This window comes from Pedobacter flavus, from assembly GCF_036324285.1.
Taxonomy (GTDB): domain Bacteria; phylum Bacteroidota; class Bacteroidia; order Sphingobacteriales; family Sphingobacteriaceae; genus Pedobacter; species Pedobacter flavus.
This window is the reverse complement of record NZ_JAZDQU010000001.1, coordinates 57,672-115,342: the sequence shown is the minus strand read 5'-3', so window position 1 is coordinate 115,342 and position 57,671 is coordinate 57,672. Positions and strand designations below refer to the sequence as shown.

The window sequence follows — 57,671 nt, the reverse complement described above, 5'->3', positions numbered from 1 at the left end:
AAAAAAATATGTAGATTCTTATCTGGTAATCTCTAACGATAGAATGAGGGAGATTTTCGGGAATCTAACCTTAGGATCTGCATTTGCTCAAGCAGATAATATCTTAACAACGGCAGCCAAAGGAATTGCAGAAATTATTACGGTTCCTGGTTACATAAACGTCGATTTTAAAGATGTTAGAACTGTTATGAAAGATAGTGGCGTTTCTATCATGGGTAGTTATGCTGCAGCTGGCGAAAATAGAGCATTGGAAGCTGTTCAAGGAGCTTTGGCTTCGCCTTTATTAAAAGATAATGAAATTGAAGGCGCTAGATATATTTTGTTAAATATTAGTTCTGGAATTAATGAAGTAACAATGGATGAAGTTTCTATTATTACTGATTATATTCAAGAGCAAGCAGGATTAAGTGCTGATTTAATTTGGGGTAATTGTATTGACGAAAACTTAGGTGAAAATCTTTCAGTTACCATTATTGCAACAGGTTTTCAAACTAAAGAAGAAAGAGAATTAGACCGTAAAAACGTTAAAAAAATCTCTATGCTTACGCCAGAAGATGCGCCTTTAGTTAAGCCGGTTACTCCAATGAATTCTTTTATAGAACCAAAAGAAGAACCAGTAGTTGCTGAACCAGTATTAAAACAAAGAGAAGAGGTAGCTCAGTCAGATTTATTTGCTGGCTTCTTTAATCCAACTCCTTCTAAAGAATCAACTCCTTCTAATGAAACAGTTGTTCATCAGTTGGTGGATACAGAAAAACCTCAAGAATCTAAATCAGAACCTAGTTTTGAGTTTGAATTAAAAGTGTCTGAAACAGATTTTACTTTTGAAACGCCAAAACCGTCATTCGAAACTTTAGAGTCTGAAAAATTTGAAGCTTCTATTCCTGCAGATGAAAATGTTGAAGAGGAATCTATTGAAGATCAACTTAGAAAATCTAAAGAACGTATCTTAAGACTTAAAGATTTAAGCATGAAGTTGCGTACTACTAATGGACTTCAAGAATTAGAAGCAGAACCTGCATATAAACGTAAACAAATGCAGTTTCAACAAATTCAGCATTCTTCGGAATCTCAGGTTTCTAGATTTACGCTAAGCAGCGATGAGGATGGGTCAACAGAAATTAGACCTAATAACTCATTTCTTCATGATAATGTAGATTAAGCCTATTGTGAAATATAATATAAAAAAAAAACCCTGTCAACTTAATAATTGTCAGGGTTTTTTTGTTCAAATATTCAAGTTTTCGGTTTTGAATGAAACCAAAATTAATTCTTGAATTTTTATTAAATTTGTAAAATTTTTAAATAATAATAACTCTTATACCATTGGATATTTTTGATAAACTTTTAAAGAGAATGGGACCTTTAGGTGAGCACCATAGTTGGTCTCACGGCTATTTCTCTTTTCCTAAATTAGAGGGTGAAATTGCACCTCATATGAATTTTAAAGGCAAAGAACATTTAGTTTGGAGTCTAAACAATTATTTGGGATTAGCTAACCACCCTGAAGTTAGAAAGGCAGATGCTCAAGGTGCTGCAGATTTTGGTATGGCGTACCCGATGGGTGCCAGAATGATGTCGGGTAACTCTAAGTATCACGAACAATTAGAACAAGAATTAGCAGCTTTTGTTGGTAAGGAAGATTCATTTCTTTTAAATTTTGGCTACCAAGGTATGGTATCTATTATCGATGCATTAGTCGATAGAAATGATGTTATTGTTTATGATGCAGAATCTCATGCATGTATTGTTGATGGACTTCGTTTACACTTAGGAAAGCGTTTCGTTTATCAGCATAATGATATTGAAAGTGCGCGCAAACAATTAGAAAGAGCAAAGAAAATTACTGAACAAACTGGAGGTGGTATTTTAGTAATCACTGAAGGTGTTTTTGGTATGTCTGGTGCTCAAGGAAAATTGAAAGAAATTATTGAACTTAAAAAAGATTTCGATTTCCGCTTATTAATTGATGATGCTCATGGCTTCGGTACAATGGGTAAAACTGGTGCCGGTACGCACGAAGAACAAGATTGTATTGATGGGGTAGATGTTTATTTCTCTACTTTCGCAAAATCAATGGCAGGAATTGGTGCTTTTGTGGCTTCAACTCCAGAAATTACTACTTACTTAAGGTATAATATGCGCTCGCAAACTTTTGCTAAAGCATTGCCTATGCCTATGGTAATCGGTTTGTTGAAAAGATTAGAACTTCTTAAAAATAATCCTGAATTAAGAGAAAAGTTGTGGAACATCGCTAGAACTTTGCAAAACGGATTAAGAGAAAGAGGATTTGATATTGGTGTTACCAATACAGTGGTTACTCCAGTGTTTCTTAAAGGTGATTTAAACGAAGCTACTGCTTTAACTTTCGACCTTAGAGAAAATTATAGTATTTTCTGTTCAATCGTTGTTTACCCTGTAATTCCTAAGGGTATGATTGAGTTACGCTTAATCCCAACAGCAGTTCATACGTTAGAAGATGTTCAAAGAACGCTTAATGCATTCTCTGAAGTTTCTGAAAAACTTAAAACAGGATATTATAAAGAAAATCAATTTCAAAAAGGATAAAATTTGCTATTTATTTAAAATGCCCATTTAGCTATCTAAATGGGCATTTTTTTTATTTTTTTATTTTAACTTGCTGTAATTCAATCAAATAAACTATTAATTATTAACATTTTTGATGAAAAAAGTCCAAAATGTGGAAAAAAACATTCAAAAGGGCGTTTTTTTATTTTGATAAAAATTTTTTTATTTGAATAATCCACTTAATTTAGTGGAAGAGTATTAATTAAAACCTTAAAAACTAAAGGAGTAACTAAAAAATGAAAAAATTTAACGAAGTAAAAGCGCTTATCGCTTCATTAGAAGCTGACGCAGACAAATTCTACAACAAAGCTAACAGTGCTGCTGGTACTCGTGTACGTAAAGGTATGCAAGACTTAAAAAACATGGCACAAGCTATTCGTTTAGAAGTTCAAGAAACTAAAAACAAAGCTGCAGCTCCTGCAAAAAAGAAATAATTTAAATTTCTTTAAATAAAAAAACCCCTTAACTTAATTAAGGGGTTTTTTTATGATTAATCATTAACTAGTTATCATTTAATATAGCTGATATCGAATTTTCTAATTCCTTACTTGCTTTTACTAATGGTAATCTAACATAATCCTCACAAACACCTAATATTTTTAATGCTGATTTAACTCCTGCTGGATTGCCTTCAGCAAATAATAGTCTTGTAAATTCTATTAATGATGCATGAATGGTAGCAGCTTCTGCGAATTTCCCACTTAAACATAATCTTACCATGGTAGAGAATTGTCTAGGTAAGGCATTTCCAACTACACTAATTACGCCTATCGCACCCATCGACATCATTTGTAAGGTAATTGGATCATCACCCGAAATCAAGGAGAAATGAGCTGGTTTATCGCGCATAATTTGATTAAACTGATCAAAATTTGCCGACGCTTCTTTTATGGCAATAATATTTTTGAAATCATTAGCCAATCTTATGGTTGTATCGGCCAACATATTAGAACCTGTTCTCCCAGGTACATTATAAAGTATTATAGGAAGTTTACTGTGCTCACTTAAGTATTTATAATGTTGGTATATTCCTTCTTGGGTTGGCTTATTGTAATACGGACTTACAGATAATATTGCATCATAACCTTCTATATTAAATGAAGCCATTTGTTTGCCAATTTCTAAAGTGTTATTTCCTCCAATTCCTGCAATTAAAGGTACTCTTCCTGCTACTTTTTCACTGGTGAATTTCCAAATATCCTGCTTTTCTTGCGCAGTTAGTGTTGCTGTTTCTCCAGTTGTACCTAAAGAAACTATATATTCAATTCCACCGTCTATAAGGTGGTTTATTAAGTTTTCTAATGCTGGGAAGTCTACTTCGCCATTCTCATTAAATGGAGTAACAGCTGCTACTCCTGTGCCTTGTAAATTAAGCATTTATATGTGATTAGGATTGTGTAATTAAATTTAGTAATTCTTGTTCAGATAAAATTGGAATTTTTAGTTTCGTTGCCTTTTCTAATTTAGATGGCCCCATATTGTCGCCCGCAACTAAATAATCTAGTTTAGACGATATTCCACTTAATATTTTACCTCCGTTTTCTTCTATTTTTTCTTTTAGAGCATCTCTACTGAAGTTTTCAAAAACTCCAGATATTACAAATGTTTTGCCAGCCAATACTTCACTTACAGCTGTTTTTTCAACTTCAATAATCTCAAAATGCAGACCAGCTTGTTTTAAAGCTTCTATTTGTGCTATGTTTTTTGGATTATCAAAATGCGTTCTAACACTTTCTGCAATTCTTATACCTATCTCATCTATGGCAATTAATGTATCTAAATCAGCATTAATAATATTGTCTATGTTTTTTAAAGCTAATGCCAATTTTTTGGCTACAGTTTCTCCCACATACCTGATGCCCAATCCAAATAATACTTTTTCAAAAGGCTTGTTTTTAGAGTCCTCTATGCCTTTAAGCATATTGTAAATCGATTTTTCTCCAAATCGCTCTAATTTTTTAAGTTCATCTTCATGTAAATGAAGCTGGTATAAATCTTGGATATTGTTGATGAGTTTGTTTTTGAAAAATGCTTCAATGGTTTCGTCGCCCAAACCATCTATATTCATGGCCTTTCTACTTATGAAATGCTGAATTTTTCCAACAATCTGAGGCGGACAAGCTTCTTCATTCGGACAATAATGAACAGCTTCCCCTTCTTTTCTAATTAGTGGAGTTCCACACTCTGGACAATTTGTAGGATAATTAATTTTCTGAGCATGTGCTGATCTGAGTTCTTCTTTTACTCTTATAATTTTTGGGATAATTTCACCTCCCTTTTCAACAATTACAGTATCATCTTCATGCAAATCCAAACGTTCAATTTCGTTAGCATTGTGCAAAGTGGCTCTTTTAACTATAGTGCCAGCTAATGGTACGGGGGTCAAATTAGCAACTGGTGTAACTGCTCCTGTTCGTCCAACTTGATAGGTAACACTTTTTAGTTTTGTGAAAGCTTCTGCAGCTTTGTATTTATAGGCAATAGCCCATTTTGGCGATTTGGCAGTAAAGCCTAATTCATTTTGTTGAGCATAGCTATTTACTTTTAATACGATTCCATCAATCTCGTACGATAATTTAAATCGCTCAGTTTCCCAATATTTGATGAATTCCAAGGCTGTTTCAATATTTGGAACGAGTTGGTTGTGTTCACATACATTGTAACCCCATTTTTTTACTTCATTTAAACTTTCCCAATGAGTTTTAAATCTATGGTTGTCTGTATAAAGAAAATATAAAAAGCAATCTAATGGTCGCTTTGCTACTTCTGCGCTGTCCTGCATTTTTATGGTTCCTGAGGCAAAATTTCTAGGGTTGGCATAGGTTTGCTCGCCTAAAACTTCACGTTGCTGATTTAAGCGCTCAAATGCCGCTTTATGCATGAATATTTCACCCCTTATTTCAAATTTTTTCGGAATATTGTCTCCATACACCTGATGTGGTATTTTGTTGATGGTTTTTACATTTGCGGTAACATCATCTCCTTGTACTCCATCGCCACGCGTAATGGCTTGCACAAGTTTGCCATCTTCAAATGTTATACTTATAGATAACCCATCAAACTTAAGTTCACATACGTACTCGAAATTTGAGCCTATTTCTTTCTTTATTCTTTCATCAAAATCTCTTAAATCCTGTTCATTATAAGTGTTTCCCAATGATAACATGGGATATTTATGCTTTACAGTTTTAAAATTTTTGGTAATATCACCCCCAACTTTTAAAGTTGGCGAATTGGGATCCTGAAATTCAGGATATTGTTTTTCTAATTCAGCTAGTTCTTCTAGTTTTTTGTCGAACTCATAATCACCTATGGTAGGCATCGCCAAAACATAGTAATTATAGTTGTGTTGATTTAGCTCTTTTACTAATTCTTGAATTTTTATTTGTACATCATGAGACATATACAAATATAGAATAAAAGTGCATTTATATTGATTTAAACTAGATTATTGTCTCAAGTTTTTATTTTTATAATTACTCAATTCTAACGCCATTACATTAAATATTTTTAATAACTCTGTTTCGTTTTCTGCTATATATTGATCTATTTGATCATGAAGCTCATCTATTTTTTGCTTTTCCATGCCTTCAGGCCATACTCTCATGCAAATTCTGTTTAAAGCATAAGCTATATTAGCAGTTTTTTGATAGCTTATTAAATATTTGCTAGACGTGAAATTATTTAAAAAATTCATCACCGTTTCGGGTGATTCTACTCGGCAAAGGTTCAGAAATTCTATGATGGTTTCTTTTGGCGCAGTTTGTAAGGCCGTATATAAATCTTGAACATGTAAATGGTTGTATTTTATAAGCAAATGGTCTAACATTAATTCTAGACTAATATGCGCTAAAAATGAAGGTCTTATCTCTGTTCCTTCTGTTATCGGTTGTATTTTTTCTTTAATTCTTTGAGTTTGCTCATAAAAAAAATCAGAAGAATGAAACAGTTTATCAATAATTATGTGATTTTTCCAGCCTAAATAAATTTCATTGATTCCTGGTTCTGAATATTTTTCGGGTTGTTTTAATGGACTCTCTATTTTAAATTTCCCAGCATTTTTAATGAAATCTGGCAGTAGTGAACCCATTATTCTAAGAGAAGAAGTTTGGCGGTCGAAATAATAATGAGATAGAAAGTTCATCTTGTTAAAATAATTATAAAGGTAGGGTATTAAACAATTGATTGTGCTTAAAATAATTAAGAAATTCACTCAATTCGAGCAATATAATTATCTTTGCATCCCAAATTTATAGTATATGACCAATTTTGTAGAATCCCTTCGTTGGAGAAAAATGTTGCATGATATAATGCCTGAAACGGAAGATAAATTAGCTGAAGGTATGAAGTCAGGTTATATTGGTTTTGATCCTACAGCTGATTCTCTACATGTTGGCCATTTGGTGCAAATTATGACTTTAATTCACTTCCAGGCGGCAGGTCATAAGCCTTTTGCTTTAGTTGGAGGTGCTACTGGAATGGTGGGCGATCCCTCAGGAAAATCTGCGGAAAGAAATCTTTTAGATTCAGATGCACTAAATCATAACGTTGCATGTATAAAAAAGCAACTTTCTAAATTCCTTCATTTTTCTGATGAAGGGAATGGAGCAGTGCTTGTGAATAATGCCGACTGGTTTAAAAATATGAGTTTCCTGGATTTTATAAGAGATGTAGGAAAGCATATTACAGTAAATTATATGATGGCTAAGGATAGTGTTAAAAAACGTTTAGAAGGAGACGCAGGTCTTTCTTTTACAGAGTTTAGCTATCAGCTTATTCAAGGTTATGATTTTTTCCATTTATGGAAAGAACATAATTGTATAATTCAAATGGGAGGCTCCGATCAATGGGGTAATATAGTTACTGGAACAGAATTAATTAGAAGAAAAGCTAGCGGACAAGCTTATGCTTTAACGACTCAATTAATTAAAAAATCTGATGGTACTAAATTTGGAAAAACTGAATCAGGTGCAGTTTGGTTGGATCCAGAAAAAACTTCACCTTATAAATTTTACCAATTTTGGTTAAATTCTAGTGATGAAGATGTAAAAAGCTGGATTAGAATTTTCACTTTAAAAACTGAACAAGAAATTCTTGATTTGGAAGTGAAACATGATGAAGCACCTCATTTGAGGATTTTACAAAAAGCATTGGCCGAAGATTTAACAGAGAGGGTTCACAGTAAAGAAGCATTAGAAATTGCTTTAAAAACATCCGATTTCTTGTTTGGGAACAGTGGTCTTGAATTTTTAAATACTTTATCAGAAAATCAAATCATGGAAATATTTGAAGGTGTTCCACAATTCAATATTTCTAAAGAGCAGTTGTCTAATTGTGCTGATGTGGTAAGTTTATTAGCAGAAGATACATCTGTTTTCCCATCAAAAGGCGAAGCAAAAAAAATGATTCAAGCTGGAGCAGTTTCTATTAATCGAACTAAAGTAAATAGTATCAGCGATAAAATAGGAGCCGAAAATCTTATCAATAAACAATATTTAATTGTTCAAAGAGGAAAGAAAAACTATTTTTTAATTATAGTGAAGTAATTCTACTGTACAAGTAAATTACAACCTCTAATATCAGAATTATCAAATCTTCCTAATACCTCAAAATCACCATTACGAAGTATTCTACCTAAATCTTGAGTAGCAATAAATGAGCAAGAATACAGGTTGGCTAAATCAATTACATTTAGTCCGCCTGTCTTTCCATTTTCTACTCTACTCAATGGATCATTTACGTCTCTAGCACTTACTTTCATCCACGGTGTGCAATGGAAAATGCCATTGCCTAAAGAATAAGCCTGACTCAATAATTCTGTCATGCCATATTCGCTATGGATTGCCGATACGTTAAAACCCATTCTCAGTTGTCCATGCAACTCTTCTCTTACCATTTCTTTTCTACGACCTTTCATTCCTCCAGTTTCCATAATAATAAGGTTAGGAAAATCTATTTTCTGCGATTCAATTAAGTCTAATAGGGCATAAGTTACGCCAATTAAAATGCAAGGTTGATTGTCTTTTTTTAATTCATCTAGTGTTTGAGCTAAATGAGATAAGTTATTTAAAAAATAGCCACTTTTTGGATGATTAGATTTTTTAATTAAATCATCAACCATATAAATTAAGGAAGAACCTGTTCTTTCTTGATAGGATGGTAGGAGAGCAAGAATGCAGTATTTATCTATATCACCATAGAAGGTTTCAAATCCCTTTAAATAACTTTTCTCGTATAACTTTAAATTATGGACAAAATGTTTACTCTGCACACTGCCTGTTGTTGCCGAGCTTAGAAATACTTGTTGATAATTGGCTCCATTTGGGGTAATTATTTCATGCGTTTTAAAAAAACTTATAGGTAAATAAGGTATTTCATCAACATTGGAAATAAGGTCAATATTGATGCTTAAGTTTTTTAAAAAGGAGTTATATACCGGATTATTTCCAGATTGATATTTAAAAACCTGAAGAGCAATTTTATTAAATTCCTCTTCAGAGTTTATAGAAAATACTTTTTCTAATGGGATGTGCACTTTGCAAAAATACCACTAATTATCTGTTTTTTTATGAAGTATTGCTTTTCTGAAGTGGTATCCACATAAACCAGATATACCGGAAGCTAATCCACCAACTAATCCGGTGACAATTAAAATATGCCACCATGCCGATAGGCCAAACATTACGGCAATTTTGCCAGCCAATAAATTCTCGTTAGGAATAGATTTATATAAGGCCATACCTATCCATAAAAGTAAGATGGCAAAAAATGGAGACCAGAATGAAATTTTTGCAGTTTTACCAATTAATCCGCAAGCAGCAAATGAAATTACAACTATAATCCACCAGGGTAAAAATAATTGCAAGAGATACGATAATATTAAAATTAGAATGAATACCATTTTATTTACTTTTAATTTTTAATCTTGAAATAATTGTTGCTTTAGAATCGTTTATATTATCCATATAAAACAAGCTGTAAAGCTCTCCATTTGCCCATTTTTGGGTCATGTCGTTATAATAAAAACTTCCAGGATTTCCTGATTGTCCGCCAGGGAAAACTCCATATCCTGTTGGCGTTTTACCTAATGCAATTACCATTCTCCAACTCGGGCCATTAGTTTCACTTAATGCGTTCACAGTTCCTTTGTATCCGCCAATATTTAAAATTTCGGAACCTAGTCCTTTTACTTTCGCTAAATGAGGTACATGGGTATTTTTAACATGTCCCCATTGCCATTTTTCGCCAATAGCACCATATTTTTTCTCTAGGCTATCGCAAGTAGCTTTATAGCTCGAATTCACTAAGGTTTCTAAAGTTTCAATAGTTGGGGTATTTGTTTTATCAAACCATTTAGAAGTAGGAGCGTTAATAATTAATTCAACAGTTCTATCTCTCGAAGGAAATCTCATAGGAACATCTTTAACTTCAAATTCGTCTTTCCAAATTTCGTTGGTTAATATTTTAAACCATAAATCGAATACGCTTCCCGCAATACTATTGGCAGTGAAATTTTTATTCCATTTTTCTAATTCTTTAAAAGCTTCTTTTTGAGTAGCATTTAATTTACTGACATCAACTTTAGAAGTTAATATATTCACCACATTTTCTGCTAAAATACTGTAACTGTCCATTTGCAAATTCTGCATGCTATCTACAGTAATTTTATTCATTTGAGCCAGTTTATCGTTAATTCTTTTACCCCTTTCATAAGGCGAAAATTCCCAATTAATATAATATGGGTAGGTTTTATCAGTAGATGATTGGTTGGCCGAACTAACAAAATTTCTTGGTGGATTTTTAACTGTAGGATTTTGATTTGAAGGAATCCATCCTTGCCAATCATTATCCTTTCTAGAACCATCTAAAATAAATTTACCTTGGTTCTTGTATTTTAGTGGGAATTTGCCATTTGGTGTAATAGCAATATCGTTTTCATTACTTGCAAATACAAAGTTTTGAGCGGGAGCAGTAAAATAAGTTAATGCTTCTCTATAATCATTATAGTTTTTTCCTCTATTTAATCTATAGAAAGTCATTAATTCATTAGACTTTTCGTGAGCAATCCACCTTAATGCACTTCCAGTAGGTACATTATTCGCCTTACTATAGTTTGGTTTTTCTAAATAGACTACTGGACCGTGATGGGTATAATAAACGGTGTCAATCTTTGTTTGACCACCTCTTATTTTTATTTCTTCATATCTTGGTTGGGTTGGGTTCCATTTATTTTCATACCAATATTCTTTATAGCTGTTGTCTTTAAATTTAATTTTATAAAAATCAAGTACATCAGCAGCAACATTGGTAACTCCCCAAGCAATATCTTTATTAAAACCTGCAATTACACCTGGTGCTCCTGGTAAAGAAACCCCATAACTGTTAATTCCAGGTGCGTTTAATTGTATTTGATACCAAATAGAAGGTAATGTAAGATCTAAATGCGGGTCGTTTGCTAAAATTGGATAGCCTGATGCTGTTTTCTGTCCGCCAACTGCCCAGTTATTACTACCAATTCCTTCTTCTTTCTGGCGAGTTCTAATGTTTGATAAGGTCTCACTGAAAACTTCTGGTACTGGTGGAATAGGTAGGGGCGTAAATTCCCATTTGGTTCCCACAGGAATAATAGGATCTTCTCTAAACGGATAATCTGGAAATAAATCTGCAGTTACCTCAGGACCAAACTTATTTAAGATGTTACTCATATAAAACTCATCAGAACCCATGGCTAATACTGCCGACATCTGTTTTAAGAGTAAAGCACATTTTATGGGCGTCCATTCTTCTGGTGAATAATCTAGAAGTTTAAATTCTAAAGGATAGTTTTCTTTTTTTAGCGTTTTTATATAGGCATTTATTCCAGCAGTATAGGCTAATATCATTTCTTTAGACTTTGGGTCGTCCATCATACCTTTTAAAGATTGCTCAGCTCCATATAACATACCCATTCTGCGTTGATATCGGTCAACCTCAATAGCTTTTTCACCTACCACTTCACTAATTCTACCAGCAGCAAATCTGGTTTGAAAATCCATTTGCCATAGGCGATGTTTTGCGGTAACAAATCCTTGAGCGAAATATAAATCGTAATCGTTTTTTGCGAAAATATGCGGAATCATTCTATCGTCAAAAGCAATTTCGATATTGTCTTTTGTGCCAGAAATTTTAATTTCCTTATTTTTTGTGACTGATTTCTTCTCGGCATTTTGCCAAAAACCATGAAATGGATTAATGAATTTTAAGATTGGAGGAATATCTCCAAACTTAGTGTTTAATGCAAAAACCAATAAAACTGGTATTGCCATGCAGAAAAAAGCCTTTATTTTCATTTTTAAAATAAATTAAAACAAATTATAGTTTTCGTTAAAATCAAATTGAGAGCAATTTAATATATAGATTCTAATTTATTAGTTATTTTATTCTAAAAGAATTTAAATTGTTAGAATACTATTTGTTTTTACGAAAAATGATTATGTTTAGCTTTCAAATCAAACCAAAAAATTTTATGAAAAAAATTTTATCTAAAATTGTTTTGATGTTTTTTGTTGTAACTTGTTTTTTTACAAATAGTTACGCTCAAAACATCACAATTAGCGGTACTGTAGTAGACCAAACCAATACACCGATTCCAGGAGCTGGGGTTGCTGTTAAAGGGAAAAATATTGGTGCATCTACAGATTCTGACGGAAAATTTAATTTTTCTACGACAGAAAAATTACCGTTAACCTTGGTTGTAACCTATATAGGTTATACAAGCCAAGAAAAAGTGATAACTGATAATACTACAGGATTGGTATTTCGTTTAGAAAGCAGTACTGTATTAGGTCAAGAGGTTGTTGTTTCTGCATCAAGAACTCCTGAAAGAATTTTAGAATCTCCAGTTTCTATCGAAAGGATGAATATTTCAGCTATTCGTGAAGCTGCAGCGCCATCATTTTATGATGCTATTCAAAATATTAAAGGAGTAGAGATGAGTACTCAAAGTTTGACCTTTAAATCTTATAATACAAGAGGTTTTAATGCTAATGGTAATACAAGATTTAATCAGTTAATTGATGGTATGGACAATCAAGCTCCTGGGTTAAATTTCTCAGTGGGTAATATTGTTGGTATTACTGAATTAGATGTTGAAAATGTGGAATTACTTCCAGGAGCATCATCAGCATTATATGGTGCAGGCGGTATTAATGGTACATTATTAATGACTTCAAAAGATCCATTCAAATATTCGGGCGCAAGTTTCCAATATAAAACTGGATTGAACCACGTGAATGATAATAATGTAAGTGCTCAACCATTTAACCAAGTGGATGCTAGATTAGCAAAATCATGGAATAACAAATTCGGTGTTAAGTTCGCATTTTCATTCTTACAAGCTAAAGATTGGTACGGAACAAACTATTCAAATTTCGATAGATCTACCAATACACCAAAAAGTGGAACAAGAGCTTCTGATCCAGGTTATGATGGTGTAAACGTTTATGGTGATGAGGTTAACTCTAGTATTTTGGGTGTTTCGAAATCAGTTTTAAATGCTTTTGCAACTAGTCCAACTGGCGCACCAGCATACGCAGCTTTCGGTAACTTCATTAGCAATGGCTTAACTTATAACCAAATCGTTTCTGCTATTAATGGTAATGCTGCTTATGCAGCTTTAAGACCAGCATTACCTTATTTAGGCGTGCAGTATAGTTTAGCTAAAAATACGACATCTAATCAAATTGTTTCTAGAACAGGTTATAATGAAATTGATTTAGTTGATTATGATACTAAATCATTAAAAATGTCTGCTGGTTTATACTATAATATCACTGATAAAATTCAATTAATTGGACAAGCAAACTGGGGTACTGGAACAACAGTATATACTGGTTCTGACCGCTATTCATTACGTAATTTTAACATTGGTTTATATAAATTAGAATTAAAAAGCGACGATTTTTCGATCAAAGCATATACTACACAAGAAAGATCTGGTGATTCATACGTTTCATCTATCTTAGGTAGTTATTTAAACGAAATGACTTCTGGTTCAGCTACAACTTGGTTCCCTACTTATTCTATTGCGTATAGTACAGCTAAGTCTCAAGGAGCAACAGAAGAAATGGCACATGCTGCGGCAAGAGCTCAAGCTGATGCTAACAGAGCATTACCAGGTTCTGCTTCATTTAATGATAAAGCAAATAAAATTAAAAACACTTATATCAGTGATTCTGATTTTGCAAAAGGAATTTATGGAGCAAAATTCAGAGATAAATCTAACTTATATCATGTAGAAGGTTTATATAATTTATCTAAAGTGTTTAACAATGCTGTTGATTTCCAAGTTGGTGCATCTTACAGAAACTTTGATTTAAATTCTGGTGGTACTTTATTTGCTGATAGAAATAGTGAAATTGATATCAATGAGCATGCATTTTTTGGACAAATGGGTAAAGCTTTCGGTCCTTTAAAACTTACCGTTGCTGGTAGATTTGATAAATCTAAAAACTTTGAAGGTCGTTTTACACCTCGTGTAACTGGAGTTTTAAAAGTTGCTAAGAACTCAAATATTCGTGCTTCATTCCAAACTGGTTTCCGTAACCCAACAACTCAAAATCAATATATTGATTTAGCTGTAGGTGGTGGTTCTCAAAGATTAATCGGTGGTTTAAGTTCTTCAATCGCTAACTATAATTTAAATACAAATAAAGGATTTACCGAAGCTAGTTATAGAAGTTATATGGCTTCAGTTATTGCTTCTCCAACTGGAACAGGTAATGCTGCTTTATTACAAGCTTATACTTTCGATTCAAGAGGTATTCGTCCAGAGAGTGTAGTAGCTTATGAATTAGGATTTAAAACTTTAATTGGATCTAGATTCTTATTAGATGTTTACGGTTATGCAAATGAGTACAAAGATTTCATTAGTTCTGTAAACGTTTATCAATTAAGAGGTACTTCATTTGTTAAATTTGGCGTTCCTGTAAACGTAACTGATAAAGTTAAATCTTATGGTGGTGCTTTAGGTGTAGATTATTTAATTAATAACTATAGCATTACTGGTAACGTATCGATTAACAAAATTGGTGATTTACCAAATAACTATATCAATGATTTCAATACACCAACTGTTCGTTATAACTTAGGTTTTAGCAACCGTGAGGTAGTTAAAAATATAGGATATAATGTTGCTTACCGTTGGCAAGATAAATTTACTTGGAATTCTTCTTTCGCAGGTGGTGAAGTGCCAGCTTTCGGAACAATTGATGCTCAAGTAAACTTTAAAGTTCCTTCAATTAATTCAATGATTAAAGTTGGTGGATCTAATATCTTGAATAAATACTATTACACTTCTTATGGTAACCCAGAGGCTGGTGCAATGTATTATGTTTCATTAGCATTTAATCCATAATAGATTAAATACTTATCTAAAAGCCTTGAGTAGAAATACTTGAGGCTTTTTTTTGCAGTAAATTGTAGGTGGTAGACAGTAGATAGAAGACAATAATTAGTAGACAGTAATTAGTAGACAGTAGACAGAAGATGTTTGTCTTGGGAATAAAGTCCTAGGTGGCAATTTTGTGAGTACTACATTGAAATAGGGATGCATTTTACTTGTTTTATTGTGCCCTGAGCGATAATCTGTAGTTTGCTTTGCGAAAATTCCATTGAGCTATAGAAGTAGGTTGAAGTGGTTTTTTTGCCTAGAATTAGTGTGATGATATTTTCGCTTTTCTGCTTTTAAATAATCGCTACATTATTGCTTTTGGCTTCATCCTTCCCTAAAGTTTATTGCAAAAAGAAGGGAAGACTCTATCCAGAAATCTTCCCGTTCTAACCAAACTAAACCTTCTGAAAAGATTTATCTTAAATTAGCAAAGTATGCTACAAATTTTGCAAGTGCATTGCTATAACCCCATTCGTTGTCATACCAAGAAACTACTTTTACAAAATTATCGTTAAGTGAAATTCCAGCTTTCGCATCAAAAATTGATGCGTGATCATCACCAATAAAGTCGGTTGAAACAACATCATCTTCAGTGTAGCCTAAAACTCCTTTAAGCTCACCTTCCGATGCTAATTTCATCGCTTTTTTGATGTCATCATAAGATGCAGGTTTCTCTAGTCTCACGGTTAAGTCGACCACAGAAACATTTGCAACTGGAACTCTAAACGACATACCTGTTAATTTTCCTTTCAACTCAGGAATTACCTTTGTTACTGCTTTAGCAGCTCCTGTAGAGGAAGGAATAATATTTTGATAAGCACCTCTACCACCGCGCCAATCTTTTGACGATGGTGAGTCTACTGTTTTTTGTGTTGCTGTAACAGCGTGCACTGTACTCATTAGGCCTTCTACAATACCAAAGTTCTCATGTAATACTTTGGCGATTGGTGCTAAACAATTTGTTGTGCATGATGCATTAGAAACTATTTGTTGATCCGCAGTTAATTGAGTATGGTTTACACCCATTACATAGGTCGGAATACTTTCGTCTTTTCCAGGTGCAGATAATACTACTTTTTTAGCTCCAGCTGCTAAGTGTTTACTTGCATCAGCATGGGTTAAAAATAATCCAGTAGATTCTATTACAATTTCTACATCTACTTCATTCCATTTTAAATTAGCAGGATCTTTTTCAGCTGTTATTCTAATGGTTTTACCATTTACTACCAAATTTCCATCAACAACTTCTATTGTGCCTTCAAATTTACCATGAGTAGAATCATATTTAAGCATATAGGCCATGTATTCTGGAGCTACTAAATCGTTAATAGCAACAATATTTAATCCGCTTTTTATAGCAGCTCTAAATACCAATCTACCTATGCGGCCGAAGCCATTTATTCCTATGTTTACCATTAGTTCTTAGTTGAATAATAATTAATTAAATTATATACTGGCTCCTTTGTTATAGAAGTAATTTCTAATCCATTTTTTTTGGCTACGGCTCTTAATCTATCAGGAAAGGTACCAGCAACGGTCCCTACAAAATGTATGGGTTGGTCAGGATGATTTTTTACTAGAGGTAATAGATAGTTTTTAAAGTATGCATCGAAACTATTATCTATTATCCCTTTTATAAAAGAATGGTCTCTATTTTCAATGAAAAAATCAAAATATGAGGTTAAATATGCTTGTGCTCCGGGTTTTCTGTATATCCTCTCCAAAATGGTAGGGCGCTCCGTATTGTATTTCGCTTTGAATTTCTCCAGCAAGTTTTCAGGAAGTTTTTGCTCTAAGAAGTTCTTAATTAATTTTTTTCCTAAATGGTTGGCAGAACCTTCATCGCCTAAAATATATCCAAGTCCAAAATTATTTCTAATTAAGTTTTTACCATCATAATAAGCGCAATTAGAACCACTGCCTAATATTCCTACTATACCCGGCTCATTAAAACACGCTGCCAATGCTGCTCCATATAAATCATCGTAAATTTCACTTTTACTGTTTTTGAAAAAGGTTGTTAATACTTGATTTAACTTTTCTTTGCTCCCAATTGTAGCAGCGCCAGCAGCAAACATTTGTATTTTTTTTATACTCTCAGCGTTGTTAATTAAAACATTTGGCTTGTTTAATATTTGAAGTAAATCTTTTTGGTCGTTAAAAAGCGGATTAAATCCAGGTGTAGTTGCTTCACCAATAACTTTTCCACCCGAAATTATTTTCCAGAATGCATTTCTCGAACCACTATATACTATTGCAATCATATAGATAAAATTTCCTTCATTTCCATTAAATCATTTTCTAATTTAAATGTATGCTGAGTTAGGGCTTCATTTAATTGTGTAACAATGATGTTATTCCCACTTAATCCAACCATACAATTAGTACTACCCTTAAGTAGTTCGTTTACGGCAGAAAATCCTAATCTGCCAGCTAATATTCTATCGAATGCACTCGGACTTCCCCCACGTTGTAAATGTCCTAATACAGTAACTTTTGGGTCGTAATTTTGAACCCTATATTTTACCATTTTAGATACTTCATAGGCGCTGCCTAATTTATTGCCTTCGGCAACTATTACTATTCTCGAATTCTTTTTTGCAGCAGAACCAGCAACTAATTCTTGTACAAGTTCCTCTATTGTTGTATCTCTTTCTGGTAATAAAACGGCTTCTGCTCCAGTACAAATAGCACTTCTTAATGCAATACATCCAGAATCTCTGCCCATTACTTCGATAAAGAATAATCTATCGTGCGAATCTGCAGTGTCTCTTATTTTATCAATAGCCTCTATGGTTGTGTTTAACGCAGTGTCGTAACCAATTGTAAAATCGGTTCCATATAGGTCGTTGTCTATAGTTCCTGGAATGCCTATTACTTTTATGCCAAATTTTTCAGAAAATTCTTTCGCTCCTTTAAATGTTCCATCGCCACCTATAACAACTAAAGCATCAATTTCGTTCGCCTTTAAGTTATTGTAGGCTTTTTGCATGCCTTCGTCGGTTTTAAATTCTAAGGATCTGGCTGTTTTTAATATAGTACCACCTAGGTGGATAATTCCGCTCACAGAACGTGAGTCTAGTTTTTTAAGGTTATTGTTGATCAATCCTTCGTAACCTTGTATTGCGCCATATACGCCAATATTATTAAAGATAGCAGTTCTCACAACAGCTCTAATGCAAGCGTTCATGCCTGGAGCGTCTCCTCCAGAGGTTAATACGGCTATATTTTTAATCAGATTGGTCATTATTTGGTATGCGAATATACTGTGTATTTTTTACACTAAGTAATTTATTTTAAATTTTGACTATTTTTGGACAACAAAGCATTAATTTGTAAACTGATAAATAAATTATTTTGAAAAATACACTGCCGCAATTTTATTCTGTATTCTCTATTGATTGTGTGTTATTTGGATTTGATGGGGGAGAATTGAAAATATTGTTAATTGAAAGAAACGAGGAGCCATTTAAAGATTGGTGGGCATTGCCGGGTAATTTGGTGGCTCAGGATGAGAGTTTAGATGAAAGCGCTACTCGTATTTTATATGAGCTAACTGGCTTAAAAGGGGTGTATATGGAACAGTATTATGCTTTCGGAGATGTTGATCGGCACCCGCAAGGAAGGGTTGTAACTGTCGCCTATTATGCTTTATTAAGATTGTCTGGCGATAAAACGCCTAAACCAGTAAGTGATTTCGCGAAAAATGCCCAATGGATTAATGTAAATGATGTTCCAAAATTAGCTTTCGACCACCAAAAAATATATGAAAAGGGACTCGAAAAAATTAAGCGTCGGATAAAACACCAACCAATTGCATTTGAATTATTGCCCGAAAAATTCACTTTAACTCAATTACAACAAGTTTATGAGTTGGTCTTGGGTAAAAAATTAGATAAACGAAATTTTAGGAAGAAAATGCTAAACTTCGGCATTCTTAAAGATCTTGATGAGAAACAAAAGGGCGTTTCTTTTAGAGCGGCAACGCTTTATAAGTTTGATAAACGTAAGTACACGAAATTGTTTGGCAAAGAAATTTCTTTTTAAAGTATATCTTTTTATATTTAACTAAATATTTAGTTAATTGATATGAAGTGTTTATTTTTAACTGTTGTGGGGCTATTCATTTTTAGCCATCCACTGTTTGCACAACAGTCAAATTATGATCAAAAATTATTGTATTTCTATGAAAATCAGCAATATGCTGAGGCTATAAAACTCATAGAAGATGAATATCCTGCACAAAAACCTCAGAAAGTTTTAGCTCAGTTGGGGTCATTATATAATTCTATGACCAATTATCTAATGGCTGAGCAATATCTTCTTAAAGCTTTAGCTGCTGATTCAACTGATAAGGGTGTTTTGCTCAATCTTGCTAGGATTAATGCGCGTAAATGGACTTATCCTCAGGCACTAAATTATTATGAAAGATACATTAAGCTCGATAGTTTAAATGTTTCCGTGTATAAATCGGCTGCCAGTTTAGTGGGCGACCAAGATTCGCTGGGAAGAAAAATGAAATATTGGAATAAGGCATATACGTTAAATCCTACTGACCCAGAAGCTGCCAAAGGATATTCTTCTATTCTTTCCGAAAACTCCCAAAAAGATTCTGCATTAAGCGTTTTGAAGTTTGCTTATGTTGCAGATACAACTAATTTAAATTTGGTTGGTGCCTTGCTGAGCCTTCATTATCAATTAGAACATTATGATCAAGTTATTAATTATGGAAAAAGGTTGTTAGAGGAAAATCTCTTGGAGGCAAATTATTTAAATATGATAGCCAGAGCATATTTAGCTAAGGAAAATTTTAAAGAGTCTTTGGAGGTTATTGAATTAATAAATGAAAAGGAGCGAACAGATTTCACTTATTCTTTAAAAGCTATGTCCTTAATGCGGTTAAATAGAAATCAAGAAGCTCTAGCAGCCATAGATAAAGCAATTATTGCCTCAATATCTGAAAGTGTAATTGGACATTACAGATATAAAGGCATTATTTTAAATTCAATGCTTAAAAGTGATAAAGCACTGGAGGCTTATCAAAGAGCTTTACAATTTGAACATTTGTCGGAAACAGATAGCTATGCAGCAGTCTTTTATAATTTGGGCTTGTTACAAGATTACTATCTAAGCGAAGGCAATTCAGCATTAAAAAGTTATCAAAGTTTTCTAAATCAGGTAACCGATACGATTAAGTATTCTAATCAGATTGAATTTGTTAAGAAAAGAATGTCCGAGCTTAAAAAAGATTAACGTTTTAAGAGTTTAGCAACATACTTTCCTATGATATCAAACTCAAGATTTACTTGAGTACCTACTTCTATTTCTTTGAAATTTGTATGTTCAAATGTATAGGGGATAATAAATACTGAAAAGCGGTCGTCACCAGAGTTTACTACTGTTAAACTTACACCGTTGATACATATAGATCCTTTTTCTACAGTTACATTATTGGTAGAAGGATTATATTGAAAGGTAAATTCCCAACTGCCATTATGGTCAATTTTTGCGATACAAATTGCTGTCTGATCTACGTGGCCTTGCACAATATGTCCATCTAAACGGCCATTCATCTGGGTGCACCTTTCTAGATTTACCAATGAACCAACTTTCAGTGAAGCAAGATTGGTTTTCTCTAAAGTTTCCTGAATTGCAGTTACTTCGTGGCAATTTTCAAATAAATTTACTACAGTTAAGCAAACACCATTATGAGCTACACTCTGATCTATTTTTAGCTCGTTACTGATATCAGATTGGATGGTATAATGAATATTAGTGCCATCCAATCTGATATTTTTAATTATACCCGAAGTTTCAATTATTCCAGTAAACATATTATTAGAATTGAGTTCTATTTTTTTTCCAGTTATTAGTTGTTGATGTTTCGGTTTGAAGCGTAGTTTTCTTCTGGGTGTTCTTAAATAATGAAGCAGCAATTGCTGCAATTAACGCTTCTTCATCAGATTTTTCTACCAATACCTCAGGGCTAAAATATTTACCTACAAAATGTGTGTCAAATTTACCTGAAACGAATGCCTCATGGTTCATTACAAATTTTCCAAAGGCTAAAGTAGTTTGAATTCCAGTAATGTTATAATCTTCAATTGCTCTTTTCATTTTCGCAATAGCGTCTGCTCTATTGGCGCCATGAGTAATTAATTTTGCAATCATTGGATCATAATAAATTGGAATATCCATGCCTTCTTCAAATCCGTCATCTACTCTAACACCATTTCCCGACGGCAATTTATACGTTTGAAGCGTTCCTATATCTGGCAAAAAGTTATTAGAAGGATCTTCTGCATAAACACGTAACTCTATTGAATGACCTAATATTTTTAAATCTTCTTGTTTAACACTTATCTCATGACCTTCGGCAATTCTTATTTGCTCTTTTACCAAGTCTAAACCTGTAATGTATTCTGTTACAGGGTGTTCAACTTGCAAACGAGTATTCATTTCTAAGAAGAAGAAATTAAGGTTTTCGTCAAGAATAAATTCTACTGTACCTGCACCAGTATAATTTACGGATCTAGCGACATCAATTGCCGCTTTTCCCATTTTTTCTCTTATTTCTGGAGTTAAAACCGCAGATGGAGCCTCTTCAACTACTTTTTGGTGTCTCCTTTGAATAGAACATTCTCTTTCAAATAAATGAATTATGTTTCCTTTTTTATCACCTAAAATTTGAATTTCTATATGTCTTGGTGAAGTTACGTAGCGTTCTATAAACACAGATCCATCTCCAAACGCCGAAGTAGCTTCATTAACTGCTAAGTGCATTTGTTCTTCAAAATCTTCTGGTTGGTTTACAATTCTCATCCCTTTACCGCCACCACCAGCAGCAGCTTTAATTAGAATAGGGAATCCTACATTAATGGCTGTTTTTTTTGCTTCAGAAATATCGCTTATCGCTGTATCTGTTCCCGGAACCATGGGAATATTGTAGGCTAATGCTGCTGCTTTTGCCGATAGTTTATTTCCCATAATGCGCATAGCTTCTGCACTTGGCCCTACTAAAATTAATCCAGTGTTTTCTACTGCAGTTGCAAATTCAGGATTCTCCGATAAAAATCCATATCCTGGATGTATTGCATCAGCTCCTGTAGTTTTTGCAGCATTTATTATATTATCGATTACCAAATAGCTTTGATTTGAAGGCGCAGGTCCTACACAAATTGCCTCATCAGCATATTTTACATGTAAAGATGTTCTGTCGGCTTCAGAAAATACAGCTACTGTTTTGATGTTCATTTCCTTTGCACTACGCATAATACGTAAAGCAATTTCACCTCTGTTTGCTATTAAAAGCTTATTTATTTTTTGCATGAATTAATTCCAAGCGTTTAGTTTAGTTATTATATTTTCACATTTATCGATGTCAGAAGAAGATATGTCTAAATGGGTTACAAATCTAATGGTTTTTGGACCAGTAGTATTACATTTTAACCCTGCTTTAGCAAATAATTTAACAACATCTTCTGCCGCTAATTTATCGTCAACATCAAATAAAACAATATTAGATTCTGGTGGCATTACACTTTTTACATAATTTGTTTGTAATAACCATTCTGCCAGTTTATTAGCGTGTAAGTGGTCAATTTTTAACCTGTCGATATGATTATCCAGCGCATAAATACCAGCGGCTGCTAAAAATCCAGCTTGACGCATGCCTCCACCTAAAATTTTTCTAATTCTGGCAGCTTTTTTAATCATTGCTTTATTCCCTAATAAAACTGAACCAACAGGTGTTCCTAATCCTTTGCTTAAACAAACCGAAATCCCATCGAAATATTTTCCATAATCCTTTGCAGAATCCCCTGTGGTGGTTAAAGCATTAAAAATTCTAGCCCCATCTAAGTGTAAGCTTAAATTTTTTGATTTACATAAATTAGCAATTGGCTCTATTTCTTTTAAGGTTACACAAGCGCCACCCCCTTTATTTATGGTGTTTTCTAGTACAACTAAAGTTGATGAAGGGTAATGAATATTATCAGCATTAATTTCTGGTTCTACCATTTCGGCAGTAATTTTACCTCTATAACCATTTAATAGTCTTACCGAGGCTAAAGAATTAAAGGCAATTCCACCTCCTTCATATCTATAAACATGGGCTGTTTGGTCACAAATCACTTCGTCCATAGGATTGGTGAAACATTTTATTGCAATTTGGTTGGTCATGGTTCCAGACGGACAAAATAATCCGGCTTCCATTCCAAACAGGTTGGCTAGTTTTTCTTGTAATGCATTAACGGTTTCATCTTCACCAAATACATCGTCCCCAACTTTTGCACTAAACATGGCATCTAACATGCCCTTAGTGGGCTGGGTAACGGTATCGCTTCGTAGATCTATTTCTTTCATTTTAAGATAAAAAAACTCTTGTAAAGCTATAAAAAACCTCGTATAAAACTCAATTTTTACTGTTCAAATACTGTAATTTAATTGTTTATAAAATTGTTGAGGTGAGGGGTGTATAATTTTTATTTTTAAGAATATTGGATATTTAATAAACAAATGTAATTTAGCTTAGTGTTTTAGGGACAACATGTGAAATTTGAAATCCTTAATTAACAGATGATTAAATAATTTAAAAGCATGATAGTCATAGCTGACGGTGGTTCTACCAAGACAAATTGGTGTTTAATTAATGAATTTGGAAGAAAAATTCTTTTTAACACAGAGGGGTATAATCCTTATTTTAGTAAGGAAGATTATATAGTAGAATCTTTAAATAAAACTTTACCAGATACTTTAGATACTGATAAACTAACTCAAGTTTATTATTACGGAGCAGGTTGCTCTACTGATGCAAATATCCAGATAGTAAAAAAGGCAATGGGTAAGGTGTTTACCAATGCAGAAATTTTTGTCGGACATGATTTATTGGCTTCTTGTAGAGCACTTTTAGGTAACGAATCTGGTTTTGCTGCTATTCTAGGAACAGGTACCAATACCTGTATTTATGATGGAAAAGATATTACTTTAAATATTGACAGTTTAGGTTATTTTTTGGGTGATGAAGGAAGTGGTTCATATATTGGAAAACGTGTTTTAGCCGATTATATGAAAGCTTTTATGCCAGAAAAATTAAGAAAAATATTTTTCGATACTTACGGTTTATCTAATGAAGATATCTTTGATAATATCTATAATAAACCTCTTCCCAATAGATTTTGTGCAAGTTTTAGTAAGTTTATTTACGACAATAGACAAAATTTTGAAGAATATTCTTTGCAAGTTGTTGATACGGCATTCACTGCATTTTTCGAAAATTTAGTTACTAGGTATCCAAACTATAAATCTTATAAACTAAATTGTGTTGGCTCTGTAGGGTATAATTTTAGAGATGTTTTAAGTGTGGTTTCTGATAGATATGAAATGGGCGTGGGTAAGATTATCAGATCACCTATAGATGATTTAGTTGAATATCATTTACAACAACAAAAAAATTCATAATGAAAAGGGTTATTCTATTTTTTTTTCTGTTTGGTTTAGGCTATTCTGTGCATGCTCAGATTTTGCCAAAATTAGAAGCTGGCGTTAAAGCGGGTTTAAACTTGTCTAAATTAAATACTGAAAATTTTTTAGATAGTGAAAATAAAGCTGGTTATTATGGAGGATTATGGTTAAGGGTTGGAGTTGCCGGATTACATTTTCAACCTGAATTAATTTATAGTATTAAAAAAACCAACTTAGAGAATAATAAGACCCAAGAACTAAATGAGGTTACTTATAAAAGTTTGGATGTGCCTTTATTAATAGGAACTAAAATTGGTGCAGTTGGAGTAGGATTACGTTTAAATACAGGGCCCTTATTCTCATTTAAAATTGCTGAAGACCAAAAGTTTAATCAGGTGGCTTCTAGTATAATTGGGATGAGTTCAACCAATTTTAATGCAAAGGATGCAAATATGGCTTGGCAATTTGGAACGGGATTAGATCTTAAATCTTTAAGTATTGATTTGAGGTATGAATTAGGTTTATCCAAATTAAATAAATCAGGTTATCCAGATGCTAAACTAAATTTATTCCAATTTGGGTTAGGCTATAAATTCTAAGAAATATTTTACAATGATAAAAAAAGAGAATAATTTATATTATTCTCTTTTTTAGTTTAGGGTAGTTTATACTAAAGCCTTTAATTCGTAATTATGTGTTCCAATTATAGGTTTAATTGGTTTTTTAATGAATATGCTATATTCTTTTACAAAACAACCCCCAAAATAAAAAATTAGGGCAGAATAGAATACAAAAAGCATAATTAAAATTATAGAGCCCGATGCTCCATAAACATTTTCAATTTTACTCAATGGTAAAAGGATTCTGAGGATAAATTTTCCAGCAGTAAATAAACATCCTGTTACAAAACCACCTACAAATGAAGCACTCCAGGATGGTCTTCCGTTTGTTAAATACCTAAATAGAATAGTAAACCATGTAGTTACAATGGTTACAAATATCAATTGGTTAATAACAGACGTTATAATAAGCCCAATAGAATGTGGTGCATTGCGCATTAAATCGCCAATATAAGCCTGAAAACTATCGGCCACAATTCCGATTAAGAATAAAATTCCTACTACTAAAATGATTATAAAGGAAATTCCTCTCAATTTTAATCTGAATAAAAATCCTCGATCTGGGTCTATACCAATATTCCAAATTTGATCTAATGAGTTTTTTATAATACTAAATAGAGTTGTAGCAACAAATACGAAGAATAGAAAACTAATTAAGGTTATATACCATTCTTGTTTAATTTCACTAATATTTTTTAAGGTTTGAATTACTTGCTGAGTGCTACTTTCATCTAATAAGTTACCCAAACGATCAAATAAGTTCGAAACGAAAGTTCTTCTATCAGTGAAAATACCAAATAGCCCAATTAATATGATTAAAATTGGGGGTATTGCAAAATTTGCAAAAAAAGCTGTTGCACCTGCTAACCTTAATGGATCGTTCTTTTTATACAGTGTAAAAGATCGGTGAACGATTTTAAAGAAATTATTGAAATTTTTTGAGAGCGCACCCATCCAAAGAATTAATTGTTTGTTCAAAAATAGGCAATTGAGTAATAAATAAGGAATTAATTTATTAATGTGTTAATTTACAGTGTTTTGCATTTTATTAAAATTAGTTTTTAAATAATATTTTCTTTATATCTTGATAATACTAAAAGGATAATTTTAAAATAAAAAAATGTTCAAAAAAATTACTTTAGTACTAAATTTCCTAATTATTGTAGCTTTAGGTGTGAATGCTCAATCTTTAAACTGGAATAAAAATCTTGTAATTGCACATAGAGGTGCATGGAAAACTAAATCATTGCCGCAAAATTCTATTGCTTCATTAAAGGAAGCTATTAGATTAAATTGCTATGGTTCGGAGTTTGATGTTCATTTAACAGCAGATTCTATACCTGTAGTAAATCATGATGCTGATTTTTTAGGAATTAAAATTGAAACATCAACTTATGCCCAGCTTTTAGAGAAAGAATTACCAAATGGCGAAAAAATACCAACTTTAGAGGCATATATAAAGGAAGGATTAAAGCAAAATAAAACAAAATTGATTTTAGAGCTTAAGCCTTCGGTAGTAAGTAAGGAAAGAGGACAACTGTTAGCTTCTATTGCAGTAAAAATGGTTGAGCGTTTAAATGCAAAGAAATGGGTTGATTATATCAGTTTCGATTACGATATGTTGAAAAAAATTATTGAATTAGATCCAAAAGCTCATGTTCAATATTTAAAGGGAGAGATAGATCCAGATCAATTATTAAAAGATAAAATGTCGGGTTTAGATTATCACCATTCAGTATTTAAAAAGAACCCAACTTGGATAGAAATGGCTAAAAAGAATAAGTTGGTGTCTAACGTGTGGACGGTAAATTTAGAGGAAGATTTAAAATATTTTCTAGATCAAAAAGTAGATTTAATTACTACGGATGAGCCTGAATTATTATTAAAGCTTATAAAAAATTAAAACTTTATGATTGAGTTTTGAGTTTATTAAATTAAACATCATACTCATGAATAACTTTTTTAAAACAATTATAGCGGGATATGGCGCAAAAAAACTAGGTGGAGGTTGTTTATCTACTATTGTAGTGTTTGTGATTATCTATTATGCTTTAGGGTATTGTTAATACATAAAAAATGCCACGAAAAATTAATTTCGTGGCATTTTTAGTTAAAATTTATAGCTTATAAATTTCCTCTTAAAGCTTGTTCTCTTTCTAAAGATTCAAATAATGCTTTAAAGTTACCTGCTCCAAAACTTTGAGCTCCTTTACGTTGGATAATTTCAAAGAATAAAGTTGGTCTATCTTCAATTGGTTTAGTGAAGATTTGTAATAAATATCCTTCTTCATCACAATCAACCAATATACCTAACTCTTTTAGTGGTGCAATTTCTTCATCAATTTCACCCACTCTTTCTGGCATCATTTCATAATAAGCACTTGGAGGAGCACTTAAAAATTCTACACCGTTTGCTTTAAGTTGTTTTACTGTTTTTACAATGTCGTTGGTAGCAACTGCAATATGTTGAACACCTTCGCCTTCATAAAACTCTAAATATTCTTCAACTTGAGATTTTTTCTTGCCTTCTGCAGGTTCGTTAATTGGGAATTTAGAGTAACCATTTCCATTACTCATTACTTTACTCATTAAAGCTGAGTATTCTGTGTTAATTTGTTTATCGTCGAATGAAAGGATGTTTACAAATCCCATAACATCTTCATACCATTTAACAGTTTCATTCATTCTGTTCCATCCCACATTACCTACACAATGGTCAATATATAATAAACCAGCATCTTTCGGGTTGTAGTCGCTTTCCCATTTACGATAACCTGGCATAAATAAACCATTATAATTTTTGCGTTCAATAAACATGTGTACAGTTTCGCCATAGGTGTAAATTCCTGACATTTTTACTTCACCATGTTCATCTGTTAATGTAATAGGCTCTAAATAAGATTTTCCACCTCTTTCTGTAGTGTCTTTGTATGCTTTATAGGCATCATCAACCCAAAGAGCTAAAATTTTAACTCCATCACCATGTTTTTTAACATGTTCAGAAATTGGGCTATCAGATTTTAATGCAGTAGTAAGTACTAATCTAATTTTACCTTGCTGTAAAACATATGAAGCACGATCGCGAACTCCAGTTTCTGGTCCAGCGTAAGCTAAACTTTGAAAACCAAAAGCGGTTTTATAAAAATGTGCTGCTTGTTTTGCGTTTCCTACATAAAGTTCGATATAATCGGTACCGTTAATAGGTAAAAAATCTTGTGCTTTGGCGATTTTCTCAGCAAAAGTTAATGATTCCATGTGTATTTATATTTATATTATTGTTAATAACTCTAATTTTTCTCTAATTATTCAACGTTAATTTGCCAGCTTTTATGATAGCTTGGATCTTCAATATCTAATGCATCTTGTGTTAGCATTAATGGTCTAAAAGGATCTATCATAACCGCTAATTCTTCTGTTGATTCTTTTCCAATAGATTTTTCTACGGTACCTGGGTGCGGACCATGCGGAATTCCTCCTGGATGTAAGGTGATCTGACCTTTTTCAACACTTTTTCTGCTCATGAAATCGCCATCAACATAGTATAAAACCTCATCACTATCTACATTACTATGATTGTATGGTGCAGGTATTGCTAATGGATGATAATCGTATTTGCGAGGTACAAACGAACAAATCACAAAGTTATGACCTTCGAAAGTTTGATGAACAGGAGGTGGTTGATGTAATCTACCTGTAATTGGCTCAAAATCGTGTATCGATAGAGCATAAGGATAATGAAATCCATCCCAACCAATAAAATCAAATGGATGAGTTCCATAAATGTATGGATAGATTAAGCCTTGTTTTTTTATTAGAACTTTAAAATCGCCAATTTGGTCAACCGTTTCTAAGTTCTCTGGCTTTCTAATATCGCGTTCACAGAAAGGAGCATGTTCTGCAAGTTGACCGTATTCGTTTCTATATCTTTTTGGCGTACGAATTGGGCTAAAGCTCTCAGTAATAAATAATCGATTATTACTGTCATTGAAATGCATTTGGTAAATGGTTCCGCGTGGTATTACCAAATAATCTCCGTATTTAAAATCGATTTTTCCAAAACCTGTTTTTAAAGTACCTGTTCCTTCATGTATAAATATTACTTCGTCTGCCTGACTATTTTTATAAAAATAATCAGTCATAGATTTTCTTGGAGCTGCTAGTGAAATATGTAAATCACTATTTACCAACATAGGTTTTCGACTTTCTAAATAATCGTCTTGCGGTGCAACTTTAAAACCCAATAAACTAGTATGTCTAAGGTGTTTTTCAAGTGCAATTTTAGGTTCTACAGAATAAGGTTCCCCTAACTCCTTAACAATGGTTGGAGGATGGCAATGATAAACTAAAGAGTATAAGCTCGAAAAACCTTCCGTTGATACAAGTTCTTCAGCATATAATTCGCCGTTTGGTTTTCTAAAAACCGTATGTCTTTTAGGAGGTATACTCCCTAAGGTATGGTAAAGTGGCATAAAATAATTTTTTTAGTTAGTATATAGATAGCGAAATAAATCGCAATTAGGCTGCGCTAAATAGAATATTGAGCCATTACTAGACTCGAAATTAATGCAGAATGGAAGTCGGCCAGCTTTTCATTAGCCAAAATACCTTTTGATATTTTTAATCGTTGCATCATATTCTATGGCTAAGTTAGTATTTAATCGTCTTAAAAACTAATTTTTATTAGTTTTACCAAATTAATTTATAAAACCATCAACATGAAACTAGTTACGTATAAAACCGAAGGTAAAGAACACTTAGGAATTTTTGTAAACAACCATATTTATAACTTAAATACTTGCGATAAACTTTTGCCAGATAATATGATTAGCTTCCTTGAGGGAGGTGATGAGTTTATGAATAGAGCAAAGGTTATTAACGAGCAAATTAAAAATGGAGAGTTGACACCAAAGGAAGAGGTCTTTTATGAATTAATGGCTCCTGTTCCTCATCCAACTAGTTGTAGAGATGGATATGCATTTAGACAACATGTTGAAGCGGCAAGAAGAAATAGAAAGGTAGAAATGATAGCTGAGTTTGATCAGTATCCAATTTTTTATTTTACTAACCATAATGCAGTTCAAGGACCAGGCGAAATTTTATGTATGCCAGATCATTTAGAGAAGTTAGATTTTGAGTTAGAAGTGGCAGTGGTAATCGGTAAAAAAGGTAGAAATATTTATGCTGATGAGGCAGATAATTATATCGCAGGCTACATGATTATGAATGATATGAGTGCTAGAACGTTGCAGATGGAGGAGATGTTGCTGAATTTAGGTCCAGCAAAAGGAAAAGATTTTAGTACAGTAATTGGTCCTTGGATGGTTACACCCGATGAATTAGAACCTTATAAAGTTGCAGCTAAGGAAGGCCACGTTGGTAATTCTTATGACCTTCAAATGCGTTGTAGAGTAAATGGAGTAGAGGTTTCTTATGGTAATATGGCGGATATGGATTGGACTTTCGCAGAAATTATTGAAAGATGCTCTTATGGTGTAGATATTCTTCCAGGTGATGTTATTGGTTCAGGAACTGTAGGGACCGGTTGTTTCTTGGAATTAAACGGAACGGGATTATTAAATGACCCTAATTTTAAACCTCAATGGTTACAACTAGGCGATGTTGTGGAAATGGAAATCACTGGCCTTGGGCATTTAAGTAATATTATCGTAAAAGAAGATAGTAATTTCTCTCTACTGAAAATTAAAAAGAATTTATAATCTTATGCTTACGCTAAATACCGAAGATTTAACGCCAGTTCAACTTCAGAATTATTTGCAATATGCTGTAGCGCCTAGGCCAATTTGTTTTGCCTCAACTATAGACTCAAATGGGAATATAAATTTAAGCCCATTTAGTTTTTTTAATATGTTTAGTACAAATCCACCGATTTGTGTTTTCTCACCAGCAAGAAGAGTGAGAGATAATACAACTAAACATTCCTTAGAAAATGTATTAGAGGTGCCGGAATGCGTAATTAATATTGTGAATTACAATATGGTTCAACAAATGAGTTTAGCCAGTACCGAGTATGGTAAAGGTATTAATGAATTCGATAAATCTGGTTTTACTATGCAAGCTTCGGAAGTTGTAAGACCTCCTCGTGTAGCAGAAGCACCCGTTCAGTTTGAATGTGTTGTTAATCAGGTTTTACCAATGGGCGATAAACACGGCGCAGGTAACCTAATTATCGCTGAAATAAAAAGAATTCATATCCAAGAGTCTATTTTAGATGGTGATGGTAAAATTGACCAAGCGAAGATTGATTTGGTGGCTAGGTTAGGTGGCGATTGGTATTGTAGGGTAACAAAAGAGAATTTATTTAAAGTTCCAAAGCCATTAACAACTTTAGGTATTGGTGTGGATGCTTTACCTCTTCATGTTAGAAATTCTACTGTTTTAACAGGAAATGATTTAGGTATGTTAGGTAATTCGGAAGTTATTCCTGATGAAGAATCGTGCCAGCAAATCCTCAACGATAAAGAGGTGAGGTCTATATTGGATGCCACAATTGGCGACGAACATACCAGAATTATAGAACTACATTTATTAGCTAAGAAATATTTAAGCGAAGGAAAATTTGAAGAGGCATTAAAGATTGTGTTTCTCTAAAAAAAGTATTGAGTGAGCATTACTCTAAAATGCTCACTCCTTGCATAAATCTCTTTTTATAATGTGCATCTAAATCGGATATAACTACTCCTTTTGATCGAGTAGAAGATGCGTGAATAAATTTTATTCCTTTATTGGTTACTTTGTAAACAATCCCTACGTGGCCAATCTGCCTATTATTAGCATTGCTGCCAGTAAATAATAATAAGTCGCCCGCTTTTACTTTACTTAATTTGGTTGGCGTGCCGGCGTATTTAAATGCGGCAGATGATCTAGGTACATTTACGCCTATTTTTTTAAATACATAATTTACAAACCCAGAGCAGTCAAATCCAATTTTTGGATTATTTGATGCATATTTATAAGGGACGCCAACTAAGGTTTTTGCGTATTTTAATAGGCTTGTAGATAAAGATTCGGGCTTAGCTTTTGCTTTAGGCGCTTCTTCTTTAGGTCTAATTTTATCCATTAATTCTTGCATTCTGTCGCCATATAATACTGGCAAAGATTGCTGTGCATTACTAGCTTTAGAAATAAGGAATAAGCAGATTATAATTAGAAATAGTTTATTCATAATATTTTATAAATATACCATTTAAAAATTTAGCAAATGTTAAGGAGTTGTTAATGCTACTGGTAAAATTTTGCCGTTGAAAAATTTATGCCCTTTTAAGGCAAAATCAGCCACATATTTACCCATTTCAAATGCCAAAACCGGGCTTTCATATCCTGGAAATGCTGCCTCTAACATTTCAGTTTGTGCAGAACCTAAGGCTAAACAATTTACTTTAATGTTTTGCTCTTTAAACTCGGCAGCTAAACATTCTGTTAAAACATGTAAAGCCGCTTTGCTTGAAGAATAGGCCGAAAGTCCAGGGAATTTTTCAGATCCTTGAAATCCACCCATACTTCCAATATTTACAATATGAGCACCCGTGTTAAACAATTGATAAATTTGTTGGATGAAAACGAAATGACTAACCACATTGGTTTGAAGCATGGAGTATAAGTCTTCCTCTGTAGTTTCTAAAAAGGGCTTATTTACTAAGGCTCCAGCATTATTGATTAATATATCAACCTTCCCAAATTTGTCCTCTATTAAGGGTGTTAAAGCAGAAAAATTATCTTTTGTTAAATCAAATGATACCGGATATAATTCACAGTCTGGATTTAAACCTTTAGCTATTTCTAATAGTTTTCTTAATTTATCAGCATTTCTGGCAATAGCCATAATTTTATGGCCTTTTTGTAATGCTAATTCTAATACGGTTTCGAATCCTATTCCGCTACTCGCTCCAGTTACTATGATATTCATGATTTTAAGATAAGATGCTCTCTTGGTTAACAGGGTTTTCTATGATATATAATCCGTCTGTAATCAGTTTTTTTAAAGTGGGTTCAGCAGATAATTTTAATTCAAGAAATATTTGAATTTCTTTTTTAACACCTGGATGTATGTTTTGAATGTTAGTTATTTCCAATATTTCTAATGGCAATAACCAATCTTTTCTATGGTTATTTTTTAGTGTTTCCCAAATGCTTGGGATTTTTTCGAATCCAGAATTACTGTTCCTAATGTCTCTAATTTCTTGATATAAATTATGCAGAGCTAAGGTTTCTTCATTATATTCTACTTTTAAAGTGGAAGTGCTACTTACTGGTAATAAATCTTCGTAAGATTCTTTATCAGCCGCCCCATTGAATACAGAAATTATTGTTGAGCCAATTGCCATATCGTATTTACCCCATTCAGGCATAAAAAGTATATTTCCGTTTGATTCTTTAACTGTACATTCATTGAAGGTTATGAGTAATAACTGACCATCCTTAATCAGAATTTGTTCTACAATACCATTAACTTCTATGCCGCTTTCAAATATTAACTGAGCTTTTTTATTGACTTCAATGCCCGAATTTTTTAATTCATCAAAGCCCATTTTTTCTAATGGTGTTGAACAATTTGAAAGTTTGCCAACTGGCGATGAAAAACCATCCTTATGATAAGCTTTACTATGACCAACCAGTTCTTTATTGTTAAAAGCTAATGCAGTTGGGCCGGTTGATTTTATAAAAGTAACTTCGTTCTGTTCATTAAGTCCTAAATCGGTAAATATACCCGTAACTTGTAAACCTGAATTATAGACTAAGGTTGCCACGTTTTTGCATTCAATGGCTTTTAATACACTTTCTGCACCACCCACTCTAAATGCCATAGTATTGGCAAATGCTTCTAAAACGTCTATTAAGTTTTGAAAAGTTGGGGTAACAAATAGTTGTGGTTGAGGCTTAGTAATATCGTACGAATAATTTACTGTATCTAAATTATACCATAATTTTTCTACATTCGGATTCATACAACTAGAACTTTCACCTATTGATGATAATAGACCTGCGCCATAAATTTTAGGATTTTCTAAAGTCCCAATTAACCCGTACTCAACTGTCCACCAATGTAATCGACTAAGTAAAGCCATTTCAGACGGTTCGCCCATATTTTCAGAAATATAAGCTAGCTTTTTTTCAGCTGCTGCAATGTCTTCTTCTTTTGAGTCAACCGCTTCTTTTAGAATAGATAAATTTCTAATTGCTTCATATAATTCAAAATCTTTAGCTGAGAACATTGCTTTTGTTCCAATTGAACCAAAATAGCTTAGGTAGTTGTTGTAATCGGTATCAGCTATAATTGGGGCGTGTCCTGCGCTTTCATGAATAATATCTGGCGCTGGTGTATATTCAATGTGATTTAATTGTCTTATGTCGGCTGCTATTACTAAAACTCTGTAAGCCTGATACTCCATGAAAGCTGCGGGAGGAATAAATCCATCAACAGTAACTGCTCCCCATCCAATTTTTCCTAAGTTATCGTTCATGGTTTGTAAGTCTGGGATTTGTTCGATTGATAATCCGGCCCTACTTAAACCTTTTATGTATGGATAATAGGCAACTTCTTTTAAATAACTATAATTTTGGCGCATAACATAACGCCACACTGCTTGATCAATAGGAGTGTATTTCTCATAATTTTGAGGTACAATATATTGTCGTAAGTGTTTTGGTAAATTTTTTACTTGCTCGTTTCCAAAATCATTAAAGTCGTTCATTTTTTCGCATTCTAGAATTGCTAATTTAGCATTAAATAGGGGCTATGTCAAACAAAACACGGCTTTATTCGCGATATTTTTACCTAGAACTGGTCTTTTTAATTTTAAATGAAAAATACTTTTGAGAAAAATAACTAAATAGTCCAAGTACAATAGTTATTATGGCATTAGCAATGGAGGGGTAAAAGTGTAAACCTTCAACTAATATTTTTAAAAAAGCAAAATTTAAAAGTATGTTGATGGTAAATATGGTGCCATATCTAAATAATTGTATCCTTCCTTTTAATGTGGAGGTGGTAAATACCAAATACTTATTTAATACAAATCCTGTTAGAAAGGTTAATACAGAATTTATGATGAGCGACAAAGTATGCGCAGTAATTAAGTATTTGCCTAGTTTAATATCTTGCTGTTGTAAAATATAGTTATAGATAATAAAATAACCTACAATACTTAAACAGGCTGTTGTTCCGCCTGTAGCTAAATATCTAAAAGTGGCAATAGACAACCATTTAGAGGCTAAAGGATAAAAGAAATCAATAATTTTTAAAAGCGCTTTTCTCATATTAGTTTTTTTCGCTTTCTAAAGTTAGCTCATCGTTTATCATTCTATTTGTATACTGTTGTATAAAGGCGTTGAAATGGTTTTCTAAGTCTTTTTGTATGGGCTGTAATCCTTTCAAATCTTTTTTCATTAATCTGTCGGTACTTAAATCATATAATCCAACAGTTTCTTTTCCATTGTTTAATAATAGATAGTTGTCTTTGAAAAAATTATAAACCCCATTATTATTGTTAATTACAAAGTTGTCGTTTTTTTCAGAGAATGCATTAAATCCAAATGAAAAGAATGGTTTTGGATAATTTAGATAGTTTAATACTGTTGGTAATATGTCTATTTGCTGGATTAAATTATCAGATTTTCCTACTAAGCTGCCATCTGGTGTATAGAAGAATATTGGGACAGAAAAATCTCCAGCTACAGTTTGGTATTCTGGTAAGTAGGAAACGGTAGCGTGGTCTGCAGTTATTACAAATAATGTGTTTTTATACCAAGGCTGATTTTTAACCGCATTAAAGAAATTTCTAAGTGCCATATCAGTATAACCTATGGTTTCTTGAACTTCTAATGGTCCTTTAGGGAATTTCCCTTCATATTTTGCAGGTACTTTAAATGGATGATGTGATGAAACGGTAAACACGGCAGAAAAAAATGGTGTTTTAAAGGTGTTTAATTTTTTTGCCATAAATTGTAAAAATGGATCATCCCAAATGCCCCACATTCCATCAAAATCATCATCATTATTGTATTCGGTTTTTCCATAATAACTTTTTACTCCAGCTAAATTAATATAGCTCGAAAATCCCATCGAACCATTAGGTGCACCATGAAAGAAAGAAGTTTCATAACCCTCATTTGCTAATAGTTTAGCAATACTTGTTGTTTTATTACCTGAATATGGACTTAAAACATAAGGCTCATTTATCGACGGAATTCCAGAGATAATAGATGGCAGTGCATCTATTGATTTTCTGCCATTGGCATAAGAATTCGGAAAAATAAAACTATGATCAATTAAGCTGTCTAGGAATGGCGTATAGCCCTTGTATTTGCCATTCTGTATATTTTTATTTAAACCACCAATATGTTCTCTCCCTAAGCTTTCAACTATTATTATGACCACATTTTTTTTGTTAAAGGTCTTTTGTTCTGGATAGTTTATTGGGTTGTATAATTTCACTAAGTCGTTATCATTAAAATAGTTAACAGGTGTTAAAACACTAGAGCCAATCGTTTTTATTAATGTAAATGGTGTGTTTAAGACAATACTCATTTCAGCAGGTTTGCTTACAAATTCTCCTGCATTACTTAAGGTTATAGGTCTCGTACTATGTCTCCAACCGCCTCTTACACCTATAACGCATAATCCAACAACTAAAATCAGGGTTAGTGTTTGAAATAAATACGTTTTTGGGGTGAATTTTTTAATAACCTTAATTTTTATCGTATTGTAAAATTGGACTAATAAATAGATAAATAGGATATAGAATAAGGTTAAATACCAATAATCTAGAATAAACTGGAAAAAGAGTTTAGAAAGGTTTTGTTCTTCAGAGAACTGATTAAATACCGTAAATGTGGTTCTTTTTAATGTGAATTTATAGTAAGCAAAGTCTACAAAATTGAAAAGAATAGCTATAGCATTAAATACAATAAAAATCCATTTACTAATGTTTTGATATAAGGTGTTGTATTTTAATTCCCAAGGTATAATTTGCAACAAAATATAGAGAATGTTGAAATATATGATGGCTACGATATCAAATTTTAGCCCACCTAAAAATATTCTGGATTGTTGTGCTAGCGATAAATCATCAAATAGTTCTTTATTAATTAAGTAAAAACCTAATCTACATAAAGAGAAAATAAGCATTAATGAAATTATGCGATATAATAAAGCAATGTAAATATTTACATTAAAATAAGTTTTCTTGAGCATGATTTTTGAAGAGTTGCAAGTTATTAAATACCTCTTAATTATTAAAATTTCAGTATAATTGCTAAGTAATTTAATTGAGCAATAATAAAAATAGCTAATTTACCCGTAATGAAAAAATCACTTTTCTTTTTGTTTTTCTTTATAAGTGCTTCTGTTTTAAAGGCACAAAATTTGGATACGGCGAGTTTAAATGCCACTTTTTCAAAAGTTAAGAAGGAAAAAGCACCAGATAAAAGGTCAGTTCATTTTGTGTTAAGCTATAAGAAAGATACGGCTATTATTGAAAGTTCTTCAGAAGAAGCATTAAAGGCTTTTAATATGCAATTTAAGGCTGCGAATAATCCTAAAATTAAAAAGATATTATTGCCAGACGCTAATTTAAAAGGTAAAATTTATGGAGTTGCCAATTTATCAGTTGCCAACAATAGATTAAATCCTGCTCATTCAGCCGAATTGGTTACTCAAATTTTAATGGGAACACCGGTTGAAGTATTAAAGAAACAATCAGGATTTTTTTATGTTAGAACACCCGAAGGATATTTGTCGTGGGTAGATGGCGCTGCTATTAAAGATATGACATTAGAAGAATTACAAGCTTGGAAAGCTGCCGAAAAAATTATTATTTCTGCAGATTACGGACATGTTTATTCTGAACCTAATAAAGAATCTGCTCGTGTGTCTGACTTAGTAAGTGGTAATATTCTAAAAAATATAGGTGAAAGTGGCACTTTCATTAAGGTAGAGTTCCCAGATAAGAGAATGGGTTATGTTGAAAAAAATAAGACAGAATCATATAAAAATTGGTTGTCGAAGGGATTACCTAACGCAGGTAATATCTTAAATTCAGCAAATAAATTTATTGGTGTTCCTTACCTGTGGGGTGGAACTTCAATCAAGGGAATGGATTGTAGTGGATTTACTAAAACTGCTTTTTTCTTGAATGGTATAATTTTACCTAGAGATGCTTCGCAACAAGTTTTAGTAGGGACTCCAGTAGAGGTGATTACAGCTAATAATTTTGATGTTGTTAAAGCTGTTAAAAATTTATTGCCAGGCGATTTGTTGTTTTTTGCTGGATCTAAAAAGCCAGGAAGTTTGGAAGGTAGAGTTACGCACGTGGCCATTTATATGGGCGATGGAAAAATGATCCAATCTGCTGGAATGGTAAAAATTAGTAGCCTTTACCCAAATGATCCTACTTACGATACAGCAGTTTCTAATATCGTTAGTGCTAAACGTGTGTTGAATAATGTAGGAAAACCAGAAATTACAAAAGTAGAAAACCACGGGTGGTATAAATAAACGTTTATAATTTCGTAGTAGTGTATTCCTAGTTTTTTAGTGAATAATTATGTAGTGAAATTTTTAATTTCTGCTATTATTTTACTAATTCTTTGCTTGTTATCAGTAGAATAGGAGCAGTATTGGAAATAGGGTAGGCCATCATTTTTGGAAGCAAATAAAATCCATGTACTTCCAACTTTAATGTCAAAAACACAATCATATTTTCCAGTGATGCCTGCTTTTGTAGGATTTTTATAGAATAAAGCGTCAGTTTTGTATTTGGTTGATTTTTTACCTTTTAATTGATTAATTGTTTCAACGTTTAAAATTAATAAGGCATCATTATTAGGGTCATAATTGATTTTAACTACCTTAACAACTGCAACTTGACTACTTTCTTGGTAGTTTTTTTCTAAACTTTTTGTAATGCAAGAGCAAGCAGCACATACTTGTGCTAAAAGTATTAAGCCAGTTAAAACATAGAGCTTTTTCATACTACTAACTTATAAAAAAACCGCTAATGAAAATTAGCGGTTTTTATGTTTTATGAAAGTAAGTTTTTCCAGCTTACTTTGTCGCCTATAATTTTTGGTAGGTCGACTATAGCAACGCGTTCTTGTTCCATAGAGTCTCTATGTCTTATAGTAACGGTATTGTCTTCTAAGCTTTGGTGATCTATTGTAATACAGAAAGGTGTTCCAATGGCATCCATTCTTCTATAGCGTTTACCAATACTGTCTTTTTCTTCATAAGTTAAATTATGATCAAATTTTAACATGTCCATAATTTCTCTTGCTTTTTCAGGTAATCCATCTTTCTTCGTTAATGGCAGAATAGCAGCTTTAATAGGGGCTAAGCAAGGATGTAAGTGTAAAACAGTACGACTATCTTGTTTTTCGCCATCGCTTAAATCTTGTTCTTCATAAGCTTGAATCATGGTTAATAAGAACATTCTGTCTAACCCAATTGAGGTTTCAATTACATAAGGTACATAATTACCAAATGGTTTTCCATCTTCGTTAAGGTCATTATCAAAATATTGCATTTTCTTCCCAGAAAAAGCTTCATGTTGTTTTAAGTCGAAATCGGTACGACTATGTATACCTTCAACTTCTTTAAATCCGAATGGAAATTCGAATTCTATATCTGTTGCTGCATTGGCGTAATGAGCTAATTTAACATGATCATGGAATCTGTATTTTTCTGGACTTGTTCCTAAAGCTTTGTGCCATTTTAATCTTTCAGCTTTCCAATATTCAAACCATTTACCATCTTCTCCAGGACGAACAAAAAATTGCATTTCCATTTGTTCAAATTCACGCATACGCATAATGAATTGACGAGCAATTACTTCATTTCTAAATGCTTTTCCTATCTGAGCAATTCCAAATGGAATTTTCATTCTTCCAGATTTCTGAACATTTAAGAAGTTAACAAAAATTCCTTGTGCAGTTTCAGGACGTAAATAAACGGCATCACTTCCTTCTGCCATTGCTCCAAATTGAGTGCTAAACATTAAGTTAAACTGTCTAACCTCTGTCCAATTTCTTGTGCCGCTAACCGGACAAGCTATTTCATGTTGTTCTATTAAAGCTTTTAATTGAGGAAGATCCTCGTTTTGAAGAGCGTCGTCCATAGCAGCTTGGAGTTCTTCTGCTTTATTGGTCTTGCCATCTTTTTTATATCTTTCTATTTTATCTTCGAGAAGTTGATCAGCACGATATCTTTTTTTCGAGTCTTTATTGTCTATCATTGGGTCATTAAACCCGTCTACGTGACCACTTGCTTTCCAAACTTTTGGATGCATAAATATTGCAGAATCTATACCTACAATATTTTCATGCATTTGTACCATTGATTTCCACCAATAAGTTTTAATGTTGTTTTTTAATTCAGCACCTAATTGTCCGTAATCGTAAACAGCACTTAATCCATCATAAATTTCACTACTTTGGAATACGAAACCATATTCTTTAGCGTGGGATATAACATTTTTAAATTGATCTTCGTTCGTTTTAGCCATACTACAAAGATAGATTAAAGAAAGGAATTTAAGTAAACTTATAACTGGTATTTTTGCTATTTGAGCTGATTGAAAACTAATAATTTTCACTTATTTTTACAGATAATAAATAAAATATAACCTAAGCATTAATTTGATTAGTTGAGTTGTTGAAAAATATAGGAAGACGGATAAATAAATGATTAAAATCTTTAAAGTTGGACTGATAGCTGGTCTGTTTTTTCTGTTCCAAAGTTCCAGTGTTTCTGCCCAAGATGTAAACAGAAATAGGCTGAAATTAGGGTTAGAAAATGCATTTGCTGTGGGAGATTATTCTGAATTATACAAATGGGGGATAGGATTTTCATTTAGTTTAGAAAAATCTCTTGCTGATAAAATTTCATTGACAGCAAGAGCAGGCTTTTTAAGTTTTTCCAAACAAACAAACCTAGGAAATGGGAAATTAAAAAGGATTGCAGAATATGTGCCCGTTAAGGGGGGGGTAAAATATTATTTTGGCCCTAAAATTTATGGTGAAGCTGAGACTGGAATGAGTATTTCTTCAAAAAATACTAATATGGGCATTTCATTTATTTATTCTCCTGGTGTTGGAGTCGAATTTGGATTAGGCGGGCGTATGAAATTGGATTTAGGCTTTAGATATGAATCTTGGATAAAAAATACTTCCTCTAATTTTCTTGGATTGAGGACCGCAATTGTTTTGGGTAAATAATATTAAACGGTGCGCTAAAGTGTTAGTATTGTTTTGAATTTATCAACATTTTAAATAATTGAGCAAGTATGCTGGTTAATTTTTTTATTTTTGATAATTAAGCAAATAAAATGAGATTTATAGTTTCTACTTCAACGCTTTTAAAGCATTTACAAACTGTTAATGGTGCAAGTAGCAGCAGTACAGTTTTACCAATATTAGAAAATTTTCTTTTCGAAATCGCAGATGGTAATTTAACTATATCTGCTACTGATCTTCAGACGAGTATGACTACATCTTTATCTGTAGAATCTAAAGAGTCTGGAAAAGTGGCTGTTCCATCCAGAATTCTACTAGATACGTTAAAAACGTTGCCAGACCAGCCAATAGCCTTTAATATCGATGATAATACTTTCTCAATTGAGATCAGTGCAGGAGATGGTAAATACAAATTAAGCGGCGAGAATGGAGATGATTTTCCTAAAATACCAGTAGTTGAAAACGCATCATCAGTTATGCTACCTGCTTCTGCTTTATCAGAAGCTATCAATAAAACTATTTTTGCTGTAAGTAGCGATGAGTTACGTCCAGCTATGACGGGAGTTTATTGTCAGCTTTCCCCACAAAGTATAACTTTTGTAGCTACTGATGCTCATAAGCTTGTTCGTTACAGAAGAACAGATTGTAAAGCCGACAAAGCTGCTTCATTTATTTTGCCTAAAAAAGCTTTAACGCTTCTAAAAGCAGCACTTCCAAATGCAGACGTTGAAGTTTCAGTTGATTATAACGCAACTAGTGCATTTTTTAAATTTGAAAACATAAATTTAGTTTGCCGATTAATTGACGAACGTTATCCTGATTATGAAGCGGTAATTCCAACAAATAATCCAAATAAATTATTAATTGACAGAGGATTATTTTTAAATACTTTAAGAAGGGTGGTTATTTTTGCTAATAAAACCACTCATCAAGTAAGATTAAAAATTAGTGGAAGCGAATTGCATATTTCTTCTGAAGATTTAGATTTTGCAAATGAAGCTCACGAGCGTTTAAGCTGTCAATATGAAGGAGAAGATATTGAAATCGGTTTTAATGCAAAGTTCTTAATAGAAATGTTAACCAATTTGAGTGGAGATGAGGTTACTTTAGAGCTTTCTACGCCTAATAGAGCAGGTTTATTAATTCCTCAAACTAACGACGATCAAGAAAACGTGTTGATGTTGGTGATGCCGGTAATGCTTAATAATTATAACTAAAAACAGAGATTAATAGTGATAAGTATTTTATCACTTAAAGAAGAGATATGGAATTATTAAACCAACTGGTAGATTTTATTATAAATATTGATAAACACCTTGTAGAAATTGTTAGTGAATATAAAACATGGACTTACTTAATCCTGTTTATCATAATTTTTGCAGAAACTGGATTTGTTGTTACACCTTTTTTACCTGGTGATTCAATGTTGTTCGCAGTAGGCGCATTAATTGCAGGCGGAGCAACAGGTTTAAATATTTGGATAATGATGCTTTTGCTAATCATCGCCGCAATAGCTGGTAACTCATTGAATTATAAATTAGGAAGTATTTTCGGAGTTTCTGTTTTTAAAGAAGGAAATAGAATTCTAAAACTAAAGTATTATCACCAATCTCATGAGTTTTTTGAAAAACACGGGGGCAAGGCAATAGTTTTTAGTAGATTCCTTCCAATTTTTAGAACAATAGCGCCATTTGTGGCGGGTGTTGCTAAAATGCCTATAGGAAGGTTTACTTATTTTAATGTTATTGGTGGCGTTTCATGGATCTCAAGTTTGTTGTTAGCCGGTTATTTATTAGGGCAAATTCCAATCATAAAAAATAATTTTGATATTGTAATTATAACGATTGCAGTAGTTACTTTTTTCCCAGCAATTTGGGCAGCTGTTAGATCAAAATTTGTAAAAAAGACTGAAGAATAGTTATATTCTACCATTTAATAAAGTGCTATCTATTTTTATAGATGGCACTTTTTTTTGTCTCTTTATTTTTTGCGGAAATTTTATTTTTATATTATTTAAGTACGGCTGACCTGCATTTACCCAAGCAGTAAACCAAAAATTCCCTATCGATTGTATGGAGGATCTAAATCTTCTTTCCGTTAAATTATTAGATAGTTTTTGATAAGCTTCGCAGTAATCTTTAGCATATTGTTTTACCAAAATATTTTTTCGTTTAGAAAAGGTGAATTTTTTATCAGAAGGGAATATGCTATCAACTTTTTTTTCAATTTTTAAAACTGAATCCACTAATAAGTTTGAACTCTTTACAATGAACCAAGATTCTAGTAATGTGTTGGAAATGTATTTTGCTTTCCCAGTCCATAGATTATAGGAATCAAAATATAGTTCAGGAATTCTACTTTCCCAGAAGCCATGAATACCATGTTGATTGGTTAATTGTCCATTATGGTTTTCAGTTGTATGTAAAGGGACATGTGCATCTCCTATATAATGGGCTAATTCTGTAGCATATTTTAAAATCTGATGGCCATCTTTAATTTTCATGGCATGGGTTAACAGGGAACTTGTTTTTTGAATTTGCCAAGGAAGTACACCTTGCTTATTAAGCTTATTTATTCCGTATTTATTAACTGCATCTTGATAATTTCTGGGAATGCTATCAATGTTGGGCTCAAATAGCTCCACGTCTAAATAATGTCGCGCGCCTTCTAAAGTGTCAATATAGCGCCTTTTATCTGGGTCTGAGGCATGTTTAATGATATAGTCTTGATTGGTTTTAAAGAATAAAATAATTTCTTCAGGTAATGTATAAATGGCGGATTTATTTATTTGTTCATGCCCAAAAAATCCCCAACTAGAAAGACAGCAAATTAGTATTGATGAAATTATTATCCTTAAACCTATTTTTCTCATTTTATATTTATTTAATGAGTGATACTGGGGGTTAGGAGATAAGAAGCATAAAGTTATTTATTTATGAATTAAGATTTTATTGATTTGGTATTTTGTCGAAATTTTAAGCAAAAAAAAACTCCTCAAATAATTGAGGAGTTTTTATATCGATAAAGTAGATTATTTACCTTTCTTTTTGCTTTCTTCACCTTCCATTTGCTCTTTTAATTGAGCAAGAACATCAAGATCACCTAAAGTAGATTTTTCTACATTTTCTTTTACTTTTTTAACTGCATTGCTGCTTGCTTTAGCTTCTTTTTTCTTAGTTGCTCTTTCTTCAGCTACTAATTCAGCTTTAGCTTCTTCCCAAATACGAGCGTGAGAAACAACGATACGTTTAGCATCTTTATTAAACTCGATGATACGGAAATCAGCAACTTCGTCATTTTTAAGAGAACCACCTTCTTCTTTAACCATATGTTTAGTAGGAACGAATCCTTCAACACCATAAGGTAAAGCGATAACAGCACCTTTATCAGCCACTTTAACAACAGTTCCTTGGTGAATTGAATCTAATGTAAAGATAGTTTCAAAAGTATCCCAAGGGTTTTCTTCTAATTGTTTGTGACCTAAACTTAATTTTCTGTTTTCAACATCTAATTCTAAAACAACTACTTCTAATGAATCACCAACTTTAGTGAATTCGTTAGGATGGTTTATTTTTTTAGACCAGCTTAAATCAGAAATATGGATTAATCCGTCGATACCTTCTTCGATTTCAACGAAAACTCCAAAGTTTGTCATGTTTTTAACGATTGCAGTATGTTTGCTTCCGATTGGATATTTTTCAGAAACATTTTGCCAAGGATCTTGAGTTAATTGTTTGATACCTAAGCTCATTTTGCGCTCTTCTCTGTCTAAAGTTAAAACTTCAGCTTCGATTTCGTCACCAACTTTTAAGAATTCTTGAGGGCTACGTAAGTTTTGTGACCAGCTCATTTCTGAAACGTGGATTAAACCTTCAACTCCAGGAATAATTTCTAAGAAAGCACCGTAATCAGCAACAGTAACAATTTTACCTTTTACTTTAGAACCAACTGTTAAGTCAGCATCTAAATTCTCCCAAGGGTGAGAAGTTAATTGTTTTAAACCTAAAGCAATACGTTTTTTCTCATCATCAAAATCTAATACTACTACATTGATTTTTTGATCTAATGTAAGTACTTCTTTTGGATGCTCGATACGGCCCCAGCTAATATCTGTAATATGTAATAAGCCGTCAACACCACCTAAGTCGATGAATACACCGAAATCAGTAATATTTTTAACTGTACCTTCTAATACTTGACCTTTTTCAAGTTTAGATACAATTTCAACTTTTTGACTTTCTAAATCGTCTTCAATTAATACTTTGTGAGAAACTACAACGTTTTTAAATTCATGGTTGATTTTAACAACTTTGAATTCCATAGTTTTTCCAACGTAAACATCGTAGTCACGGATAGGTTTAATGTCAATTTGAGATCCAGGAAGGAATGCTTCCACACCCATAATATCAACAATTAAACCACCTTTAGTACGACTCTTAACAAAACCATTGATAATTGTGTCATTATCCAACGCTTCGTTAATAGTATCCCAAGATTTTTGAGTTTTAGCTCTCTTACGTGAAAGGATTAATTGTCCATTCACATCTTCTGGTGCTTCAACAAAAACATCAACTTGATCACCAATTTTTAAATTTGGTGTATCACGGAACTCTGATGCAGATACAAGACCGTCAGACTTAAATCCAACGTTAAGTACTACGTCTTTGTTGTTAATAGAAACAACTGTACCGCTGATGATCTCACCTTGTGTGATCTGATTGAAAGTATCTGAATACATTTCTTCAAACTTTTTACGGTCTGCTTCATTGTAATTTCCGAATACTTTGTCGTCCGCATCCCAGTCAAAATCTTGATCTGGTGTAGCTAATTGTGATTTGATCTCTTCGATCGATACTGAATCAGCTTCTGATTCAATTGTTTCTTTTTGGTTAAGACGAGCGTCTGCACCTTGCAATTCGGCTGTTTTAGCCTGAAGTTCTTTTTCTGCTGCTTGTTTTTTTGCCATTAATTAATTATCTCCTTTGTTCCGTCTTTTGACGGACCGCAAAGATAAGAAATTTTATAAACAAAAGGAAAGTTTATTTTGAATTAGTTTGTTGATATTTAATGAATTGCATTATTATGCAACTTTACTTCCTCTTAAAAATTATTCAAAATTGTAAAATGGACGTACTTTATCTAATGCAAATGCAAGTTGTTCTGCTTCTGTGAGTTTAGAATTATCTAATGTAATAGCGTCATCAGCCTTTACTAATGGGCTCTCCTTGCGTGTTGTATCTGCATAATCTCTCTTGTTTAAATTATCCAAAATCTCGTCAAATGTCACATCATTATAACCCAATTTCTTTAATTCATTATATCTACGCTCTGCTCTAATTAATGGATCGGCAACCATAAATAACTTAATTTGTGCATCTGGAAATACCTGTGTACCTATATCTCTTCCATCCATTACTATATTCTTAGATTTTCCCATTTTTTGTTGCTGTTTTACCATAGCTTGGCGGACAGCTTTAAGTGCCGAAACTTCACTCACTTTTTGAGATACATGCATTTCTCTAATCTCATCAGATACTTCTTTGCCATTTAAGGTTATATGCGATTGATAATCTCTAGAATTAAAGTTTAATTCTAAATTTTTTAAAGCATTTTCAACTTCTAATTCATTATTTAAATCAACGTTTTCATTAAGAAAATATAAAGTAGTTGCTCTATACATGGCACCACTATCGACATAAATGAAATTTAATCTCTTTGCTAGTGCTTTTGCTAGGGTGCTTTTACCGCATGAAGAATAGCCATCAATTGCTATTATGATATTTGAACGCATTGCACAAAGATAGAAAATATGGATAAATTCTTTAGATTTGATTTTAAACCTATTGTCACAAATCAATGCTCACTGACGCCCAAAAACAGATAATTATACAGGAGTTAATTTTTAAAACTTCTAGAAGTGGAGGGAAGGGCGGACAACATGTAAATAAGGTGTCGTCTAAAGTTGAAATTGTGTTTAATGTTGTAGCTTCCCAGGCATTTAATGAAGATGAGTTGAAGCTTTTAAATTCAACTTTAGCCAATAAGTTAGATTCAAATGGAAGTCTACACGTTGTTTCGCAAATTAGTAGAAGTCAGCTCGTCAATAAAAATACAGCTATTTCGAAGTTGTTTGCACTACTCGATAAGAGCTTAGTTGTTTCAAAAACTAGAAAACCAACAAAAGTACCATTTTCAGTAATTCAAAAAAGAATAGATGACAAAGTGGTTAGGAGTAAACAAAAATCACTTAGGCGAAAAATCGATTTTAAGAGAAATGTTGATTAATTAAATTTATAATTGAATGTAAAGGTCCCAAATTCATGCGCCTTTGCCTTACTTTTAATCTCCTTGGTGTTAAATTGTGCCGCGTAATCAATAGAAAATCTTCTTTTATTATAACTCAAACCAACGGTTTGTGTAAATAAATAAGGTTTTATGCCAAATGTAACCGGGCTATTTGTATTATGCCCACCTTGAATAGTGGCATCAACTGATCTAATAGATATAAATGGTTTATAATAGAAGTAAAATTCTTTATCTGTAAATTTTGGAGTTATAGCCTTATTTGAGATAGCAGATTGGGTAAAGGTTGATTGAAACATTTGATTAAACAAGCCTATTCTGAGGTTTAGACCTAATCCAACTGCTTGATAAATGTTGCCAAAATCTATTTGTCCTGTTGCACTTAAATCAACTTTGTTATTATCAGTTCTTGTTATTAAATGTTGATATTGAATCTGGCTATTTATAGCAAACATATCTCTAATCTGATATTGCCATCCATTAATTTCATAAAAACCTATTAATTCATGAATAAATTCTTGTGCTTCCTTTCCAAAAGCAGACTCTCCAAGTACGCCTAATTGTAATTCAGTTTTTAAAACAGCTTCATTCTTAAAATACCAATTGAAATTTGTAGAGCCATAAAGATAAGCTGCAAATGGTCTATCTTGGTATTTTGCAAACTTAACATTACCTGAATAGGGACTGTACATTTTATGCGCCGCACTGAAACCCCATGTCTTTTTAACTACATTTTTCTGTAAGTTAGATTGGTCCATGGCGTGTTGAAAGGATAGGAAAACACCATTTGTGTAGTACTGGTCTTGTCCAAAAAACAGATAGGAATCGTTGTCAGATTTAAATCCGATAGAATTTTTAAAGTCTTCCTTTTGTGCAAAGGAAGACTTTATTATAAAAAAGGTGAAAAAGGTAATTAGTAGTTTCTTCATTATTATCTATCACCTAAGTATGCGTAATTTACGAAGCCTTTATTTTTCTTGTTAAAAGATAAAATTAATAGGTTTTTTTTATTTTCCATCTTTTTTCACCTTGAATTTTAATGTCGATTAATCTATAAAAGAATAAGCTAAAGGTTAAAAAAAAACTATTATTTAGATAGGTAATTTAACAATCGCTATTTCTTCATTTAAATTCAGTTTATTAAATAATTAATCTAATTATTTAATTGTAAAACAAGAGGTTTTTTAACTTTATCCTGAGTTAAGGCTAGGTTGATTACTTCCGACATTTCTTCAACATAATGGAATACCATATCTTTAATATAGGTGTCCTTTATTTCAAGTATGTCTTTTCTATTGCTCTTACAAAGAATTATTTCTTTAATGTTCGCTCTTTTTGCAGCAAGTATTTTTTCCTTTATGCCGCCAACAGGAAGTACTTTTCCACGCAATGTTATTTCTCCAGTCATAGCTAAATGAGATTTAACTTTACGTTGGGTAAATGCTGATGTTAAAGCAGTTAACATAGTTATGCCAGCAGATGGTCCATCTTTTGGGATTGCTCCTGCAGGAACGTGGATATGGATATCATATTGATCAAATAATTTATGATCTATATCGAAATTCCCAGCATGGGCTCTTAAGTAGGCTAATGCAATCGTTGCAGATTCTTTCATTACATCACCTAAATTTCCTGTTAGGGTTAATTTTCCTTTTCCTGGACTTAAGCTTGATTCTATAAACAAAATATCACCACCAACTGAGGTATAAGCTAATCCCGTTACAACACCTGCTACATCATTATTTTCATAAAGATCTTTGTCGTAAATAGGTGCGCCTAGAATTTTCTCAATGTCTTCTGTAGTTAAATTAGGGTTATATTCTTCACCCATTGCAATTTTTGTTGCAATTCCTCTAACCAACGAGCCAATTTTCTTTTCTAAACCTCTTACACCAGATTCTCTTGTATAGTCTTCAATTATTTTTTCAATTAAAGCTGGTTTTAATTGGATGTCTTTAGAATGTATACCATGTTGCTCTCTTTGTTTTGGAAGTAAGTATTTCTTAGCTATTTCAATTTTTTCTTCAATTGTATAACCGTTTACTTCAATAATCTCCATTCTATCCAATAAAGGTGCTTGTATATTAGATAATGAATTGGCTGTCGCGATAAAAAGTACGTTCGACAAATCATAATCTACCTCAACATAATGGTCGTTAAAAGCACTATTTTGTTCAGGATCTAAGACTTCTAATAACGCTGATGAAGGATCTCCTCTAAAATCAGAGCCAACTTTATCAATTTCATCTAAGACAAATACCGGATTAGAAAATCCAGCTTTTTTAATAGATTGGATTATCCTTCCAGGCATAGCTCCAATATAGGTTTTTCTATGCCCTCTAATTTCTGCTTCGTCTCTAACACCACCTAAAGCCATTCTCACATACTTTCTGTTTAAGGCTTTTGCAATAGATTTTCCTAAGGATGTTTTACCTACCCCAGGAGGGCCAACTAAACAAAGAATAGGCGCTTTCATATCTTTTTTTAGCTTTAATACAGCTAAATATTCAATAATTCTTTGTTTTACTTTTTCTAGGCCGAAATGGTCTTTGTCTAAGATTTTTCTTGATCTTACTAAATCAAAATTATCCTTAGTAAATTCATTCCAAGGTAAATCTAAAAATAACTCCAAATAATTTATCTGAATTGAATAGTCTGGAGCCGCAGGATTCATCCTGCTTAATTTTTCTATTTCTTTTTTAAAATAAGCTGCTATTTCGGCACTCCATTTTTTCTTTGCTGCCTTGGTTTCTAAGTTATTTATATCTAAATCAGTAGAGTTTCCACCTAATTCCTCTTGTATGGTTTTTAATTGTTGATTTAGAAAATAATCTCTTTGTTGTTTATCTAAGTCAGTTCTTACTTTAGATTGTATTTGATTTTTTAATTCAAGCATTTGCAATTCCATGGTTAGTAACTCCATAACCATTTCTGCTCTCTTTCTTAGATTATTCATTTCTAACATCTTTTGTTTGTCTGCTACATCAGCATTCATGTTAGATGAAATAAAGTTGATTAAGAAAGAAGTACTCTCAATATTTTTTAGAGCGATTCCTGCTTCACTAGGAATGTTGGGCGACAATTGAATGATTTGTGCCGACATTTCTTTAATTGATGCAATTAAAGCTTTAAATTCTTTATCGTTTTTATACTTTGCTTCTTCAAATTTCTTGATGGTAACTTTAATATAAGGTTCAGACTGTACCTGTTCCATTAGTCTAAAGCGCTGTTTACCTTGGATAATCACTGTTGTGTTACCATCAGGCATTTGAAGCATTTTAATAATTTGCGCAACTGTTCCAACTGAATTTAATTCTTCAAATGTTGGATCTTCAATTGTTATATCTTTTTGTGAAACAACACCAATGGTTCTGTTTCCTTTATACGCCTCTTTTATTAATTTAATGGATTTGTCTCTCCCTACAGTAATTGGAATTACAACTCCTGGAAATAAAACTGTATTTCTTAATGGTAGAATGGGTAGAACTTCTGGCGTTTCCTCATTATTCATCTCATCTTCGTCTTGTTGCGACATAAGAGGGAAAAATTCCGTGTCTTCACTCATGATTGGAAGTGCCGAAGCAAAATCAAAAGGATCCTTATTACTCATTTAGTATATTATTTAATTGGACAATCTGTCAGTATTGCCCAGATGAAAATCAATATTTAATTATAGACTTTAAATTTCAACTCTTATGCCAATCATAAAATTGGAGTAGGGGAGTGAAAAAAAGTCATGAAATTTTATTTTACGAATGTATCATAATTCTATAATACATGCGTTATAGTTCTGCAGTTTAGTTCTGATGGAATGATAATTGTTATTAAAAACAAAAATAATAGGGTAAGTACTATTTTTTTTATTTATTTGCAGTAGGCACTATATTTCAATTTTAATTTTTAATGGTAACACGTAAAGTATTATTTTTCTTTTTAACAATTTGTTCAGTTTCTGGTTTCGCTCAAACGGATCATGAAAAACAAGGAATGCAAGCGCTTATGAAGGGTGATTTTAGAAGTGCTGTTTCGGTTCTGGAGAAAGCAGATTTAAATACGCCAAATAACATTAACGTGGTAAAAATGCTGAGTTACGCCTATTACCAAACTGGTGAAAATAAAAAAAGTGTGACCAGTTATAGTAAATTACTTTCTTTAAAATCGGATGACGCAAGTGCTTATTATTATAGAGGAAAAGCAAGATTAAATATAGCAAATGATCCAAAAGAAGCTCAATCTACATTAAGAGAAGAGTTTTATTTAGCAGCAATAAAAGATTTCACCAAAGCAATAGAATTAAATAGCGATAATGAAATTCAATATTATCAAAATAGAGGAATTGCATATAAAGATTATGGGGTATTTAAATCTTATTCTATTAAAAAACCTACAGATAAAGTTGCTGTTGTAAATATTTTTAATAATTCAATTAAAGATTTTCAAAAAATACTGGTGGCTCAACCACTTAGAAAGGATATAATAGATTTAGAAAAATACGTTAAAGCCCAAATTACTTCATTAAAATAGTTTAAAATTCTACTCTTATTAGATATTTTCTAGGATCTAATAATTTAATTTTTTGAACTTTTTTAATCTCGTATAAACTATCAGGGATATATTTTAAAGTGTCAGATGAGGCATAAACTAAATTTTGTTTAGAAATTACTACCTCAATTTCTTTAGTCTTTTCACCATTAATAATTACCAATTTTTTTACTAATATTTTAGGATTATTGGTTGTATAAATCTCTTTATTTCCTTCTACTGATTTTTTAAATTCACCTTTCCAGTCCGCTTTATTGATGTCTGCTGAAGAAAAAATTTCAAGTTCTTTTTTCCATTCTTCAATAGTAAGATTTTTGGTTTCTGCCTCGCCATTTATCGAAACTGTTTTAGTAACGGTAGGGTTTTTCGCTTGCAATCTCGACGCTTCTTTGTCAAAAAAGCCTTTTAAATCAAACTGACTTATTTCATTTTGAATGTTTTCTGATGGTTTAGTGCCACAAGCGCTTAATAAAAAAGTAAAAATTATTAGAAAATAGATGTTTCTGTTCATATCAAGCAATTTCCTGTCATAATACTAGGTTTATCAATATTCATCATTTTAAGAATAGTTGGACTAACATCACCTAATTTTCCATTTTTAACAGATTTTACATCTTTATCAATAATAATGCAAGGTACTAGATTACTAGTATGTGCCGTATTTACACTTCCGTCTTCATTTATCATAAATTCAGAATTTCCATGATCGGCTAAAATAACAAAGCTGTATCCATTTTTTAATCCGTTTTCTACAACCACTTTGGTACAAATATCTATGGTTTCAACAGCTTTAACTACAGCATTAAAATCGCCAGTATGTCCAACCATATCTGGATTGGCAAAATTTAAACAAATAAAATCTGCCCATTTATTTTCTAACTCGGGTAATATGGCATTTGTTATTCCAAAAGCACTCATTTCTGGTAGCAAATCATATGTGGCAACTTTTGGTGAGGGAATCATTATCCTTTTTTCATTATGAAAGCTGTTTTCTCTTCCGCCAGAAAAAAAGAAAGTAACATGCGGGTACTTTTCAGTTTCTGCAATTCTAATTTGATTCTTATTGTTTTGAGCTAGAACTTCACCTATGGTTAGTTTTAAATCATCTTTTTGATAAATAATATTGATGTTTTCAAAATTATCATCGTATGAAGTCATTGTAGTATAATGCAGAGATAGAGGGTGCATACCAAACTCGGGATATGCATTTTGTGTTAACGCTGAAGTTATTTCTCTTCCTCTATCTGTTCTAAAATTGAAACAAATTACAACATCTCCTTCTGATATTTTGGCAATTGGAATGTTGTTTTCAAGTACAACAATTGGTTCCATAAATTCATCGGTAATCCCATTTTTATAAGATTCCTCAATTGCTGTAATAGGATTGTTGGTAGGTTTTCCTATGGCGCCAGTTAATAAATCATAAGCAATTTTAATGCGTTCCCATCTCGAATCTCTATCCATTGCATAATAACGACCTACTAATGAGGCTAATTTAGTTGGCGTATTTTTAATGAAGCTGTTTAAGTCTTCGATATATCCTTTACCACCATTTGGATCTGTATCTCGTCCATCTAAGAAGGCATGAATAAAACTATGGGTTATTCCAGCGTTGTTTGCTGCAGTACATAAGGCTTTTAAATGTTCAATATGAGCATGAACTCCTCCATCAGAAACTAATCCAATAAAATGAACATTTTTTTGATTGGCTTTTGCATAATTAAAGCTTTCCAATAAGGTAGGATTAGTAAAAAAGGAACCATCTGAAATAGCTTTATTTATTCTACCTAATTCCTGATAAACGACTCTTCCAGCGCCTAAATTCATATGACCAACTTCAGAGTTGCCCATTTGTCCAATAGGTAAGCCTACTGCTTCTCCACTTGCTTCTAAAGTACTATGTGGATATTTTTCAAATAATTGATCTAAAAAAGGAGTATTTGCCGCAAAAGCAGCGTCAGTTTTGTCTTTTTTTCCAATGCCCCAACCATCTAAGATTAGTAATGCAACTTTTTTATCACTCATTCTCTGTTGTTCTTTGGCTAATAAAAATTATTATATTAGCCCAATTAATTAAACAAATATAAAGGATTGATTGTTCATGTTGTGGTAAATCGTGTCATTTTAATGTTGGCATTATTTTAGATATGTATTAAAACACACAGTCACAGTTAAAATGAAAAGAGTTTTAATATATTTAATTTTCACATTGAGTTTGGCAAATACTGCATTAGCTCAATCTGATCCAATGGATGCACTTTATGGGCATTTTAAAAATGCAAACTCTAAAGAAATTGCAAAAAGTTTTTCTTCTAGTTTGGAAATAATTTTGTTAGACCAAGAAGATGTTTATTCTAAAGCGCAAGCAGAACAAATTTTAAGAGACTTTTTTATAAAAAATCCGCCATTAAGTTATGTAAAGGTACATTCTGTAGGAAATACAAATGTTAAATATCGCTACGGAGTTATTATTTTAACCACAAAAAATGGAAAATTTAGGGTGTCTATTTTAATGGATAAAGTCTCAAATGGATATTTAATTTCTGAACTTAAGATTGAATCAGAAAAATAGGCTTATTTTTGCTTTTTAAATTTTGATTATGTCATCTGATTTAAATCTGAAAGATTTTATAAAAAATGCTATTGCCGAAGATGTTGGCGATGGAGATCATACCGCTTTATCAACTATTCCTTTAGAAACCCAAGGCAAAGCCAAACTTTTAGTTAAGGAAGCTGGAATTTTAGCTGGTGTAGAATTGGCTTTAGAAATTTTCAATCAAATAGATTCTAAACTTCAAATTTCTACTTTTTTTAACGACGGAGATGAGGTGAAGGTAAATGATGTTGTCTTTATTGTAAGTGGTAGTACACATAGTATATTGCTTGCAGAAAGATTAGTACTTAATTGTATGCAACGCATGAGTGGTATTGCTACATTAACCAATAGATTAGTTAAGTTGGTAAAACCATTTGGAGTAAAACTTTTAGATACTAGAAAAACAACTCCAGGGTTAAGAATGTTAGAAAAGTGGGCCGTTAGAATAGGTGGGGGCGTAAATCATAGAATGGGATTATATGATATGATTTTAATTAAGGATAATCATGTTGATTATGCGGGTGGTATTAAACAAGCAATTAATGCTGCGAATCTATATTTAAAAGAAAACCATAAAAACTTAGAAATAGAGATTGAAGTTAGAAATATGCAGGAATTAAATGAGGCATTAGAGGTGGGTAATATTCAGCGTATTATGCTAGATAATTTTAGTCCAGAAGTGTTAACTACTGCAGTAAAGCTTATAAATAATCGATTTAAAACAGAAGCTTCAGGAGGTATTACAGAATCAAATATTCTTGAGTATGCTAAAACTGGTGTAAATTATATTTCAATGGGCGCATTAACGCATTCCATTAAAAGTTTAGATTTAAGTTTAAAGGCTATTTAATGAAGTTTATTAAAAAGTTTAGTACTTTGCATAATACGTAATGGTATCTATTTATTCAATCTTTGCTTTAATTGCCGCATATTTATTTGGATCTATTCCAACTGCTGTTTGGTTAGGGCAAGCTTTTTATGGAATCGATGTTCGTGAATACGGAAGTGGAAATGCAGGTGCAACAAATACATTTAGAGTATTAGGTAAAAAGGCAGGTATTGCCGTTATGGTTGTTGATATATTTAAAGGATATACTGCAACTAATTTGGCTTATTTTATAGGTTTATCTGTTACTGGACCACAAAATTCTACTCAGTTCGTTAATTATGAATTGGCATTAGGAGTTACAGCAGTAATGGGTCATCTTTTCCCAATCTTTGCTGGATTTAGAGGGGGGAAAGGAGTAGCTACTCTTTTTGGGATGATATTAGCTGTTAATTTTACAGCAGCTATGTTTTGTGTAGCCGTCTTTATTATTGTCTTATTAACCACCAAATATGTTTCTTTAAGCTCTATCTGTGCTGGTTTTACATTTCCGCTTTCAATAGTTTTTGTCCTTCAATCTTCTATTAAATCAGAGGTTTTGTATGGAATGGTTGTATGTATTTTGATATTAGTAACGCACCAGAAAAATTTAGAAAGATTATTAAAAGGAAAAGAATCTAAGGTTTATTTATTTAGAAAGAAAACTAAATAATCGATCCTTTGTTATTGATTTTGATAAATTAGTGTTGATTAAAATATTATTTATTTGATATATGAAGAAGTTAGTGTTTTTATGGGTTATTTCGGCTGGATTATTATTTAATTCATGCTCTACCGTTCCATTAACAGGAAGAAGCAGGTTGAATTTGGTAAATAACGATGCAGTTATGCCAATGGCTTTACAAGCTTATAATCAGTTTTTAACTGAAAATAAGAAAAATGTGCTTTCCGCCAGTAATGCTCAAACTTTAAGGGTAAAAACCGTAGGCAATAAGTTAATAGAGTCAGTTAGAACTTATATGAATGCAAATGGCCATGCAGAGTTAATTAAGGATTTTCAATGGGAAATTAATGTTGTTGAAGATAAAAGCGTAAACGCTTGGTGTATGCCAGGTGGTAAGATAGTTGTTTATACAGGGTTGTTACCTGTTACTCAAACTGATGCTGGTTTGGCAGCTGTATTGGGTCATGAAATTGGTCATGCAATAGCAGGTCACTCTGCAGAGAGAATGTCGCAACAATTAGGTTCAGAAATTGTAAATGTAGTAGGAAATGTAGCGTTATCTAATAATCAAAAAGGACAGGCCATTTTTAACGGTATTTATGGTGTTGGAGGTCCTTTGGCTATGTTAAGTTGGTCGAGGTCGCAAGAGTTGGAAGCAGATAGAATGGGATTGGTGTTTATGGCAATGGCTGGTTATAATCCAGAATTAGCTATAGATTTTTGGGAAAGAATGGCTAAAGCATCTGAAGGTAGTCAAAAACCAATGGAATTTTTAAGTACCCACCCAAGTGATGCAACACGTATTGCACAGATAAATAAATACTTGCCAGAAGCAAAAGCTTATTATAAGCCTAAATAATTTTTTAGGCGTTTAAAATATGTAGAATGTTGCTAGCTTTTAGTAAACATTCTGCATATTCTAATTCGGGTTCTGAGTGATGAGTAATCGCTCCGCCAACCTGAAATGAAAGGTATTTATTCTCATTATTGTAGAATAATGATCTAATTAATACATTGAAATCGAAATTGCCATTCGGCTCAAAGTATCCAATACTACCTGAAAACACACCCCTTCTAGATGCTTCGTATTTTTCTATTAACTCCATGGCTCTTATTTTTGGCGCACCGGTCATAGAGCCCATAGGAAAACATTTTTTAATAATAGAAACAGAGGACGTTGCCTTATCTACTTCACAAGTTATTGTAGATATCATCTGATGTACCTTAGGGAAACTGTATATTTCGCATAATTCCGCAACACCAACACTTCCTTTTTTAGCAATTTTAGTTAAATCATTCCTAACTAAATCTACAATCATAATGTTTTCGGC

Annotated in this window: 52 protein-coding genes (2 of these 52 cut by a window edge); 22 read left to right on the top strand and 30 right to left on the bottom strand. The window is 32.5% G+C overall.

What is annotated here, in order from left to right:
• From ftsZ to VRU49_RS00495, 3 genes are all read left to right on the top strand, one after another.
• Positions 1-1,162, top strand: the 3' portion of a protein-coding gene (ftsZ, locus tag VRU49_RS00505; RefSeq protein WP_330144810.1) for a cell division protein FtsZ. 461 nt of this gene lie to the left of the window's left edge; 1,162 of the gene's 1,623 nt are visible here — the last part of the coding sequence; its start codon lies off the left edge, out of view; the stop codon is at positions 1,160-1,162.
• A gap of 164 nt (positions 1,163-1,326) precedes the next feature.
• Complete coding sequence (locus VRU49_RS00500) at positions 1,327-2,568, top strand: aminotransferase class I/II-fold pyridoxal phosphate-dependent enzyme (RefSeq protein WP_330144809.1); 1,242 nt, start codon at positions 1,327-1,329, stop codon at positions 2,566-2,568.
• A 257-nt stretch (positions 2,569-2,825) separates the two neighbouring features.
• Positions 2,826-3,023, top strand: a complete 198-nt coding sequence (locus tag VRU49_RS00495; RefSeq protein ID WP_330144808.1) for a histone H1 — start codon at positions 2,826-2,828, stop codon at positions 3,021-3,023.
• Positions 3,024-3,090: 67 nt separating this feature from the next.
• On the opposite strand, the gene dapA is transcribed toward VRU49_RS00495, so the two are convergent.
• Genes dapA through VRU49_RS00480 form a run of 3 tightly spaced genes read right to left on the bottom strand, consistent with a single transcriptional unit; the run spans position 3,091 to position 6,733 of the window.
• Positions 3,091-3,966 (bottom strand): 4-hydroxy-tetrahydrodipicolinate synthase, encoded by an 876-nt coding sequence (gene dapA / locus VRU49_RS00490; protein WP_330144807.1) that lies wholly within the window; start codon positions 3,964-3,966, stop codon positions 3,091-3,093.
• Between the two features lie 10 nt (positions 3,967-3,976).
• Entirely contained in the window at positions 3,977-5,992 is a 2,016-nt protein-coding gene (ligA, locus tag VRU49_RS00485) for an NAD-dependent DNA ligase LigA (protein WP_330144806.1), read from the bottom strand.
• Positions 5,993-6,037: 45 nt separating this feature from the next.
• Positions 6,038-6,733 (bottom strand): ACP phosphodiesterase, encoded by a 696-nt coding sequence (locus tag VRU49_RS00480; RefSeq protein WP_330144805.1) that lies wholly within the window; start codon positions 6,731-6,733, stop codon positions 6,038-6,040.
• Between the two features lie 115 nt (positions 6,734-6,848).
• Between VRU49_RS00480 and tyrS the strand changes: the two genes are divergently transcribed.
• Positions 6,849-8,135: a tyrosine--tRNA ligase gene (gene tyrS / locus VRU49_RS00475; RefSeq protein ID WP_330144804.1), complete on the top strand. Its 1,287-nt coding sequence runs from the start codon at positions 6,849-6,851 to the stop codon at positions 8,133-8,135.
• 2 nt (positions 8,136-8,137) lie between these two features.
• Here the strand turns inward: tyrS and VRU49_RS00470 are convergent, their stop codons facing one another.
• From VRU49_RS00470 to VRU49_RS00460, 3 genes are read right to left on the bottom strand one after another with little or no spacing between them, the layout of a single operon-like run.
• On the bottom strand, positions 8,138-9,124 hold the full coding sequence (locus tag VRU49_RS00470; RefSeq protein ID WP_330144803.1) for a LuxE/PaaK family acyltransferase: 987 nt from the start codon (positions 9,122-9,124) through the stop codon (positions 8,138-8,140).
• 15 nt (positions 9,125-9,139) lie between these two features.
• Positions 9,140-9,490 (bottom strand): hypothetical protein, encoded by a 351-nt coding sequence (locus VRU49_RS00465; RefSeq protein ID WP_330144802.1) that lies wholly within the window; start codon positions 9,488-9,490, stop codon positions 9,140-9,142.
• 1 nt (position 9,491) lies between these two features.
• Positions 9,492-11,918: a penicillin acylase family protein gene (locus VRU49_RS00460; protein ID WP_330144801.1), complete on the bottom strand. Its 2,427-nt coding sequence runs from the start codon at positions 11,916-11,918 to the stop codon at positions 9,492-9,494.
• 176 nt (positions 11,919-12,094) lie between these two features.
• Here VRU49_RS00460 and VRU49_RS00455 point away from each other — a divergent pair, with 176 nt between their 5' ends.
• Positions 12,095-14,983: a TonB-dependent receptor domain-containing protein gene (locus VRU49_RS00455; protein WP_330144800.1), complete on the top strand. Its 2,889-nt coding sequence runs from the start codon at positions 12,095-12,097 to the stop codon at positions 14,981-14,983.
• Between the two features lie 450 nt (positions 14,984-15,433).
• On the opposite strand, the gene gap is transcribed toward VRU49_RS00455, so the two are convergent.
• From gap to pfkA, 3 genes are read right to left on the bottom strand one after another with little or no spacing between them, the layout of a single operon-like run.
• The gene (gene gap / locus VRU49_RS00450; RefSeq protein WP_330144799.1) at positions 15,434-16,435 is read right to left on the bottom strand and encodes a type I glyceraldehyde-3-phosphate dehydrogenase; all 1,002 of its coding nucleotides are present in this window, start codon (positions 16,433-16,435) and stop codon (positions 15,434-15,436) included.
• A complete protein-coding gene (locus VRU49_RS00445; protein ID WP_330144798.1) occupies positions 16,435-17,283 on the bottom strand; it encodes a hypothetical protein in 849 nt (282 codons plus the stop codon). The genes gap and VRU49_RS00445 overlap by 1 nt, the downstream gene beginning before the upstream one ends.
• A complete protein-coding gene (gene pfkA / locus VRU49_RS00440) occupies positions 17,280-18,266 on the bottom strand; it encodes a 6-phosphofructokinase (RefSeq protein WP_330144797.1) in 987 nt (328 codons plus the stop codon). Before pfkA ends, VRU49_RS00445 begins: the two co-directional genes overlap by 4 nt.
• Positions 18,267-18,376: 110 nt before the next feature.
• On the opposite strand from pfkA, the gene VRU49_RS00435 reads away from it, so the two are divergent.
• On the top strand, positions 18,377-19,066 hold the full coding sequence (locus VRU49_RS00435; protein WP_330144796.1) for an NUDIX hydrolase: 690 nt from the start codon (positions 18,377-18,379) through the stop codon (positions 19,064-19,066).
• Between the two features lie 42 nt (positions 19,067-19,108).
• On the top strand, positions 19,109-20,272 hold the full coding sequence (locus tag VRU49_RS00430) for a tetratricopeptide repeat protein (protein WP_330144795.1): 1,164 nt from the start codon (positions 19,109-19,111) through the stop codon (positions 20,270-20,272).
• Here the strand turns inward: VRU49_RS00430 and VRU49_RS00425 are convergent.
• From VRU49_RS00425 to VRU49_RS00415, 3 genes are read right to left on the bottom strand one after another with little or no spacing between them, the layout of a single operon-like run.
• The gene (locus VRU49_RS00425) at positions 20,269-20,853 is read right to left on the bottom strand and encodes a riboflavin synthase (RefSeq protein ID WP_330144794.1); all 585 of its coding nucleotides are present in this window, start codon (positions 20,851-20,853) and stop codon (positions 20,269-20,271) included. The two genes, VRU49_RS00430 and VRU49_RS00425, sit on opposite strands and share 4 nt — an antisense overlap.
• Before the next feature lie 4 nt (positions 20,854-20,857).
• Positions 20,858-22,348 carry an acetyl-CoA carboxylase biotin carboxylase subunit gene (gene accC, locus VRU49_RS00420; RefSeq protein WP_330144793.1) on the bottom strand — a complete coding sequence of 497 codons (1,491 nt, stop codon included), beginning with the start codon at positions 22,346-22,348 and terminating at the stop codon, positions 20,858-20,860.
• A 3-nt stretch (positions 22,349-22,351) separates the two neighbouring features.
• Positions 22,352-23,383, bottom strand: coding sequence for a threonine aldolase family protein (locus VRU49_RS00415; RefSeq protein WP_330144792.1), 1,032 nt, complete (start codon positions 23,381-23,383; stop codon positions 22,352-22,354).
• Positions 23,384-23,617: 234 nt separating this feature from the next.
• On the opposite strand from VRU49_RS00415, the gene VRU49_RS00410 reads away from it, so the two are divergent.
• Together VRU49_RS00410 and VRU49_RS00405 are read left to right on the top strand one after the other, a co-directional pair.
• A complete protein-coding gene (locus tag VRU49_RS00410) occupies positions 23,618-24,478 on the top strand; it encodes a BadF/BadG/BcrA/BcrD ATPase family protein (RefSeq protein WP_330144791.1) in 861 nt (286 codons plus the stop codon).
• A complete protein-coding gene (locus VRU49_RS00405) occupies positions 24,478-25,080 on the top strand; it encodes a porin family protein (RefSeq protein ID WP_330144790.1) in 603 nt (200 codons plus the stop codon). Before VRU49_RS00410 ends, VRU49_RS00405 begins: the two co-directional genes overlap by 1 nt.
• Positions 25,081-25,146: 66 nt before the next feature.
• Here the strand turns inward: VRU49_RS00405 and VRU49_RS00400 are convergent, their stop codons facing one another.
• Positions 25,147-26,079, bottom strand: a complete 933-nt coding sequence (locus VRU49_RS00400; protein WP_330144789.1) for a YihY/virulence factor BrkB family protein — start codon at positions 26,077-26,079, stop codon at positions 25,147-25,149.
• A gap of 142 nt (positions 26,080-26,221) precedes the next feature.
• Between VRU49_RS00400 and VRU49_RS00395 the strand changes: the two genes are divergently transcribed.
• Positions 26,222-27,004: a glycerophosphodiester phosphodiesterase gene (locus VRU49_RS00395; RefSeq protein ID WP_330144788.1), complete on the top strand. Its 783-nt coding sequence runs from the start codon at positions 26,222-26,224 to the stop codon at positions 27,002-27,004.
• Positions 27,005-27,225: 221 nt separating this feature from the next.
• Here the strand turns inward: VRU49_RS00395 and hppD are convergent, their stop codons facing one another.
• Together hppD and VRU49_RS00385 are read right to left on the bottom strand one after the other, a co-directional pair.
• Positions 27,226-28,356, bottom strand: coding sequence for a 4-hydroxyphenylpyruvate dioxygenase (gene hppD / locus VRU49_RS00390; protein WP_330144787.1), 1,131 nt, complete (start codon positions 28,354-28,356; stop codon positions 27,226-27,228).
• Positions 28,357-28,403: 47 nt separating this feature from the next.
• Positions 28,404-29,570 carry a homogentisate 1,2-dioxygenase gene (locus VRU49_RS00385; protein ID WP_330144786.1) on the bottom strand — a complete coding sequence of 389 codons (1,167 nt, stop codon included), beginning with the start codon at positions 29,568-29,570 and terminating at the stop codon, positions 28,404-28,406.
• Between the two features lie 246 nt (positions 29,571-29,816).
• Between VRU49_RS00385 and VRU49_RS00380 the strand changes: the two genes are divergently transcribed.
• Complete coding sequence (locus VRU49_RS00380) at positions 29,817-30,818, top strand: fumarylacetoacetate hydrolase family protein (RefSeq protein WP_330144785.1); 1,002 nt, start codon at positions 29,817-29,819, stop codon at positions 30,816-30,818.
• Between the two features lie 4 nt (positions 30,819-30,822).
• Entirely contained in the window at positions 30,823-31,710 is an 888-nt protein-coding gene (locus VRU49_RS00375) for a flavin reductase family protein (RefSeq protein WP_330144784.1), read from the top strand.
• A 19-nt stretch (positions 31,711-31,729) separates the two neighbouring features.
• On the opposite strand, the gene VRU49_RS00370 is transcribed toward VRU49_RS00375, so the two are convergent.
• From VRU49_RS00370 to VRU49_RS00350, 5 genes are all read right to left on the bottom strand, one after another.
• Entirely contained in the window at positions 31,730-32,284 is a 555-nt protein-coding gene (locus VRU49_RS00370; protein ID WP_330144783.1) for a C40 family peptidase, read from the bottom strand.
• Positions 32,285-32,323: 39 nt separating this feature from the next.
• On the bottom strand, positions 32,324-33,025 hold the full coding sequence (locus tag VRU49_RS00365) for an SDR family NAD(P)-dependent oxidoreductase (RefSeq protein WP_330144782.1): 702 nt from the start codon (positions 33,023-33,025) through the stop codon (positions 32,324-32,326).
• Positions 33,026-33,029: 4 nt separating this feature from the next.
• On the bottom strand, positions 33,030-34,811 hold the full coding sequence (locus VRU49_RS00360) for an aromatic amino acid hydroxylase (RefSeq protein WP_330144781.1): 1,782 nt from the start codon (positions 34,809-34,811) through the stop codon (positions 33,030-33,032).
• Positions 34,812-34,890: 79 nt separating this feature from the next.
• Positions 34,891-35,376: a GtrA family protein gene (locus VRU49_RS00355; protein WP_330144780.1), complete on the bottom strand. Its 486-nt coding sequence runs from the start codon at positions 35,374-35,376 to the stop codon at positions 34,891-34,893.
• Between the two features lies 1 nt (position 35,377).
• The gene (locus VRU49_RS00350) at positions 35,378-37,312 is read right to left on the bottom strand and encodes an LTA synthase family protein (protein WP_330144779.1); all 1,935 of its coding nucleotides are present in this window, start codon (positions 37,310-37,312) and stop codon (positions 35,378-35,380) included.
• Between the two features lie 108 nt (positions 37,313-37,420).
• Between VRU49_RS00350 and VRU49_RS00345 the strand changes: the two genes are divergently transcribed.
• Positions 37,421-38,614 carry a C40 family peptidase gene (locus VRU49_RS00345; protein WP_330144778.1) on the top strand — a complete coding sequence of 398 codons (1,194 nt, stop codon included), beginning with the start codon at positions 37,421-37,423 and terminating at the stop codon, positions 38,612-38,614.
• A gap of 47 nt (positions 38,615-38,661) precedes the next feature.
• Here the strand turns inward: VRU49_RS00345 and VRU49_RS00340 are convergent, their stop codons facing one another.
• Positions 38,662-39,090 carry a hypothetical protein gene (locus VRU49_RS00340; RefSeq protein ID WP_330144777.1) on the bottom strand — a complete coding sequence of 143 codons (429 nt, stop codon included), beginning with the start codon at positions 39,088-39,090 and terminating at the stop codon, positions 38,662-38,664.
• Positions 39,091-39,140: 50 nt separating this feature from the next.
• Positions 39,141-40,619, bottom strand: a complete 1,479-nt coding sequence (locus VRU49_RS00335; RefSeq protein ID WP_330144776.1) for a glycine--tRNA ligase — start codon at positions 40,617-40,619, stop codon at positions 39,141-39,143.
• Between the two features lie 178 nt (positions 40,620-40,797).
• Between VRU49_RS00335 and VRU49_RS00330 the strand changes: the two genes are divergently transcribed.
• The 3 genes from VRU49_RS00330 to VRU49_RS00320 all read left to right on the top strand — a co-directional run bounded on the left by VRU49_RS00330 (position 40,798) and on the right by VRU49_RS00320 (position 43,267).
• Positions 40,798-41,331: an outer membrane beta-barrel protein gene (locus VRU49_RS00330; RefSeq protein ID WP_330144775.1), complete on the top strand. Its 534-nt coding sequence runs from the start codon at positions 40,798-40,800 to the stop codon at positions 41,329-41,331.
• A 110-nt stretch (positions 41,332-41,441) separates the two neighbouring features.
• Positions 41,442-42,566 (top strand): DNA polymerase III subunit beta, encoded by a 1,125-nt coding sequence (dnaN, locus tag VRU49_RS00325; protein ID WP_330144774.1) that lies wholly within the window; start codon positions 41,442-41,444, stop codon positions 42,564-42,566.
• A 47-nt stretch (positions 42,567-42,613) separates the two neighbouring features.
• Positions 42,614-43,267 (top strand): VTT domain-containing protein, encoded by a 654-nt coding sequence (locus tag VRU49_RS00320; RefSeq protein WP_330144773.1) that lies wholly within the window; start codon positions 42,614-42,616, stop codon positions 43,265-43,267.
• Here the strand turns inward: VRU49_RS00320 and VRU49_RS00315 are convergent, their stop codons facing one another.
• From VRU49_RS00315 to cmk, 3 genes are all read right to left on the bottom strand, one after another.
• Positions 43,268-44,221, bottom strand: a complete 954-nt coding sequence (locus VRU49_RS00315) for a zinc dependent phospholipase C family protein (protein ID WP_330144772.1) — start codon at positions 44,219-44,221, stop codon at positions 43,268-43,270.
• A gap of 159 nt (positions 44,222-44,380) precedes the next feature.
• A complete protein-coding gene (rpsA, locus tag VRU49_RS00310; RefSeq protein WP_330144771.1) occupies positions 44,381-46,315 on the bottom strand; it encodes a 30S ribosomal protein S1 in 1,935 nt (644 codons plus the stop codon).
• A gap of 141 nt (positions 46,316-46,456) precedes the next feature.
• Positions 46,457-47,140, bottom strand: coding sequence for a (d)CMP kinase (cmk, locus tag VRU49_RS00305; RefSeq protein WP_330144770.1), 684 nt, complete (start codon positions 47,138-47,140; stop codon positions 46,457-46,459).
• Between the two features lie 65 nt (positions 47,141-47,205).
• On the opposite strand from cmk, the gene arfB reads away from it, so the two are divergent.
• A complete protein-coding gene (gene arfB, locus VRU49_RS00300) occupies positions 47,206-47,634 on the top strand; it encodes an alternative ribosome rescue aminoacyl-tRNA hydrolase ArfB (RefSeq protein WP_330144769.1) in 429 nt (142 codons plus the stop codon).
• Here arfB and VRU49_RS00295 read toward each other — a convergent pair.
• Positions 47,631-48,581, bottom strand: coding sequence for a lipid A deacylase LpxR family protein (locus VRU49_RS00295; RefSeq protein ID WP_330144768.1), 951 nt, complete (start codon positions 48,579-48,581; stop codon positions 47,631-47,633). The genes arfB and VRU49_RS00295 overlap by 4 nt on opposite strands.
• 224 nt (positions 48,582-48,805) lie before the next feature.
• Positions 48,806-51,262: an endopeptidase La gene (lon, locus tag VRU49_RS00290; protein WP_330144767.1), complete on the bottom strand. Its 2,457-nt coding sequence runs from the start codon at positions 51,260-51,262 to the stop codon at positions 48,806-48,808.
• A gap of 293 nt (positions 51,263-51,555) precedes the next feature.
• Here lon and VRU49_RS00285 point away from each other — a divergent pair, with 293 nt between their 5' ends.
• Positions 51,556-52,176: a tetratricopeptide repeat protein gene (locus tag VRU49_RS00285; protein WP_330144766.1), complete on the top strand. Its 621-nt coding sequence runs from the start codon at positions 51,556-51,558 to the stop codon at positions 52,174-52,176.
• A gap of 1 nt (position 52,177) precedes the next feature.
• On the opposite strand, the gene VRU49_RS00280 is transcribed toward VRU49_RS00285, so the two are convergent.
• Complete coding sequence (locus VRU49_RS00280) at positions 52,178-52,705, bottom strand: hypothetical protein (RefSeq protein WP_330144765.1); 528 nt, start codon at positions 52,703-52,705, stop codon at positions 52,178-52,180.
• Positions 52,702-54,219 carry a 2,3-bisphosphoglycerate-independent phosphoglycerate mutase gene (gpmI, locus tag VRU49_RS00275; protein ID WP_330144764.1) on the bottom strand — a complete coding sequence of 506 codons (1,518 nt, stop codon included), beginning with the start codon at positions 54,217-54,219 and terminating at the stop codon, positions 52,702-52,704. The genes VRU49_RS00280 and gpmI overlap by 4 nt, the downstream gene beginning before the upstream one ends.
• A 151-nt stretch (positions 54,220-54,370) precedes the next feature.
• On the opposite strand from gpmI, the gene VRU49_RS00270 reads away from it, so the two are divergent.
• From VRU49_RS00270 to VRU49_RS00255, 4 genes are all read left to right on the top strand, one after another.
• A complete protein-coding gene (locus VRU49_RS00270) occupies positions 54,371-54,766 on the top strand; it encodes a DUF4783 domain-containing protein (RefSeq protein WP_330144763.1) in 396 nt (131 codons plus the stop codon).
• Between the two features lie 28 nt (positions 54,767-54,794).
• Positions 54,795-55,640 (top strand): carboxylating nicotinate-nucleotide diphosphorylase, encoded by an 846-nt coding sequence (gene nadC, locus VRU49_RS00265; RefSeq protein ID WP_330144762.1) that lies wholly within the window; start codon positions 54,795-54,797, stop codon positions 55,638-55,640.
• Between the two features lie 40 nt (positions 55,641-55,680).
• Positions 55,681-56,328 (top strand): glycerol-3-phosphate 1-O-acyltransferase PlsY, encoded by a 648-nt coding sequence (gene plsY / locus VRU49_RS00260; RefSeq protein WP_330144761.1) that lies wholly within the window; start codon positions 55,681-55,683, stop codon positions 56,326-56,328.
• Between the two features lie 61 nt (positions 56,329-56,389).
• A complete protein-coding gene (locus VRU49_RS00255) occupies positions 56,390-57,199 on the top strand; it encodes a M48 family metallopeptidase (protein WP_330144760.1) in 810 nt (269 codons plus the stop codon).
• Between the two features lie 4 nt (positions 57,200-57,203).
• Here VRU49_RS00255 and VRU49_RS00250 read toward each other — a convergent pair whose 3' ends face one another.
• Positions 57,204-57,671, bottom strand: partial view of an anthranilate synthase component I family protein gene (locus VRU49_RS00250; protein WP_330144759.1) — the 3' end only. The gene runs 780 nt beyond the window's last position; 468 of the gene's 1,248 nt are visible here — the last part of the coding sequence; its start codon lies off the right edge, out of view — the gene reads right to left on this strand; the stop codon is at positions 57,204-57,206.

Bases quoted from the DNA above. Each gene is read 5' to 3' on its own strand.
- VRU49_RS00360 (WP_330144781.1), bottom strand. From the start codon at position 34,811: ATGAACGACTTTAATGATTTTGGAAACGAGCAAGTAAAAAATTTACCA.
- dnaN (WP_330144774.1), top strand. From the start codon at position 41,442: ATGAGATTTATAGTTTCTACTTCAACGCTTTTAAAGCATTTACAAACT.
- VRU49_RS00335 (WP_330144776.1), bottom strand. From the start codon at position 40,619: ATGGCTAAAACGAACGAAGATCAATTTAAAAATGTTATATCCCACGCT.
- VRU49_RS00365 (WP_330144782.1), bottom strand. From the start codon at position 33,025: ATGAATATCATAGTAACTGGAGCGAGTAGCGGAATAGGATTCGAAACC.
- VRU49_RS00455 (WP_330144800.1), top strand. From the start codon at position 12,095: ATGAAAAAAATTTTATCTAAAATTGTTTTGATGTTTTTTGTTGTAACT.
- VRU49_RS00425 (WP_330144794.1), bottom strand. From the start codon at position 20,853: ATGTTTACTGGAATAATTGAAACTTCGGGTATAATTAAAAATATCAGA.
- VRU49_RS00375 (WP_330144784.1), top strand. From the start codon at position 30,823: ATGCTTACGCTAAATACCGAAGATTTAACGCCAGTTCAACTTCAGAAT.
- nadC (WP_330144762.1), top strand. From the start codon at position 54,795: ATGTCATCTGATTTAAATCTGAAAGATTTTATAAAAAATGCTATTGCC.
- VRU49_RS00380 (WP_330144785.1), top strand. From the start codon at position 29,817: ATGAAACTAGTTACGTATAAAACCGAAGGTAAAGAACACTTAGGAATT.
- VRU49_RS00355 (WP_330144780.1), bottom strand. From the start codon at position 35,376: ATGAGAAAAGCGCTTTTAAAAATTATTGATTTCTTTTATCCTTTAGCC.
- VRU49_RS00480 (WP_330144805.1), bottom strand. From the start codon at position 6,733: ATGAACTTTCTATCTCATTATTATTTCGACCGCCAAACTTCTTCTCTT.
- VRU49_RS00495 (WP_330144808.1), top strand. From the start codon at position 2,826: ATGAAAAAATTTAACGAAGTAAAAGCGCTTATCGCTTCATTAGAAGCT.
- VRU49_RS00445 (WP_330144798.1), bottom strand. From the start codon at position 17,283: ATGATTGCAATAGTATATAGTGGTTCGAGAAATGCATTCTGGAAAATA.
- VRU49_RS00415 (WP_330144792.1), bottom strand. From the start codon at position 23,383: ATGAAAGAAATAGATCTACGAAGCGATACCGTTACCCAGCCCACTAAG.
- VRU49_RS00295 (WP_330144768.1), bottom strand. From the start codon at position 48,581: ATGAAGAAACTACTAATTACCTTTTTCACCTTTTTTATAATAAAGTCT.
- gap (WP_330144799.1), bottom strand. From the start codon at position 16,435: ATGGTAAACATAGGAATAAATGGCTTCGGCCGCATAGGTAGATTGGTA.
- VRU49_RS00370 (WP_330144783.1), bottom strand. From the start codon at position 32,284: ATGAATAAACTATTTCTAATTATAATCTGCTTATTCCTTATTTCTAAA.
- VRU49_RS00430 (WP_330144795.1), top strand. From the start codon at position 19,109: ATGAAGTGTTTATTTTTAACTGTTGTGGGGCTATTCATTTTTAGCCAT.
- cmk (WP_330144770.1), bottom strand. From the start codon at position 47,140: ATGCGTTCAAATATCATAATAGCAATTGATGGCTATTCTTCATGCGGT.
- VRU49_RS00340 (WP_330144777.1), bottom strand. From the start codon at position 39,090: ATGAAAAAGCTCTATGTTTTAACTGGCTTAATACTTTTAGCACAAGTA.
- pfkA (WP_330144797.1), bottom strand. From the start codon at position 18,266: ATGACCAATCTGATTAAAAATATAGCCGTATTAACCTCTGGAGGAGAC.
- hppD (WP_330144787.1), bottom strand. From the start codon at position 28,356: ATGGAATCATTAACTTTTGCTGAGAAAATCGCCAAAGCACAAGATTTT.
- arfB (WP_330144769.1), top strand. From the start codon at position 47,206: ATGCTCACTGACGCCCAAAAACAGATAATTATACAGGAGTTAATTTTT.
- VRU49_RS00465 (WP_330144802.1), bottom strand. From the start codon at position 9,490: ATGGTATTCATTCTAATTTTAATATTATCGTATCTCTTGCAATTATTT.
- tyrS (WP_330144804.1), top strand. From the start codon at position 6,849: ATGACCAATTTTGTAGAATCCCTTCGTTGGAGAAAAATGTTGCATGAT.
- VRU49_RS00405 (WP_330144790.1), top strand. From the start codon at position 24,478: ATGAAAAGGGTTATTCTATTTTTTTTTCTGTTTGGTTTAGGCTATTCT.
- VRU49_RS00285 (WP_330144766.1), top strand. From the start codon at position 51,556: ATGGTAACACGTAAAGTATTATTTTTCTTTTTAACAATTTGTTCAGTT.
- VRU49_RS00385 (WP_330144786.1), bottom strand. From the start codon at position 29,570: ATGCCACTTTACCATACCTTAGGGAGTATACCTCCTAAAAGACATACG.
- VRU49_RS00280 (WP_330144765.1), bottom strand. From the start codon at position 52,705: ATGAACAGAAACATCTATTTTCTAATAATTTTTACTTTTTTATTAAGC.
- accC (WP_330144793.1), bottom strand. From the start codon at position 22,348: ATGCAAAAAATAAATAAGCTTTTAATAGCAAACAGAGGTGAAATTGCT.
- VRU49_RS00315 (WP_330144772.1), bottom strand. From the start codon at position 44,221: ATGAGAAAAATAGGTTTAAGGATAATAATTTCATCAATACTAATTTGC.
- VRU49_RS00345 (WP_330144778.1), top strand. From the start codon at position 37,421: ATGAAAAAATCACTTTTCTTTTTGTTTTTCTTTATAAGTGCTTCTGTT.
- plsY (WP_330144761.1), top strand. From the start codon at position 55,681: ATGGTATCTATTTATTCAATCTTTGCTTTAATTGCCGCATATTTATTT.
- dapA (WP_330144807.1), bottom strand. From the start codon at position 3,966: ATGCTTAATTTACAAGGCACAGGAGTAGCAGCTGTTACTCCATTTAAT.
- rpsA (WP_330144771.1), bottom strand. From the start codon at position 46,315: ATGGCAAAAAAACAAGCAGCAGAAAAAGAACTTCAGGCTAAAACAGCC.
- VRU49_RS00410 (WP_330144791.1), top strand. From the start codon at position 23,618: ATGATAGTCATAGCTGACGGTGGTTCTACCAAGACAAATTGGTGTTTA.
- VRU49_RS00255 (WP_330144760.1), top strand. From the start codon at position 56,390: ATGAAGAAGTTAGTGTTTTTATGGGTTATTTCGGCTGGATTATTATTT.
- VRU49_RS00270 (WP_330144763.1), top strand. From the start codon at position 54,371: ATGAAAAGAGTTTTAATATATTTAATTTTCACATTGAGTTTGGCAAAT.
- VRU49_RS00350 (WP_330144779.1), bottom strand. From the start codon at position 37,312: ATGCTCAAGAAAACTTATTTTAATGTAAATATTTACATTGCTTTATTA.
- ligA (WP_330144806.1), bottom strand. From the start codon at position 5,992: ATGTCTCATGATGTACAAATAAAAATTCAAGAATTAGTAAAAGAGCTA.
- VRU49_RS00320 (WP_330144773.1), top strand. From the start codon at position 42,614: ATGGAATTATTAAACCAACTGGTAGATTTTATTATAAATATTGATAAA.
- VRU49_RS00395 (WP_330144788.1), top strand. From the start codon at position 26,222: ATGTTCAAAAAAATTACTTTAGTACTAAATTTCCTAATTATTGTAGCT.
- gpmI (WP_330144764.1), bottom strand. From the start codon at position 54,219: ATGAGTGATAAAAAAGTTGCATTACTAATCTTAGATGGTTGGGGCATT.
- VRU49_RS00330 (WP_330144775.1), top strand. From the start codon at position 40,798: ATGATTAAAATCTTTAAAGTTGGACTGATAGCTGGTCTGTTTTTTCTG.
- lon (WP_330144767.1), bottom strand. From the start codon at position 51,262: ATGAGTAATAAGGATCCTTTTGATTTTGCTTCGGCACTTCCAATCATG.
- VRU49_RS00460 (WP_330144801.1), bottom strand. From the start codon at position 11,918: ATGAAAATAAAGGCTTTTTTCTGCATGGCAATACCAGTTTTATTGGTT.